The 53795-nt window shown below is 42.4% G+C and carries 31 protein-coding genes; 13 read left to right on the plus strand and 18 right to left on the minus strand.

All coding sequences use genetic code 11. The annotated features are described in order from the left end of the window. Positions 1-430: 430 nt before the first annotated feature. From LQ227_RS24975 to LQ227_RS25025, 11 genes are all read right to left on the minus strand, one after another. Positions 431-2056 carry a RagB/SusD family nutrient uptake outer membrane protein gene (locus tag LQ227_RS24975; RefSeq protein ID WP_230146455.1) on the minus strand — a complete coding sequence of 542 codons (1626 nt, stop codon included), beginning with the start codon at positions 2054-2056 and terminating at the stop codon, positions 431-433. 33 nt (positions 2057-2089) lie between these two features. Continuing rightward, positions 2090-5188 (minus strand): TonB-dependent receptor, encoded by a 3099-nt coding sequence (locus LQ227_RS24980; RefSeq protein WP_230151799.1) that lies wholly within the window; start codon positions 5186-5188, stop codon positions 2090-2092. Between the two features lie 843 nt (positions 5189-6031). Further along, positions 6032-7213: a DUF4998 domain-containing protein gene (locus tag LQ227_RS24985; protein ID WP_230146457.1), complete on the minus strand. Its 1182-nt coding sequence runs from the start codon at positions 7211-7213 to the stop codon at positions 6032-6034. 20 nt (positions 7214-7233) lie between these two features. Then, positions 7234-8412, minus strand: a complete 1179-nt coding sequence (locus LQ227_RS24990; RefSeq protein WP_230146458.1) for a DUF5000 domain-containing lipoprotein — start codon at positions 8410-8412, stop codon at positions 7234-7236. A 32-nt stretch (positions 8413-8444) separates the two neighbouring features. After that, a complete protein-coding gene (locus LQ227_RS24995; RefSeq protein WP_230146459.1) occupies positions 8445-10340 on the minus strand; it encodes a RagB/SusD family nutrient uptake outer membrane protein in 1896 nt (631 codons plus the stop codon). Positions 10341-10342: 2 nt separating this feature from the next. Beyond that, positions 10343-13468, minus strand: coding sequence for a TonB-dependent receptor (locus LQ227_RS25000; RefSeq protein ID WP_230151810.1), 3126 nt, complete (start codon positions 13466-13468; stop codon positions 10343-10345). A gap of 834 nt (positions 13469-14302) precedes the next feature. Continuing rightward, positions 14303-15196 carry a helix-turn-helix domain-containing protein gene (locus LQ227_RS25005; protein ID WP_230151812.1) on the minus strand — a complete coding sequence of 298 codons (894 nt, stop codon included), beginning with the start codon at positions 15194-15196 and terminating at the stop codon, positions 14303-14305. A gap of 341 nt (positions 15197-15537) precedes the next feature. Continuing rightward, complete coding sequence (locus LQ227_RS25010; protein WP_230146463.1) at positions 15538-19641, minus strand: two-component regulator propeller domain-containing protein; 4104 nt, start codon at positions 19639-19641, stop codon at positions 15538-15540. 251 nt (positions 19642-19892) lie between these two features. Further along, positions 19893-20243 carry an L-rhamnose mutarotase gene (locus tag LQ227_RS25015; protein WP_230146464.1) on the minus strand — a complete coding sequence of 117 codons (351 nt, stop codon included), beginning with the start codon at positions 20241-20243 and terminating at the stop codon, positions 19893-19895. Between the two features lie 215 nt (positions 20244-20458). Further along, positions 20459-22123: an alpha-L-fucosidase gene (locus LQ227_RS25020; protein WP_230146465.1), complete on the minus strand. Its 1665-nt coding sequence runs from the start codon at positions 22121-22123 to the stop codon at positions 20459-20461. Positions 22124-22398: 275 nt separating this feature from the next. After that, positions 22399-22731 carry a helix-turn-helix domain-containing protein gene (locus LQ227_RS25025; protein ID WP_230146466.1) on the minus strand — a complete coding sequence of 111 codons (333 nt, stop codon included), beginning with the start codon at positions 22729-22731 and terminating at the stop codon, positions 22399-22401. A 109-nt stretch (positions 22732-22840) separates the two neighbouring features. On the opposite strand from LQ227_RS25025, the gene LQ227_RS25030 reads away from it, so the two are divergent. Together LQ227_RS25030 and LQ227_RS25035 are read left to right on the plus strand one after the other, a co-directional pair. Further along, positions 22841-23737, plus strand: a complete 897-nt coding sequence (locus LQ227_RS25030) for an SDR family oxidoreductase (protein WP_230146467.1) — start codon at positions 22841-22843, stop codon at positions 23735-23737. Positions 23738-23750: 13 nt separating this feature from the next. Beyond that, positions 23751-24140, plus strand: coding sequence for a nuclear transport factor 2 family protein (locus tag LQ227_RS25035; protein ID WP_230146468.1), 390 nt, complete (start codon positions 23751-23753; stop codon positions 24138-24140). Between the two features lie 65 nt (positions 24141-24205). On the opposite strand, the gene LQ227_RS25040 is transcribed toward LQ227_RS25035, so the two are convergent. Next, entirely contained in the window at positions 24206-25108 is a 903-nt protein-coding gene (locus LQ227_RS25040) for an AraC family transcriptional regulator (protein ID WP_230146469.1), read from the minus strand. A gap of 199 nt (positions 25109-25307) precedes the next feature. Here LQ227_RS25040 and LQ227_RS25045 point away from each other — a divergent pair, with 199 nt between their 5' ends. Further along, a complete protein-coding gene (locus tag LQ227_RS25045; protein WP_230146470.1) occupies positions 25308-26147 on the plus strand; it encodes an MBL fold metallo-hydrolase in 840 nt (279 codons plus the stop codon). A gap of 171 nt (positions 26148-26318) precedes the next feature. On the opposite strand, the gene LQ227_RS25050 is transcribed toward LQ227_RS25045, so the two are convergent. Further along, positions 26319-26648: a helix-turn-helix domain-containing protein gene (locus tag LQ227_RS25050; protein WP_230146471.1), complete on the minus strand. Its 330-nt coding sequence runs from the start codon at positions 26646-26648 to the stop codon at positions 26319-26321. A gap of 111 nt (positions 26649-26759) precedes the next feature. Here LQ227_RS25050 and LQ227_RS25055 point away from each other — a divergent pair, with 111 nt between their 5' ends. From LQ227_RS25055 to LQ227_RS25080, 8 genes are all read left to right on the plus strand, one after another. Next, positions 26760-27137: a nuclear transport factor 2 family protein gene (locus tag LQ227_RS25055; protein ID WP_230146472.1), complete on the plus strand. Its 378-nt coding sequence runs from the start codon at positions 26760-26762 to the stop codon at positions 27135-27137. Positions 27138-27325: 188 nt separating this feature from the next. Continuing rightward, positions 27326-27550, plus strand: a complete 225-nt coding sequence (locus tag LQ227_RS25675) for a DUF417 family protein (protein WP_371823073.1) — start codon at positions 27326-27328, stop codon at positions 27548-27550. After that, the gene (locus tag LQ227_RS25680) at positions 27469-27657 is read left to right on the plus strand and encodes a DUF417 family protein (RefSeq protein WP_371823074.1); all 189 of its coding nucleotides are present in this window, start codon (positions 27469-27471) and stop codon (positions 27655-27657) included. Before LQ227_RS25675 ends, LQ227_RS25680 begins: the two co-directional genes overlap by 82 nt. Positions 27658-27928: 271 nt before the next feature. Next, entirely contained in the window at positions 27929-28513 is a 585-nt protein-coding gene (locus tag LQ227_RS25060) for an RNA polymerase sigma factor (RefSeq protein WP_230146473.1), read from the plus strand. Positions 28514-28566: 53 nt separating this feature from the next. Beyond that, the gene (locus LQ227_RS25065) at positions 28567-29724 is read left to right on the plus strand and encodes a FecR family protein (protein WP_230151814.1); all 1158 of its coding nucleotides are present in this window, start codon (positions 28567-28569) and stop codon (positions 29722-29724) included. A 151-nt stretch (positions 29725-29875) separates the two neighbouring features. Then, a complete protein-coding gene (locus tag LQ227_RS25070; RefSeq protein WP_230151816.1) occupies positions 29876-33163 on the plus strand; it encodes a SusC/RagA family TonB-linked outer membrane protein in 3288 nt (1095 codons plus the stop codon). 10 nt (positions 33164-33173) lie between these two features. After that, on the plus strand, positions 33174-34844 hold the full coding sequence (locus tag LQ227_RS25075; RefSeq protein WP_230146476.1) for a RagB/SusD family nutrient uptake outer membrane protein: 1671 nt from the start codon (positions 33174-33176) through the stop codon (positions 34842-34844). Between the two features lie 2 nt (positions 34845-34846). Then, positions 34847-36649 carry a hypothetical protein gene (locus LQ227_RS25080; RefSeq protein ID WP_230151820.1) on the plus strand — a complete coding sequence of 601 codons (1803 nt, stop codon included), beginning with the start codon at positions 34847-34849 and terminating at the stop codon, positions 36647-36649. Between the two features lie 161 nt (positions 36650-36810). Here LQ227_RS25080 and LQ227_RS25085 read toward each other — a convergent pair whose 3' ends face one another. Together LQ227_RS25085 and LQ227_RS25090 are read right to left on the minus strand one after the other, a co-directional pair. Next, complete coding sequence (locus LQ227_RS25085) at positions 36811-37605, minus strand: carbonic anhydrase (RefSeq protein ID WP_230151823.1); 795 nt, start codon at positions 37603-37605, stop codon at positions 36811-36813. Between the two features lie 328 nt (positions 37606-37933). Next, positions 37934-38323 carry a nuclear transport factor 2 family protein gene (locus tag LQ227_RS25090; RefSeq protein ID WP_230151825.1) on the minus strand — a complete coding sequence of 130 codons (390 nt, stop codon included), beginning with the start codon at positions 38321-38323 and terminating at the stop codon, positions 37934-37936. 536 nt (positions 38324-38859) lie between these two features. Between LQ227_RS25090 and LQ227_RS25095 the strand changes: the two genes are divergently transcribed. Both LQ227_RS25095 and LQ227_RS25100 read left to right on the plus strand, forming a co-directional pair. Further along, positions 38860-40920, plus strand: coding sequence for a sulfatase-like hydrolase/transferase (locus tag LQ227_RS25095; RefSeq protein WP_230151827.1), 2061 nt, complete (start codon positions 38860-38862; stop codon positions 40918-40920). Between the two features lie 393 nt (positions 40921-41313). Further along, a complete protein-coding gene (locus tag LQ227_RS25100) occupies positions 41314-43857 on the plus strand; it encodes a heavy metal translocating P-type ATPase (protein WP_230151829.1) in 2544 nt (847 codons plus the stop codon). 865 nt (positions 43858-44722) lie between these two features. On the opposite strand, the gene LQ227_RS25105 is transcribed toward LQ227_RS25100, so the two are convergent. From LQ227_RS25105 to LQ227_RS25115, 3 genes are all read right to left on the minus strand, one after another. Continuing rightward, a complete protein-coding gene (locus LQ227_RS25105; RefSeq protein WP_230151838.1) occupies positions 44723-46681 on the minus strand; it encodes an OmpA family protein in 1959 nt (652 codons plus the stop codon). Positions 46682-46701: 20 nt separating this feature from the next. Next, on the minus strand, positions 46702-47676 hold the full coding sequence (locus tag LQ227_RS25110) for a type IX secretion system membrane protein PorP/SprF (protein WP_230146484.1): 975 nt from the start codon (positions 47674-47676) through the stop codon (positions 46702-46704). Positions 47677-47720: 44 nt separating this feature from the next. After that, positions 47721-53795 (minus strand): gliding motility-associated C-terminal domain-containing protein (locus tag LQ227_RS25115; RefSeq protein WP_230151840.1); only part of this gene is annotated, 6075 nt, incomplete at its 5' end.

The following is a 53795-nucleotide window of genomic DNA, read 5'->3' on the forward strand; positions in this document are numbered from 1 at the left end:
GATAAAAGAAGATACGGTTATATCTTCAACTGGCAAAATGCATTCAGATTTGTTAGGAACAGCCTAATTGAGTTAGTAATGGGATCAAAACTGAAAACAATAATTAAACAGCTAATAGAGCAAATTTCTAAAACTGTAGTTGCGGTAAAGCCAACAAGAAGCTTTCCCAGAATTAAAGTTCGGCAAAATAAAAGCAGGTTGCACCAAGCATATAAATAGCTTAACTTAATAGCATTGGAGACGCTAAGACTAGATGAGGTATCGTATAGACCTCTTTACCCGCAAGAAGTGAAAAGGCGTAACCTTCTTAAATTAGTGTTAGAAGGAGGATGTTTGCACTATTGAATAGTACTCAAATAAAAACGCCATTCCCTTAGGAATGACGCTCATCATACTAACCAAAAGTATCTTAATTGACTACATCAAAATATCAATAGCCCGGATTTTGGGTTAAATTTTTATTTAGATCCCTTTCTGACTGTGGAATTGGCCAGAGCTCATTTTTACCAACGACAAAACTGCGCTTTTTGAAAATATAGTATCCATTTGCGTTTACGGGATAATCTTTATAATTGGCAGGGTCGTTGGTAAGTTTCATACCGGTAAACTGCTGATTGTTCTCTGAGCCGATGATCCCCCATCTCAAACAATCAAAATACCTGATCCCTTCAAACGCAAATTCTACACGGCGTTCTCTGCGTAGGATTGTTCTGAGTGCTGTTGGATCTAAGGTGGTTATTGCTGGCATTGCCACAGCTGCCCTTCCCCTTACTTTATTTATTGTTGCATCCAATAACACCTGATCTACACCACTGCCAGACTCTAGCTTTGCCTCTAAATAGCCAAGCAATACTTCTGCATACCTGATCAAAGGAAAGTTGTTTCCCGTATTATTGGTTGTTGCTACAGCAGGATCATCCTCGAGGAATTTATAGATAGCATATCCGCTCCAGACACCAGGGTACTGGTTCAAGCGGTCGGGAAGCGTTGTCCCGGGCTTTGCAGAGTAAACTTTTCCGCGAAAACTCGTACGGTCGGAGATCATGATGTTGAAATCCATTCTTGGATCGCGGTTGTTATATGGATTGTTTTTATCAAATAAAGGAGATTCTGCTATCGTTTTCCCGTCCTTACACTCATATGCTTCAACCAGTTCATTAAATGGTGAGTATTGGTGCCACCCGCCCCATGTTTCGGGTGTAAGGTATTGCAACAAGGCATGGTTGTAAGTATCCCTAATGTACTGCATTGACATGATGATCTCACGACTGGTTTCCCCTGCATTTAAGAAAAGTTCACGGTATCTGGGATCGATAGCATAATAATTATAATCGATGATGGTTTTATAAGTAGTCGCTGCCTCTGCCCACTTTTTCTGAGCAAGCTGCAACCGGCCAAGAATGGCCAGTGCCGATGCAGCAGTCATGTGACCAAGACGGTCTGCACTTACAGAAACAGGAAGTGCAGCGGCCGCAGCCTTAAGCTCACTTTCGCAAAATGCCCAAACCTCTGCTTTAGGAGTGCGGGATACAGAGTTTGCCTCATCTACCGTCAACAGTTTTTGTACAAGAGGAACATCGCCGAAATATAAAGCGAGATTGAAGTAGTTGTATGCCCTAATCGTTTTTACCTCACCTATCATTACTGCTTTTTGCGCCGCATCCATACTCACCAGACCAATATTGGCTAAAAAATTATTGCACCTTCCAATCTGTGAATAGGCCTGGGAATAATACGATCCCACAAAGCTATAGGTAGAATTTAATGTACCATTGGTGAAATTATCAGGAATAGACTCCTTTTCGGATCCATTACCAGCCATCAGGTCAAGGTTAACCATTGATGTTGCCGCCCAGAAATTATAACCGGTAAAACCTGCCCCACTGTCATAGACCCCATTCAAAGCAAGTGTTGCATCACCAGCTGTTTTCCAGAAAGTGGCATCTGAAATTGATGAAAGCGGCTGGGTATCTAAAAGGTCTTTTTTACATCCTGCAACCACACTCAGGAAGGTACATCCCACCACAACTGTTAATTTATATATATAATTTTTCATTTTGTTTTATTTAATGATCCTAACTACATTAGATTACAATTTCACATTTATACCAAAGGTATAGATGGCAGAGAGTGGATAGAAGTTTGGGTTGTCTCCCGAACCCTGGCCGTTTTCTGGATCCCATCCTTCGTAAAAATCATTTAATGTGAAAAGATTTTGACCACCGACAAATAGCCTAACCTTATCCAAACTGATTTTTTTAGTCAGATTAGATGGCAAGGTATACCCGATCTGGACGTTTTTCAATCTCAGAAATGTTCCTGATCTATTCCAGTAAGAGTTTCTCTGAACATTGGCACTACCCTGGCTCAGATTGGTAATGCGTGGATAAAGTGCATTTCTGTCAGGATTTTGTGTGGTCCATGCATTTTCATATTGCCATTGCTGAACATTCCCACCGTTATATAATGCGTAGGCCTGATAAGATCCCATCTGCACCGTATATCCTCCAAGTCCGGAAAATAAAGCTGAAAAATCAAACCCTTTGTATGCAGCAGTTAAGTTTAGTCCGTAAGAAGTTTTTGGATTGGTATTTCCTAAAATCTGCCTGTCATAAGTGGCATCTACCTTTCCATCCGGAACCCCGTTTGGTCCGCTGATGTCCTTAAATCTGATGTTACCAGGGACACCACCATTTGGTTGTGTTGGGTAACTTGCAACATCCGCAGCATCAACAAAAAGACCATCGGCCACGAAGCCGTAAATCGGGTTTAATGGTTGGCCTAGAAAGAAATTGGGGATTACGTTTTGAATATCGCCCGCTATTTTGATTACCTTTTGATTATTGTATGAGAAATTTGGTGATACGCCGAAGTTTACCTGACCTATTTTGGCATTGTAGGTTAAACTTACTTCGACACCTCGATTCTGAATTGAACCCGCATTCTGCGTTGGTGCGCTTAAGCCAAGTGTAGAAGATACCGGAACCTGGTATAAAATGTCTTTAGCTGTTCTGTCGTAAATATCCACTGTACCACTAAGCGCATTATTGAACAAGGTGAAATCAAGACCAAGATTGGCAGTTGTTGTTGTTTCCCATTTGATATCCTGATTGGCAGCTGCAGTCACCGCAGCACCAGGGGCAATTACCCCTCCGAAATTATACCTTACATTGGTGCTGATGTTATATTGATATGGGTAATTGGAAATATTGGCATTACCCAAGGAACCATACGATGCTCTTATTTTCAGCTCATTAACCCAATTAATATTATCTTTAATAAATGATTCCTCGGAAAGTCTCCAGCCGGCAGAAACCGCTGGAAAAACCCCATATCTGTTTTTAGGCGCAAATCTTGAAGAACCGTCATAGCGAACATTGGCCTCAAAAAGATATTTACCACCGTAATCATAGTTAAAGCGGGCGAAGAAAGACCTGAAAGCGTATTCATTGGCAGATCCGGCGTTTTGCATATTTGTCGTTGCGCCAGCGTCGAGCTGATACAACAGATTGTTCGGAAATTTGTCGCGGTAGGCACTTGTGAAATTATCGCGGTGTGCTTCTTGCTGATAACCACCTAAGATAGAGAAGTTATTTTTGCCAAAACTTTTAACATATTTTAAAAGTAAATTAAGGGTAACTTCATTTCCATCGGTATTACCTATCCCCAAACTATTTGGGCCCACATAAGTCGTCTTATCAATGTTAATATCCGCAATATATGTTGTATTTACACTCGTGTAATAGTGATATCCAGCAGTTCCACTTAGGTTCAAACTTGGTATGATGTCCCATGCAAGTGTGGTATTACCATAAAAGTTTTTAGCACGAAGATTATTAAAACCTTCACTAGCCAGCCACGCTTCGGGGGCGAAGAAATCCTGTCGGCCGTAGGTACCATCTGATTTCAGTCCTGCAATAGTATTGGGCTCACGTACCGAAAATCCAATAATCCCACCTATTCCAGCGGAATTGGACTGAGGCTGTGTCTGAAATTGAGAAAAACCGAGTATACTGGTTTTAAGGTTCAGATTATCTTTGATACGGGTATCGATGTTAGCCTGTATATCGTATCTTTTGTTGTTGGTTTCTGCCGTTAACCCGTTATGATCCCGATAGCTACCTGATAGATAATACACATTATTGCCTTCACCGCCAGAAACATTAACATTGTGGTACTGCTGAAATCCAGAACCTGTATTCAACAGATCCTTTAAATGGGAAACGTTGGGAAAGTTATCCGGATCGGTACCACTTTTATATTTTGCGACCACATCGGCACTTGCACCAGTTAATTCCGCATAAGTCCATGAGTCGACAAATTGTGGTAAACTCGTTATTTTCTCCCAGCCAAAATAGTTGTTATAACTGATAATGGTTTTCCCCTTTTGTCCACGTTTAGTGGTAATCAATATTACGCCATTTGCCGCCCTGTTGCCATAAATTGCTGCAGAGGCCGCATCTTTCAGTACGGTCATACTGGCAATATTGTCCGATGCCACATCATCCAGTGACCCTGCAATTCCATCAATCAATATTAGGGGGCTGCTGCCTGCATTGAACGTCCCTACACCTCTAATGATTACCCTTGCTCCGTCACTGCCCGGACGGCCTCCACCCTGCTGCACCTGCACACCCGGGGAAAGCCCAGATAAAGCCTGGGATGCCTGGGTAATGGGTCTGTTATCAAGGTCTTTTGAAGAAACTGTAGATACCGATCCGGTAAGGTTTACTTTCTTTTGGGTTCCGTAACCAACAATAACAACTTCATCTAGTTTTTTATTGTCATCGGCGAGCTGAACATTGATCTGTGTCTGTTGTCCAATAACAATTTCTTTGCTTGTAAAGCCTATAAAGCTAAATACCAGCGTTCCTTTACCATCGGGGATAATTAGTGAATAATTTCCCTGTGAATCTGTCTGAGTTGCTTTTCCAGACTCTTTGTGCCTTACCACAGCCCCTGGTATTGCTTTTCCGGTAAGATCGGTAACTTTACCGCCAACAGTAATATCAATTTTTATATGCCCGGTATTGAAAACACGTGGCTTGTGAATAACAATAATATTATTTAAACTATTGTAACGGCTTAAATTTGTACCTGCTGTTCCGCTAAAGGGGATAGCGAAAAGTATTGAGCAGAAAGTGAACAGTGTTAATAATCGGCGCCATTTTTCTGGCGACTTTGGCATCATTTCCATATTTGGTCAGTTGGTTGTTATTATTGAGAATCAGGCAAGGATATTTCAGTTGCCTGCTTATTGTGACTTGAACAAATTACCTCAGCCCATATAAAAAGGCTGGTCAAATAGCTTTAGATTAAGTTCGTTTTCTTTTCATGGGCATATGATGATTTATTTGCACTTTTCCTACACGATAATTACAGGAATGGATAATATTGAGACTTTTTAGGCCGGAAAGATCCATTTTAGTTATAGGCGACAGTTTTACCATGCTTCAAAATATTTGGTTGCACATTCTTCAAATCAGACAAAGAATATATTTCAAATATAAAAGGCGCAATAGTTGCAGGATTTATGGTAATCAGACTTCTTTTTATACTTTTCCGATTTTTCGCATTAAACCAACGCTGATAATTTTTCCTAAAAAACAAACGAGTTGATTTGCCCTCTATTTTTATGGGACTAGGCTGATGATGGTATGGACAGTTATTTGGCTTTAAACGCTATAAATCAGCAGAATCCTTAAACTGCCGATAAACGAGATCAATTAACAAGCGCAGCTTAATGACTTCTAAAGGATCGTAAAACGCTTAAAGTATTTAACGTGCTTTGTTATCCAGACTCCATTAGACCGGAACACAATTACCAATATACCCTTTTGATTTACAGATGCTTACAAAACAACCACATTAACAAACTGATTTATAAATAATTGAGTATTGGAAAAAAGTAGTGATTGTGCCTAACAGGCTAACCCGCAAATCAGAAATCCAAACCATTAACATGGCTTGGATTTCTATTTATTACAGTAAAGGATGTTTCTTGATATCGGATGTATTGTTTCCGAGCCAATCAGTCCTTATATAACCGCACTTTACTGAACCTTACACTACTCTGATTTTTGACTACCATGGTAGAAACAAATCCTAATGTAATCTCCTGGGTCTGTGTCAATGAGAAAGGAACGGCAAAATCTTTTCCATTCTGCGAATTATCCAAAAATTTAAAACTTCCCAGGGCCTGTGAAATGTCGGCCACATCGGGCAGTGTTTGGCCCAGGTTTACAACGGCGTAAGTAGCCTCTAGTGGATTGGCAATTTCAGACACTGTTACCACATAACGATATTTCCCTGGTGGGAGTGTAATAGTTTGATAGATTTTTCCATTTGTAATTTGGGGTGTACCCCAATACTCAAAAGCAATAAAACCACCCCCATTATATGAATCCCACCCACCTACGGCGCCATTGGACATGTTTCTAGCGGCGGCATTGGTAGTCCAATCTGCAACTAAGCCCCACCTTCCATCTCTTTTACTTTGAAGAAATGGTGCTCCCGGGTTTTTTAAATAAAACTCTGTTATTTTCCGGGATGCAGAAGCGCTATAAAATGTATCAATGGCCAAGGAATCTGGTAAAAAAAGAGTCCGGTACTGAATATCTGTACCAGGATTTTGATCGGTCAAGGTCGTCTGTATTGCGTCTTTGGATATCCTTTTAATCGTTACTTTTCCGTTTATGTTGGTATAGGTAACTTCTGCACCTATCGATCCTGCATCTGAAGCGCGCCAGTTGAGATATGTTGTTCCATTGGATGGCTGATAAACAATATTTTCCAATATACGGTTCAACAACGATTTCTCAAAAACATCGCCATAAGCGGCACCTTGCTTCAAGGCTGCGACAGATTTATTTCCACCTTTATCGTAGGTTAACACCTCAAATGAATAATTGCCTTCCGGAAGTGGCGACACCATTGCTTTTATGGTATCTATTCCTTTTCCCCTGGTGATGGAAACATCCTGATGATTTGCCTTGTTGTTCCAGTATATAGTCGCTTTTACGATATTTGGATCGGATATAAGCAGGAACCTGACCAATGCCCTGTTGCGTCCCGGCTGGATCCTTAATGAATCGGCTTTACCTGGGTAGACAATAACTTTGCCATCGGTGAATTTTTTGTAATCATCCATTTTGCTGCAGGAAACCATTAATAAGGTAACTGCAATAACTGAATAAGCAATAATATGTTTCATACTATATAATTTAATAAAGATCATTTGTCGTTTCCATAAAAAGTCATCTCTGAAACGTGAGCTGCCTGTCCCCCTGGTCCTATCCAAGTTTCCAATACCTTAATTCGGATATATCTTACAGGAGGTGCATCCAAAGGAACATTGGTCTCTTCACCGCGTGCAGCAGCGGCTACATCCTCATTGGAGTTGGAACCGATCGGCTGAGCAGAAGGCTTAATAGAAACACATGATGCCAATTTGGTCCAATTGGTATAACTGCCATCGCTGGCCGGATTGGTCGAACCCCAAATTTCATATCTTTTGGGATTTCCATGGTTATAAATCCATATACCCTGTCTTTGCCAAAGCGTAAAACGGCTTATCTTCGCGGTCACACCAAGATCGAAAGTAACCTGGCATGGCATACCGACATCTGTGGTATGCCACATATTTCCCTCTGCCGATATTACGTTGTTCCACAGGTTACTGATAGGCAGGCTCCAGCCAACCGGAGCGTCTGTAGGCAGGGTAAGCACCTTAAATTTGCTTTTGTCGAGCTGTTTTTCAAAAATCGGCGTTAGGGTTGCTTTTGCCGTATCGGTGCGGTTGTCCCATCTGTCTCTGATATAAACCCCGAAAACTGTTTCTTTAGAGGGAAAGCCCCTCGAGGAGAAAAGACCGTTTTTAGATTTGGTATAGATGGTTTCTCTTGTTGCAAAATTGCCCAAAGAATCTTTATAAGTTACCACTACTGCAATATTGGCCTCCGTAGGATTGGCAAAGCTTATATTGATGCCACCAAAATCGGTAACCAAAGCCAGGCTTCTGCGAACGGCGAAAATGGGCGGCTCAAGCGCTTTTACTTTAATGGTTACCGGTGCTGACCTGTTTTCGGATTTGTCTACGGCATAAAGGTTAAGACTGTAAGATGCAGTATCGGCGAAACCATCAACAGTTAAGGCATTGGTGTAAGAAGATGCTTTAACGCTGATTACCTTACCGTATTTATTTGTATATTCTGCCACCACATACATCAGGTCTGCATCTGAGGGCAGATTATAGGAAACCTTAACTGCGCCTGCCATGCGTTCAGAAACGGGATTTGAAATCGGAGGCGGTGCTACTGTATCTTTTTCCAAAGGTGTCAGTATATCTTCTTTGCAGCCAAATATCATCACACAAAACAGTGTGGCCAATACATACCATTTATTATTTTTCATCACATTCAATTATTAAATTATCCTATAATTAATTACCAACCAGGGTTTTGAACCAGATTGGGGTTGACAATCGTATTGTATTCTTTTATTGGCCACAAATAATCACGGGGCGCTACAAACTTCTGGTTGAAGAGCAGTTTTGGCCTATAATATCCAGTAGCATCGGTCTGCTCAATGTCCCATCCATAAACTGGGGTATTGAGCGTAGCTGAAGCTTCTTTCCACCGCCTTAGATCCCAGAACCTGCTCCCTTCGAATGCCATTTCAATTCCGCGTTCCTGATGGATTATCTGTCTTAGCCCTGCCTGATCTTTATATTTGCCAGGGTTATTGGAATAAGTATCCCAAGATAGCTGAACGGCTTGCAGACCGGCTCTTTCCCTAACCAGATTGAGGTATTGATAAACCGGTTCCGAAGGGCCGTTTGCCTCGTTCAATGCTTCGGCATACAACAGATACAGATCGGCTAAACGCATCAAAGGCCAAGGATATTCTTCCTGGGTATAACTCAGGCCATCCTGTATTACAAACTTCCAGTTTACGAGCTTTTTGGTAAAGTATCCTGTAATTGAATAGCCAAATGCTGCACGCCTTGATTGCCCCTGTCCTGATTTAGCCTGTACCGGCCAGGTTTTATTCTGCATATACCATAAAGAGCCGTCAAAGGCCAAATCTGCGTAAAACCGGGGTTCTCTGTCGAAATGTAATGCAGAGGTGGTGTAGCCATCCTGCAGATAATCCCGATCTAAGGAGGAGGCAGTTTTTAGACTGTATCTGTCAGAAAAGTTCCAATTTTTATCCTCGGCGATAGGCACTCCGTTTTTGGTATAAAACAATTCGGCCATGCGTATTGTCGGCGCCAGTTGTCCCAGTAAACTCTCATTGCCCGATCTAGCAGCATCTAGCCTTGGTATGGACTGAAGCTGTATCCCCGATCCCGTTCCATTTGTAAAACCCCAGATCAATTCCTGGTTCCAAGGCTCACAGACACTGTTTCTAATATCCATCTCCTTCTTGAGCTTATCGGATATGCTGGTTAATGCAGAATTGAATTTATACAAACGGATCCCCGCAAGCTCACAAAGATCAATGGCCTGTTTACAGGCATCAGCAGCTTTTTTCCATTTCGCGACGCTATAAGTCGAGTTTACCAACGCTGTCCCATCTGCATTCTTTAATCCGTTATAATCCGAATTTCCATTAAACTGCGGACTTGCGGCCAATGTTAATACCCTTGCTTTTATGGATATGGCAATCGGGCGGGTAATGTGACCTAGTTCAGAAGAGCGGTTTTGAATGGTAATAGGCAACTTGGCAGCAGCGGTATCCATTAAACCTGCGATATAGTCAAATACCTTATCAACCGGCTCACGTTTTATCCTTACCTCCTCGGTTGTTGCGGTAATGGGCAGGTTTTTATCGATGATTGGAATCGGCCCATACATCCTGAGCAAATAAAAATGATAGTAAGCTTTCAAAAACTGCACCTCGCCTGTCCATATATTTTTTTGTGATGGATCCAGGTCTGGCACTTTGTCTACATTATCAAGGAAAATATTGCAGTCACGCAATGCTTTGTAGATGGCTTTACCATCCTGCTCACCGTCCCAATAATTGAGCAAAGGCGATGTAAGGGACTGATTGCCCCTGGCAATCTGCTGAGGGTAAGACGGGAGCCGGCTGAGTGAGGTAATAGGCCAATAAGTCCAGAACTCATCACTGGCCAGCATTGCCGGATTCTGACTGACATTGCTTTCCTGGGGCAGGTAAGAGTAACAGGTAAACAGGTATTTTTCAGCTTCATTCCGATTGGTGAATGCGTTTTCTATTGTTGCGATATTATCCGGAACGATATCCAGATAATCTTTTTTGCAGGAGAGTATCAAGGTTAAGATAACTGCTGCCAAAAATATGCTTGTCTTTTTCATAATTAAAACCCTATTTGTATACCCACATTATAAACTCTCTGTACCGGGTAACCTAAGCCGTTGCCACCCATTTCAATGTCCCATAGCTTAAAACCACTAAGACTCAATAAGTTGGTTCCGCTCACATAAAAGCGTGCATTGCTTAGCTTAACCCTGTTGATTATTTTTTTTGGGATTGAATAACCTACTTCAGCGGATTTCAACCGTAAAAATGAACCGTTGCGCATAAACCAGGTATTTGTCTGTACGTTATTATTGTTCTGACTGTCGCTCAACCGGGGCCAAAGCGCATAGAGGTTCTGGTTGTCTTCAGACCAATGATCGTCTGCATAGGCTTTGATCAATGCATTTTGTGTCCCCCCCAATGATTCACCGGGATAGTTGTAAGGTACAAATGGTGCTGTAGCCCTGGTGTCGATCCAGAATGAGGAACGGGCAGACCCCTGGAAAAACACCGACAGATCAAAGTTTTTATATCCTGAAGAGAAGCCAAAACCGTAAATGATCTCCGGAACGGTAGGCAGGCCGATAGGTACCCGGTCGAGGTTGGTAATCTGACCATCTCCATTTACATCCCGGTATTTGATATCGCCCGCTGCATATTCGCCGAAGGTCTGTTTTGGAGAATTGGCCACATCATATTGATCGATAAATAACCGTTCTGCAATTAAGCCATAATTCTGATTAAGCGACTGCCCGATCCTGGAAAGATAACTTTCTTTGTACTGAGGTTCCTCAAACTGTGAAAATTCACTGTGTGCATAGGTAAAGTTTCCATGCAGACGGAGCCATAAAGAAGAATTAAAGTTTTTGCTATAATCGGCTGAAATATCTACCCCATTTGCTTTTGCCTTACCTGTATTGGCTTTGATGGCAGCAGCAAGGCCCATTGTACTGGGAATAGCAGCACGCTCCATTAAAATGTTATCCCTGGTTTCGGAGAAAATATCTACCTGTAAATTGAAATCGTTAAACAGGGTCAGCTCTGTACCAAAATTGAATTTCTTAGCCCTTTCCCATGTAATAAAAGCATTATCGTAACGATTGACAGTTATTCCCGGCCTGTAATAGGCAAATTGCTCACCAAACCTGGCCCCCTTGCCTCCATCGGACAAGTTAACTTCTGAAAGATAAAAGAAACGGTCTTCCGGTGATCCGATAGCATCATTCCCGACAATTCCATAGGTTGCTTTTAACCTTAGTTTACTTACGATAGTGCTGATCGGTTTCCAGAATTTCTCATTGGATACCTGCCATCCAAGCCCTATCGCTGGAAAAAAACCATACCTTTCGGTTTTGAAAAAACGCTCAGATCCATTATAGCCAAAGCTGAGTTCGGCGAGGTAACGGTTGTTATAGCCATAAGTAAAACGTCCAGACACACCTTGATTACGGTACGGCAAAGATTTTTGCAGGGTACCGCTGTTTGCAAAGAGCTGTTGCCTTCTTTGATATACCAGTAGGGCCGTTATATCATTTACTTTCGAAATCTGCTTCACATAATTTACCGCAGCCTCCATGTAGGTTGTCGTATTGATATCCTTTGCACCTTCGTTGTAATTCAGGTATTCGGTCGCCGAACCCTCATTCAGCAGGGTTAAACCATAAGTATCCTGCAGGCTATTGTAACCACTGGCCGAATAATAAAAAGGATTGTAATTCCGGCTGACATCGAAATAAGAATACCGGGAGGTATTGAACATGCCCCTCGCCGAAAGGCCCTGCGTGATGAATGACAGATCCTGTTTCACCTCAAACTGTGCGTTCATCAGCGATCTTGAGTAATCGCGGTAACCTTTCACCAGATCTGCATAAGGATTGATCAGCAGACCGTTACTTGAATTTCCGAACAAAATGTGGTTTGTTTTTGGCATTTGGCCTGCCGGATAATATGCAGGGAACAAAACGGGATTGCTTCTCATAATTTTGGTATACAACCCGCTTCCACCATCTATCGGCCCTGTATAGTCATCAAAACTTCCGGCTAAACGCACAATGACTTCTGTGGTTTTCGTCATATTGATATTGATGTTCGAGCGTAACTGATAGGATTTAAGGCTGATATTGCTGTTAAAGTTATTACGTTCATCAACTTTAAGAAGACCGTTGTCATTGTTGTAGGTACCTGCTATGTAATAACGGGCTACCTTACCGCCACCATTGGTACTAAAATTCATACGCTGATTATTCGTACGGTTTTTAAGTAACATTGTCCGCCAATCATTTGAAGGATAAATATTAGGATTGGCACCCAATGCGGTCTGATCGATCTTGTTTTGGGCATATGGAAGTATGCCTAACGGATTGCGGGTAACAACGGCCTCATTTGCAAGTTTCATATAGGTTATGGGATCTGCAAACTCCAGGTTTCTTGTATTTTCAGATGTAGAATTTTCAAACCTGACCTGGATTTTTGCTTTCCCTTCCTCACCTGTTTTTGTCACAATCAGGATGACACCATTTGCGCCCCTAGCGCCATAAAGGGAAGTAGCTGTAGCGTCTTTCATGATGGAAAAACTGGCAATGTCATCTGGCTGCATTCTGGCCAGATCGGTTGAGGTAACCTCAATTCCGTCTATTAGTATAAGCGGGTCTTTTTTATACCCAAAAGTTGTTACTCCGCGGATAAAGAAGGATGCATTGTCCTGTCCAGGCTCTCCACTGCGCTGATAGGCAATAACTCCCGCCAGTTTACCTGCTAATGCAGTGGTCAGGTTACTGGATGGAACTTTCAGGTCTTTTGGGTTGATGGTGGTAATCGCACTGATCATGCTGGATTTCTTTTGCGTACCAAAAGCGACTACGGCTACCTCATCGAGATCATTCAGGGACTCCATCACTACATTTATTGTACTTTCGCCCTTAATTTCCACTTCTTTGGTCTTATATCCGACCATACTGAAAACCAGGGTACCATTTGCGGGAACCTTTAGGCTAAATTTCCCATCGTTATCTGCCTGTACCCCTATTTTGGCAAATTTCAGCGTAACGGTTGCACCTGGAAGTGGTCCCTGAGCATCTTTTATGGTTCCTTTGACTACAATCTCATCCCGTAAAAAATAAATATCGGAAAAGGGAGTGTGACCGGTAGTTTTGGAGCGGGCGGTCTCTGGACTGGATAAGCCCAAAATCAAAAAAGGTATGCAGAACAGATTGACTCTGGTTCTCTTCTTCGATCCCAAAAAAGGCGTTGTTCGTCGCTTCATAGCAACATACTTCATTAAAGCATTCACGTTCATTTAGTTTATATTTGGTTAATCGGTTGGTTTTTAATAAGTGGAATACGCCAAATAGCCTGTTCAATGCCCAACTACCAGCAGTATTCTTTAAATTGGGAATGATCGGTAAAATTCCTTTCCCAAGGGCCCGACAGCTGATTGCCAGATGAAACGGCGCGCCTATTCTTTCTTTGATCACTTTAAATTCCCCATCAAATACTCCTGTGGTTGCATTTACCTGCTTACCAGTACTGAAAGCGCTATAAACCATAATTTTGTCTTAAGCAGAACCTTTAATGCGTTATAGTCGCTTTTCATTTGAAGTGCCTAAAAAAAGAGTCAAAGCAGTTCCTTATACCCCGACATACAGGGTTCAAACAGAAAAACGAAATGGTTGTAATGGCCTACCTTAAGTTGCAGACGGGGCTAGTAATAGTTTTCTCATAATTGTCGCGTTAGTTGGTACTTTTATATCCACCTGGCTTACCATGATCTTCATCAGATCACTCAAAATCCGCAGCGGGTATTAAAAATTAATTGTGTAAAGGCAAAACCTGTTGCCTTAAATATTTGGTTATACATCCTTAACAGCCGGTTAATGATGTGATCAAATATAAAATCTAATCAGGCGATATGATTTATTGTAAACAGACTTCTTTTTATACTTTTCCGATTTTTGATGTGCTGTTCAATGGAAATTAAATGATGTTCAGCATGAAATTGATGTGCATTAATCCCGTGGGATCAATCAATAAAATTCAATGTCTTATTCTGCGTTTTGTAAGCGCCTGGTGTTAGTCCGGTAAGCTTCTTAAAAACCCTGGAGAAATAATGAACATTTTCAAATCCAGTTAATTCGGCAATTTCATCTTGTTGTTTTTTACTGGTAATAATGAGGTACTGGGCCCGTTCTATTCTTTTTTGTAAGATATAGTTCACGGGGCTTTGACCTGTGTAGCGGTGAAAGAGCCTTGAAAAATAATCTGTATTCAAATTTGCCCGGTCCGCAAGATGACTTACTTTTAGCGGTGTCCGCAGATTGATCTGTATATAACCAATGGCATCCATCACTGCAGAGGGCTTGGCAATAATCTTGTCTTTATGAAATATTTCCGGTTTTAAGAATCTGGATATCAACTGAAAAATAATCCCCTGTGTTTCATATTGCACAGCAATACTCTGAAGGTTATTCAGCTCGGTGTATTCCTTGTAATAAATATCTTTTTCATACACCATTGGATCGTTGGACCTGTTGATCCCTCTGCCCGGATTAATAGCGATCAGTCGCTTAAAATTGGCGATATCGTTAGTGTTTGCCTCAATCTGCAGACTTTCCATGCAATTGGAAAACAGCGATATCCCGTCTGCCGAATCTTCAAAGAACTGAACAAAATACTGGCTTAAAAAGTGTTCGCAATAGAGGTTACACAGGGTAAAACTGGGAATGAGGTAGAGATTACCGGGAATTAGCCTAAGCGAACCGTTCGGACCGGATATTATACCTTCGCCTTCATCGATATAATACAGTCTATAATACGGGCTGATTACATTTCTAAAGTTCCACTTATTTCCGAGTTTTACGTAGTCGACGTTCAGCAGCCGAAAAGAATGCCTGATGAGCCGTTTATTCATTGTCATATTGCCTTCTTTAATTATTGATAATTTGATAATCGGTTTTTAATAATTTCTGCCATCCACTCATTATCGCGGGTTTGCTGTCAGAAAGTATAATCATACCAACCTTTAAAAGCAGGAGTCCCGTGATAGAAAGGAAACGACAGTTCAATGATCAGTATTGATAATGTTCACTAAATTCAGCCTATTTCAAACTAGAAAGGGGGGGCTAACAGGTAAAATTGGAGGGGCAAACGGAGGGGGTGTCTTTTGGATTGACAAATAAGGGACAATATGCGTCAGACTTGGCTAACCTTACCGTTGAAAAAAAGTTAATATAGGGAGAGCGGCTTAACAGTGTACCCTTATATTTTTTTACGCTTAAGATCCTGGTTGACTGAAACGGTCTTTGAAAAGACTCTTCTATATTTTTTGATGTATTCCGAGGGGTTCATCAGGAATACTTTTTTGAATTGTTCTCTAAAATATTTTATGTCATTCATTCCAACGCTGTACATGGTTTGCCTAATGGTATTTTCGGTGCTAATAAAAATTTCGGCGGCTTTGCGCAAACGTATAAAACGTATGAAACTATTGGATGAATGTCCGGAAATGGATTTGATCCGTTTATATAGATTCTCTCTGGACATTCCCAATTCTTCGGCTAATGTTTTGATATTAAAATCAGGGTCATCAATATGCCGCTCAACAATACTGATACAGTTCTTTAAAAAGTCTTTATATTCTGCGGATATTTTTAAGCTGTTTGGATTCAGCGTGATTTCACTATAAAAATAGTTCTGCAGGCTGTTTTTGCTTCTTAGAATACCCGCGATCCTGGCCATTAACAGATTCTTATCGAATGGCTTACTGATGAAATCATCCGCACCGCTTTCAATACCTTTTAATTTGACTTCTTCAGAAGTATTCGCGGTGAGTAGTACGATGGGAATATGGCAGATAGATTCGTCTTCTTTTACTTTCTGGCAAAGTTCAATCCCCCCGATCCCATTCATCATTACATCACTAATTACCACATCAGGAAGAAGCTCACGTATAATCGATAAGCCACTTTCTCCATTCCAGGCCTGTAGAATGTGATATTCCTTAGCAAAAATTTGACGGAGGTAACTGGCAATCTCTTCATTATCATCGATAATAAGAATAGATTTTCTTTCTTCGGAAACAAAATCGTTAAGCAACAGTTCATCATGCTGCTCAACGGCAATTTCCAGTCCATGCTGATCAAGCGCTTTAAAAAATATTGGATCTTGCTCGACATCGGTATCAATCGTAGAAGAACTGATATAATTTCCGCCTTTTAAGATCTGGACATGGAAGGTTGTTCCGGAATGTGCATCGCTAAGGCAGTTTATCTTTCCCCCATGCAGTTCTACAAAGGTTTTAACCAAATAAAGTCCTATTCCAAAACCACCTCCAAACGACCTGTTTTTTGCAGGTTCCTGATAAAATCTGTTAAAAATCTTTTCCTGTGCTTCAGGGCTGATGCCACATCCCGAATCTTTCACCTCTATAGTAACATCAGCATCATTTTCCTTTATGTCTATCCCTATCTTTCCACCCTCTGGCGTAAACTTAAAGGCATTTGAGAGTAAATTAAAGATCACAATCTCAAGCTTTTCCCTATCGGCAATAATTTGAATGGCCGCTGAAGAGCTATGAAAGGAATAATCGATCCTATTTGATTTTGCCTGATGATCAAAACATAGATAAACCTCTTTCACCAGTTCAACAATATTAACTCCTGATGTTTTTAAGGTATCTCCCTGCGCATCCACCTTACTGTAGCGTAGCAATTGATCGACAAGGCCTAACAGACGCTTAGCATTCCTGTAGATAATATTCATGTTGCGGGTATCCAGGTACCTGCCATCCTGATGGAGAAGATCCTTTACGGGGTTGATGATCAGTGTGAGGGGAGTTCTGAATTCATGCGAAATGTTTGTAAAGAATGTCGATCTCTTTTCATTGAGCTCCTTTTCCTTTTCACTTTCCAGATGGGCAATCTTTATCTCATATCTCAGTTTTTCCTGTTTTCTCCGGTAAGAAATATAAATCCCGGCCCCTAGAAGAATCAGCATAGTATAAATCACATAAGCCCACCATGTCAGATACCATGGAGATCTGATCCTTATAATCAAAGTTGTTGCTTCGTTGTTCCAGGTCCTGTCACTGTTGGTTGCCTTTACTTCAAAACGATAGAGTCCGGGGTTCAGATTTGTATAAGTAGCATTACGCTGATTGCCTACCTCATTCCATTTTTTATCGAAGCCCACTAACCGGTAAGCATATTCTATTTTCATCGGATCGGCATAATTTAGTGCAACAAATTCCAACGAAAAAACACTTTGATCATACTCAAGGACAATTTCTTTTGCAGTATTGATGTTTTCCTTTAAGGGACCGGTTTGCTTTGGCAGCACGGATTTGCTAAATACCATAAAATCGGTAATATAAACTTTGGGACTGCCCTCATTTAAGGTAACCTGTTTAGGGTGAAAAGCAATATAACCTTTGCTTCCGGCAACAAAAATAGAATCGCCGTTACGCCCAAGAATAGCATTTACCGAAAACCCGTCAGCCTCATCAAAATTCCTAACCTTACTGGTCGCTGGAACCAAGCTGGATATACCGTTCTCGGTTATCAGCCAAATGGTTCCCTGGCTATCTTCAATGATATCTTTGAAGATATTACTGGAAAAGCCTTCCCTTTTCGAATAGCCCTGAAACTGCTTTGTGCGTGGATTGTACATATTTAATCCATCAGGAGTACAGATCCAAATATTCTTTTTAGTGTCAAGGAAAATTTTATTTATAACATTGCTGCTTAATCCATTATCAGTCGTGACCTGCGTGAAGCTACCAGTTTTTCTATCGAATATATTTACCCCTCCACCATAAGTCCCTACCCAAATCCTACCATCAGAAGCTTTGCAGAGCACATAAGCGTGATTATTATTTATTGAAAGCGCATTTTGAGGCTGGTTATAGAAATGCTGGTATTTGTTTTTATTCCGGTCAAAAATCTTTATTCCTGCATCAGTCGCCAGAACATATACGCCTTTATCAAGCTCTAAAATACTCCTGAAAACATCTTCGTTAAATAGATTACCGATTGAAGAGTGATGATAGTGGTGGGTGAAGACAGCTTTACGCTCATCGTAGCTATCAAAACCGTTCTCTGTTAATATCCAGAGAATCCCATTGGTGTCGAAATAAAGGTCACTTATGTTATTACTTGTAAGACTGTTAGCTGCTTGGCTCTTTGTAAACAGCTGTGTTTTTCCAGATTTTCTTTCAACTTTAAAAAGGCCATTATCAGTGCCGAACCAAATTGATGAATCTCCTACAAGCATACTGCTGATACCCCTGTTTCCAAACGGCAGTGGCTTAATTTTTAAATTATAACGCTGATGATCTATTTTGTACAGTCCGTTTACTGCATTTATCCACACGATACCGTTCATGTCTTTATACGACTCACCGTTGGCATAGTTTTTTATGCTACCGATCTTTTCCCACTTTTTTGACAGTATACCATAGCGATAAAAACCGTTGCTACCCCCAATGAGCAGCGATCTGTCATCCAAGGGCATAATACTGAAGACGGAATATGTTTCATTTTCCGGATGCTGAATCTTAGAGAATTTACTGCTTTTTACGTCGAAATTAAAAAGACCGTTCCAATAGGTTCCAACCCATATACTTCCATTTGAAGCGTAACTGAGGGACCAAATGTCATTTGGATTTTTCTCTCCATTGACGTGATATTGACGGAAGCTGGTAAAGAGCCTGCTTTTTTTATCAAATTTGTTAAGCCCCCCGCTCCAATTCCCCAGCCATAAATTGTTGCCGTCATCCTGGATGATCGCGTTAACAGATTTGCCTACCATACTGCCTGGTCTTGTGGGATGTGGCTTATAAATCCGAAATTGTTGCCGATCGGGTATATACTGATTAAATCCATCATCGGTACCAATCCAAACGGTTTCTTCCCTATCACACAAAATAGACCATACCTTATTATTGCTTAAAGAGCCTGGCTTTTTTTCGTTGTGGAAAAATCTTTTGAAAGTTTCAGAAAGCGGATCGAACAGATTGAGCCCGTCCATTGTTGCCACCCATATCCGGCCCTGACGGTCCAAACAGAGTGCGTTGATATAATTATTTGTAATGGAGGTGCTATCACCTATTTTCTTTGAAAATACCTTAAAATTAAAGCCATCGAAACGGCACAGGCCATTTTCGGTTCCAACCCATATAAACCCCTTTTTATCTTGTAATGTAGCAGTAGTGCTCTTTGAGGGAAGCCCATTGGCTATCGTATAGTTTTTGGCAGTTAACCATCGTTTGCTGACGGATTCGTCATTTATAGACTGGGCAAAAGCAGCATGAAAGCTAATTATGATCAGACAAAATGAAAAAAACATTCTGATGGCAATCATCATAATATACTTGGTTTGGTGGGTAAACTTAGTACATTAAAGGCGGATATCATACAGGGCGATAAAAATTCACGTGTCTCAGACTATCTAAATGGGCTCATTTTTGTAATCAGACCAAGATGTCTTTTGATCCCATTTAAGATTTCTTATCTCAAAAGCCACATCAGAATAAGATGCAGTACACCATCAGGAAGGTCTTTTTCTAGCGGTTAGCGGGAAGAGGCATAGCGCTGCTTTCATTAATGGCTGGTCGTTTACTTAATTTGTTTTGCGCAATCCAATTCGAATATTTTTTCCATAAGTACCCACTTCACTCCTTCGTCGGCAAAGGGCAAAGGTTGCTGAAACTTCCACATGAGTTTTTCCCATTGCTGGACCTTTTCATTTTTCTCATCCATCTGCGCCTTATGTGAGAAACTGAACTCTTCGGTGGTTTCCATCGACATAAATAGCCGATTTGAAACCCTATAGATTTCCATTTTTAAAATTCCGGAATCAATAATGCTAGCCGTTATTTCCGGCCAGCCATGTTTATGGTAGTCTTCGTATTCTGCAATGAGCGCAGCGTCATCAATTAGATCAAGCGCAAGGGCGTATTTTTTCATATTTAAAGGTGTATTTGAAAGTTCTTTGGCTTGCAATTGAGACGCTGATGGGCAGAATAGATTTTTCTAAACCTTGGCATTTATTGTAAGTCTTCAAGCCAACAATGGGGTAAAGTAAGCTGACCGATGTAAATCTCCGGTTATGTAAACACTACTGATACAACCCACCATGCTTGAGGCTATTATCAATCTCTTAAAACCGGAGAACAATACCATTAAGCAATTCTTAGTGGATTGGCATAAGAAGCCGATGGCTTAACATCAGGAAAGTAAACTTTAAGGCCATCTGCATTTCTTTCAAATTTCAGTTCCTGGCCTGTTGCTACAAGCTGTACACTGTTTATTTTTTGGGGATAAGATGAACTATCTATCGCTAGACTTGTAATAAGCACAGATCCGTCAGTTGGCCAGGCCATCACAGTAGCGAAAAGCGCGTTTCCCTTTGCGGTGAAGCGTATGTCCTGCTGACTAAAAGGCTTTCCTTTACCTTCATTAAACCCCTGTGCAGTTAATGAAGCGGCCTGGTTCTGTGCCGGTCCTTCTCCAAATATCTTCCACGGCCGCGTTCCATAGATACTGTCTCCATTTGCGTTCATCCAGATACCGATTTCTTCAACAATTTTGCGTTCCAGTTCATCAATTGTGCCATCACCCCGAACAGGAATATTCAGCATCAGGTTTCCATTTTTACTCACCACATCAACCAGGGTATGGATAATCGTTTTTGGGGTTTTATAAGCCTTCCTGTCGTATATCCCCCTATCGTAGTGCCAGTCACCGATGCAGGTGTCAGTTTGCCATGGCAGAGGCTCTATACTATTGCTCTGCCCGCGTTCAATATCCCATACCATCGCTTTCCGCTGCTCTTGGGTGAGGATCTTACCGGTGATAACTGCGGTTAGTTTACCATTGTCCTTAATGCTTTTATTGTACATATGAGCAGCAATTTTCAAACCGGCATCACTAATGGGCCACATTGGAAACTGTGAATCATCAAAATATATCATATCCGGGCGGTATTTATCGATCAGGTCGATTGTCCGGTTAAAGAATTTATCGATGTATGCTTTGCTAGGTGGAGTTACGCCATTACCCCAATGCCATTGTTTATGGATCATGCCATCATCTTCGCTGTTTTTACTGAGCTCATGATTTTGGGCGTAAAGTTCCTGTGGATCAAGTCCATCCCACCATTTGCCTTTTCCATCCTTTTTGGTAAGGGTTCCATCATAGGGTACTCCTGCCAACGGGCCCGTTTTATCAGCTCGCTGAGCAGTTTCAAACCAGCTCCAGGTATGTGCTGCATGGACACTTACAGCAAAAGGAAGCCCATGTTTTTTTGCGGCGGCGGCCCAGCCGCCGATGATATCCTTTTTAGGTCCTTGTTTTACCGAATTCCAGTTTTTCTGATATTTACTATCGTATAAGTCTAAATTGTCGTGATGATTGGCGAGTGCCATGAAATATTTTGCCCCTGCGCTTTTGTATAGGGAAACCAATGCTTCCGGATCCCATTTTTCTGCCTTCCAGATATTGATTACATCTTTGAATCCAAATTTAGACGGATGCCCATATTTCTCGACATGGTATTTATATTTCCAATTGCCCTCCATGTACATGTTCCTTGCATACCAGTCTCCTGCTTCCGGCTGGCATTGTGGTCCCCAATGAGCCCACATTCCAAATTTTGCGTCTCTAAACCACTCAGGCGTCTGATAGTTGGAGAGCGATTCCCAAGTTGGAGAAAATGGTCCAGCTAAGATTTTTTCAACAAATTCTTTTGCGGCATCCCTGTTTATTGCCAGGGCAGAAAGTTTACTGGAAAGCAATATTGCAGGCAAACCTAGGCTAAGGCTTTGGATAAGTTTTCTACGGTTCATATACATTTGGTCAGCATGATCTAATACAAAAACAAATTTATCGATGTGACCAGGTACATTTTTATAAAAAAATGACTTTTTTTTATAAAAATCCGACTTTTCGAACATCCTTCACTTACCCTAATGGCCATAATTTTTACTCAGGCAACAATCCTATAAGCCTTGTTAACAATCCATATGATCGAGCGAACTCTATTTCGATAACTTGCCTGACTTATCCAAAACCGTCTACAGAACTCGCTCGCTTTGGTGGCCAAATGATCCTTCCTTCAGCATTACACCAAATTCTCCAGACCGAATTCGATTAATTTATCAAGAACCGGAAGGGTTTTCTTTCCTAGGTCGGTCAGCCTGTATTCAACTTTTGGAGGGATTTCAGGGTAAGCCTTTCTACTGACGAGTTTATTTTTGACCAGCATCGTTAACTCCTGTATGAGCATTTTCTCACTGATATCCGGAATTGCCTTTTTCAGCTGACCGTACCTTATCACATTATCATTGATCTGAAAAATTATCATCAGTGTCCATTTGCCTCCTAAAAGCCTTAATGATGCTTTAACGGGACATCCTTTGTCGCAAGGAATAATTTTTTGTGCTTTTTCTTCCATTGATAATCAATAATTCTAACCAAAAGGTATGTGCCCAACCTTTTGGTAAGTACTTGTACAAAGGTATGTAAATATTGAATTTTGCTCTAGTTAACCTTAAATAAAAAAAATGAAAATATTAGTATTTGGAGCCACAGGCTCCCAACAATTCAATATCATACCTGAGGCAATAAAGAAAAACGCAGAGGTATTTGCTGTAACAAGTAATGAGAAAGGTGCTACCAAGTTAAAGGATGCTGGTGCGGTTCCCTTGTTTGGAAACATGGGCGACGCTGCGCAAATGCTAGAGGTCACAAAAGATATTGATGCAATTGCCTTTATGATTCCAGTTTCGTTGCCCAACCCTCTTGACGGATTCCAATTTTCAAAAAATGTTATCGACGCGGCCAAAGCGAACGGTGTTAAAAAAATTGTTTGGAATACCAGCGGTTGGCTGCCGGACCAAAAGACAGGTATGCCCACGGATGATGTAAAACTGGATGTCAAGGATTATCTTTTGGAAAGCGGGTTGCAGTACGTAATAATCGAACCCACCATTTACATGGAAAATATGATGGGCGCTTTCTGTGCACCTTTTGTTTCCGAAAAGAAAAAACTCGCCTATCCGACTCCTGAGCCTATGCCAATCGGTTGGATTGCCTCTAGGGACGTGAGTGCGCTAGTCGTTGAAGCTATCTACAGCGCCGATCTGACTGCGGATACTTTTCAGGTAAGCGGGCTTGAAAATCTTAAGGGAGATGAGCTTGCGGAACGCTTTTCTCAAGGTGTTAGTGAGAAGATAGATTACTACACACAGCCTACTGAAGAGTTTAAAGGAATTTTGGCGCCATTTGTTGGTGATGCTGCAGCTGACGCGGTAGCTTCATATTACAGAGGCCTTCAGGAAAGCAATAAATATCCCCTGAAATTCAATTCTGAAATGGATAAAATATTGCAGAAGCTGCCTGTAAAGATGACATCGCTGGCCCAGTGGGCCAAAATAAACAAGGATTTTTTTATTAAATAAATGTTGATATTATATGGATGCAAAAGATATTGTAGCATCATACTTTGATGCATTGGCAAAAGGCGAAATGGAGCGGACACTTTCGTTTTTTGCCCTTGAGGCCAAATGGGACCAACCGGGCAGAAACAAATTTGCAGGAATTAAAAGCAACCTGGGTGAAATTATTAAAATGTTTGAAGGCATTATGAGTGATACCTTGGGGCATATGACTGTGGCACCAACCGGAAAAATGATGGAAAATGCCGGTCTGGTGGCAGTTCCAGTTTGGTTTAGCGCCCAAAAGGAAGGCAAAACAATGAACCTTGGAGGTTTAGACCTATTTGAAATCAAAGAGGACAAGATTATCCACGTGTGGACGTTTTCAGCAGACCAGCCGGTTGACGACGAGTTTTGGGGAGAATAGCTGTCGAATAGAACGGAGCTGACCGGAATCTTCAAGCTATGCGGCTCCGTTTAAATATTATTGTTTTAAATGAAAATTTTTCCGGCCATAAATTCTGAAGTTGTCATACCAGTCTGAACTTTAAAAAACCTCATCAGATTGTTCGGCTCAGAGAAATTCAGATCATATGCAATTTCATTGATGGTCCTATTAGAGTGAAGGATCTGGTCCTGTATCTCAAATAACAACCGCTGTTTTAACAGCTGGCTTGCTGTTATCTGAAACTGAGCTTTTACGGCTTTATTAAGTGAAATCCTACTGACACCAAGCATTTCCGTGTAGTCTCCGATCCGCTGTTTTTCCTTGAAATGAAGTTCGATCAGGTTCTTAAACAAAAATGGGATCTGTGTATTTCCATCAACGTTTAAAGGCAGTCCGTATTGGCTGGCATATTGACGGTTCAACGATTGTAAAAGATAATATGTCAAAGATCGGATGATGTGCGAACTATCAAATTTACTGTCAATAAGCTCCGTTTTTATTTCGGTCAAAAACTTACAGTATTTTCGAAGATCCTCATGATCAATTGTAATGGACAATGGGAAGCTGAGCTGGTAAAAATACAGCAGACGATAGGTAAACAGCTTATCTGCGAAAAAGTCGTTTAGGAATTCCTCCTGAAATATTAATGTCGTAACTTCCAGACGCTCGACATCGAGTTGCCAGTTACGCTTTTGATAGGGTGAAATGAATATGATTGAATTATCTGATATGTTTATTTGCTTCTCATTAAGCAAAACAATTCCCGATGCTTTTTTAAAAAATAGAATTTCAAAGTAATCAGTATTAAATGTTGCCGTCAGGCTATAGTCAATATCCTTTTCTGTTAATACATTCAGTAGAAAATGTACACCGCACTCGCCTTTATGGAATTTTATTGTTTTCAATTTTTTCGATCCGGCTAAAATTACTAAAATTCCTGTAACCATTTGATCTGAATGTTTTCTCGTGTATAATACCGGTTTCAAATAGCTCAGCTTAGTGCTCATAAACCGATTCTACCACTACTGCTGATCAATGGTTATCAAAACGCCACTTTTTAAACCAGGTTTGATATCCCATGACCGACGCCTTCTATCGACCTTTGTTGCCATAGATAGAGGAATCAAAAAAAGTAAAGTTTAAGTTATGAAAAAATTATTAGTAACAGCTGTCTTGTCATTGACAGCGATAGCGTCGTTTGGACAGAAAGTGTCCGGATCAAAGTCCAGCATTCAGCTTGTAAGGAACGCTACATTGATCATTCATTATGGTGGCCACAAGATTCTGGTTGACCCCATGCTCTCTGCCAAAGGTGCAATCGAGTCATGGGCCGGTATTGCAAGAAATCCGACAGTGGATATACGGATGCCAATGCAACAAATTACCGATAGTGTCGATTTAGTATTGGTCTCCCATACGCATGCTGATCACTTTGATGATGCTGCAAATAATATTTTGAAAAAATCTATAAAGATTATTAATCAGCCGGCAGATAAGGTATTCTTCAGTTCGAAAGGCTACATCAATGCCGAGACCCTTGAAAACCAGACAAAGTGGGATAATATCAGTATAGAGCGGATAAATGGGGAACATGGATCAGGCAAAGTGTTGGAGATGATGGGCAAAACGTCAGGCTTCGTATTAAGAACAAAAGGTGGACCGACAATTTATATTATGGGTGATGCTATATGGACCGACACCATCAAAGCAAATATCAAAAGCATCAAACCTGATATTATTGTGGTTAACTCAGGAGGAGCGCAGATCAAGGGTTTTGAAAATGTGCCGATCATTATGGATGAAAAACAGGTTATGCAACTTATATCCTCAAGCGGAAAGGCAAAAATACTTGCAGTGCATATGGATGCGCTTGACCACTGCCGTACCACAAGACTCACATTAAGCGAGGAAGCAAAAAAAAATGGCGTTGGTAAGAACAAACTGGTGATCCTTAAGGATACGGAGATTTTTACCCTGACCAAATAATCAGAAAACGAAAATACACCGCCCAAAAAGAGTATTTGACTCATTTTTGCGGGTATTTTTATGCAAAAATAATCAACTGCATTTATCCCGGGCACGGCAAAGGCAATTTTCGGTCAAAGGATCTGCTTTTTCGAAATGGATTTTACTAGCTTAGTTATTTGTGATAGATGGTTATAAGTTTTCCAATCCAAATGCTGCAAGTTTGTCAATAATAGGAAATGTATCCAGGCCAAGTTTGGTTAAACTATATTCAACTCTTGGAGGGATTTCTGGAAACGATTTTTTGGTTACAAATTTATGCTCTACCAAAAAATTCAACTCTTGAATCAGCATTTTTTCGCTGATACCGGGAATAGCTCTTTTAAGTTCTCCGTATCTTAATACGCGTTCGTTTATTTGAAATACTATTAACAGTCTCCATTTACCATTCAATATAATCAACGACTTCCTTACCGGACAGTTTTCATCTGACTGTAAAATAATTTTCTGATTTTTTTCCATTGACACCCAGTGTTTCTAACCATTTAGTAAGTACCTAACCATTTGGTATGTACTTGTACGAAGGTAGTCGTTAGCCTACCTTCGTACAAGTAATTTCTAAAATATAAACTTATGTCACAGGAAGAAACAAACAAGCAGCTGGCTATTACCGCTTATCAAAGAATTTTTGGCGACTTGGATGCCACAGGAGTAGATCAATACATGAGCAGCACTTTCATACAGCATAACCCCACAACACCCGATGGGCCCGAGGGCGTGAAAGCGCTTCTCCAAATGCTTATTTCACAAGGTGTTCCCAAACAAAAAATCATGTTTAAACATGTTGTTGCGGAAGGTGATACTGTTTTTCTTCATTCCCGTTATGAAATGGCTGGAAAAGAATGGAGATTTATCGACATTTATCGAATAGAAGATGGGAAATTAGCTGAACATTGGGATGCAATGATGCCGATGCCTGATGAACGTGGCAATAACAACCCTATGTTCTAATTGTACCGTTAAATAATTAGAAAGATTCCTATTTGTCATCTAGCCAGCTCTGATTAAATCAAAGCTGAGCACTACCATCAAGCATTAAAGTAACTAATTTATATTACTAAGAAAACCATATAATTTCAAAAGACTCTCAGGTTTTATTCGATATTGCCTCTCAACCTTTTTAGTTTTATTAAATCACAATGAGGTTGGGATTATTTCTAATCATCACAGGCATATTTGTAGGGCTCTACAGATTTACTCCACTGTGCAGCATGATTGCATGTCTTCTTGTATTTTTGATGACGGTAGGTACATTATCCTTCCTGATTATCACTCCTGAAAGTTGGGTACCCTGGATAATGATCAGGACTGGGGTTTTTCGTATCTATCCGGTCGCGGAAGATTGGTCCTTAAAGACATTTTAATACTTGGTGAGGCAATAATCAAAATGAGCGAGTCGGCCAAACTTTATTTGTCACTTAGATGGGCACATAACAAACCATTGTTGGTCAACTTTCCCACAAAAGCTTGATTTTATTAAACTTGCTTCACAGAAAATCTCACGGAGGTACTGCTATTGGCATGCAGGAGCTTAGTATTTACCTATGATCGAAACGCAACTTCCAGATACTGAGAAATCAAATACTTGTCTTTAAAAAATTTGCACTTTTGAGAAAAAAAATTACATTCGCAAAAGTAATTATAATGGAAGTCCCTGATATGCTGGCTTTTTGAAGGCTTATAAGGTTTACCAGCAATTAATTTTTTTCCAATAGAATTTATCTGAATTGTAGTATCAAACTATGCCGCTAAACAGAAAGCTGACCGATGATGAGTTATCCAAACTTTTAAGATTGGGGCAAGAATCTGCATTTATAGAAATTTATACCAGATACTGGAAAAAAATATACTCCGCGGCCAAAAGCCGCATCAACGATGCGTATGCGTGCGAGGAAATCGTTCAGGAAATTTTCTGTAACCTATGGCGTAATCGTGAACACTTTGAAATTATTAAGGGCTTCGACAACTATTTTTCGGTGGCAGTCAAAAATCAGGTAATCAATTTTCTGGCAAAAAAGGCGAAGATTCTCCGGTACGAGGAAACGGCTAAAAAAACCCATTCTGAAGCGGATTACAGCACCCTGCAGCAGATCAGTTATTCCGAACTGCAGCTACACATCCAGAAGGCATTAAGTGTCCTCCCTAGTAGATCAGCCGTTATTTTTAATTTAAAATATGTCAGCGGCTACTCTCAAAAAAATATAGCGCAGGAACTATCGATATCCGAAAAAACAGTTGAGGCCCACCTAGCCAGGGCGAGAAAAACAATAAAAGAATCCATTTCTATCCTGCTGTTCGCGCTTTTGTTCTTTTCGATAAAAAATTAATCTTTTAAATAGGGATTTTCCTTCCAGCGCTGTCTGTATATAAAACGGGCTTGATGAATAGTGATAAAAATATCGAACGGATGATGGAACTTGCCAAAAAATGGCAGGAAAATACGATAAGTCTGGCCGAACGGGAAGAATTTGATCGATGGTACAATTCATCGCATAAGAACCTGGAAAAAGATAAGGGCGCTGATGAATATGGGTTAGAACAAAGAATGTTGGATTCTATCCTCAAGGAAATCACTCCTAATGTCGTCAAACGACCATCCTATGGCAGAATAGCATTATTTTCCGCGGCGGCCGTTATTACCGTTCTTATATGTCTTGGCCTTCTTTCAAAGATATACCTGACCCCAAAAGTGGCTGCACCCGTTCAGTCAGCAATACAATATGATGCGCTACCGGGATCGAATAGGGCGACATTAACCCTTGATAACGGCGAGAAAATCGACCTTGCCCATGCCCGCAATGGCGCCCTCAAGACCGACATTTCAACAAAGGTCAGCAAAATTTCGGGAAACAGGTTGGTCTACAGCCAACTGAGCCGCCCTGGTTCAACTGACCATTCTCAGCCGGTCTATCATACGCTTAGCACGCCACGCTCGGGTATGTTCCAGTTAACACTCTCTGATGGCACACACGTTTGGCTGAATTCTGGCTCTGTTATCCGCTTCCCGAAGGTTTTCGAAAATAAGGAGCGCGTAGTCTATCTTACAGGAGAAGCTTATTTTGAAGTTACCAAAAACCGTCATAAACCGTTTTTGGTCGTTACACCTAAACAAACCGTAGAAGTGCTCGGAACCCATTTCAATGTGAGTGCATATGAGGACGAAACCGTAACCAAGACTACCCTGCTTGAGGGAAAGGTGAAGGTAGCCAGCACTAACAGCAATGGATTTAGCATAATCCGCCCTAATGAGCAGGCACTTTCCCAGGCAAATGGAATCCAGGTTGTAAAGGTCAATGCCTCCGACGCTGTGGGCTGGAAAAACGGGTATTTTATTTTCAACCACACCGATCTTAGGTCGTTGCTGAGACAGTTTTCAAGATGGTACGATGTGGATATCGTTTATAAAGGTGAAGTGCCAAATGATTTCTTCCAGGGACAGATCCGCCGGGACATCAAACTCAACCAGGCACTCAAGATCCTGGCTTTTGGCGATATACATTTCAAACTTGAAAACAGAAAGCTTATTGTATTACCCTAAATAAATAATGTAAAACCCTTAATAAATGACTATGACGAATCAAATACACTATTAATCAGGGCCAAAATGCCGAAAGTGCTGCAAACACTTCCGGCTTTGATTGAGCCAGCCAACAAATGCATTTTTCAACTAACCAAATCAAACCAAAATTATGAAATTAAATTCATGTGCGGAAACGCCATCCACATGGACGGTCATGGCCATACGATTTTCGATAACAAAATCAGCCATTTTCCTACTTCTTAGTACATGCCTATTGTTATCGGTAAAAGGGTATGCTCAAAATGTAAGCATATCTAAAAAAAACACACCGTTATCCCAGGTCTTCGATGAGCTGCGTAAACAGACTGGCTATACCTTTTTTTACAAAGATGCTTCTGTAAAAGACCTCAGGGTTTCTGTTTCGATAAAAGATGTCCAGCTGGACAAAGCGCTGAACATCATTCTTGAAAACCAGCCCCTTGTTTTCAGCATTATCGATAAAACGGTAGTGCTTAAGCGTAAAACCGAAAACCCTAAAACTATACCCAGTGCCGTATCTCCCGTCCAAGTTAAGGGGAAGGTCGTCGATGAAACCGGTGGGCCTATCGTCGGCGCTACAGTAAGCGTCAAAGGCACCAAGACCATATCGGCAACCGATGCATCCGGAAATTTTGCCATTTCGGCGCCCGAAGATGCCGTTTTAGTCGTAAGCTACCTTGGCTATCAAACCCAGGAATATCAAAATGTGGAGGGAAACGCAATCGTCATCAAAATGGTTCCGACACCAAAAAATCTGGATGAGGTGGTCGTTGTTGGATATGGAACCCAAAAAAAATCAGATGTCACCGGATCGATTGTCAGGGCAGACTTAGAGTCTTTCAGGACTTCCCCAAATTCAAATATTGCCCAGCTCCTACAGGGCGCTGTTCCTGGTTTGAATGTTGGGCCGGTAACCTCTGCCGGGCAGACCCCAAGCATACAAGTCAGGGGGCAATCTACACTAAGTGGCTCTCAAGGCGTTCTGATCGTTTTAGATGGTATCGTTTATGCTGGCGATCTCTCCAGGATCAACCCCAATGATATAGCATCTGTTGATGTATTAAAGGATGCAAGCAGTAAGGCAATATATGGTGCTACTGCTGCAAATGGAGTGCTGTTGATTACGACAAAAAAGGGGAAAATCGGTAGCAAGCCGATCATCAATTTTTCTTCATCTTATGCTACACAGAATCCTGCAAATATCCTACATCCCCTTAACAGGGAACAATTCATCCAGAAGATCAGGGACATCAATTGGCGCACGGCATATCTGGCTCCTGAGTATACAACCCCTAATCCTGCCTTTAATGTTCGCTCCGCACTCGACCCCACACAACAGGCTGGTTATGATAATGGTACTGATTTTGACTGGTACGGTGCCGCCACGAATTCCGGATTTTTATATGACCAGCAGGTAAGCATCAGCAATGCAACCGAAAAGACCAACTTTTTCTTATCAGGTGGATATACCAAGCAGAAAGGGTTTATCATCAATAATCAGTTCAATAGGAAATCGGTAAGATTGAATCTGGAAACAAAGGTATTTGATTGGTTAACAGTCGGTACAAATGCATTCGCCTCCTTCGCTGATTATTCCGGTCTATCGCCAAATTTGAGGGATATCATGCTTTACAGTCCATTGAACACACCCTATGATGCAGCTGGAAATATCATACTCACCCCAAATGCCTCCATCAACAATCCTTTCCTGGCTACTTTGGGAAACAATTATGACCGCAGGAACAATCTTTCGGGCAATTTCTATGCCATTCTCAATCTACCGTTCATTCCGGGACTTTCCTACCGTATAAACTATGGTAACAATTATTTCTGGAACCAAAACTACTCCGCTAATCAGTATGCTGCAAATTTTACGGGAGCAGCATCCAAGACCAATGATAATACCTATGACAGTACGCTGGATCACATCCTCACCTACAAGAGAACTTTAAATAATATCCATTCCCTTGACCTCACCATGGTGTATGGATCCAGATCAACAGGTTACCAGACCACCAATGCCAATGGTACCGGATATAACAATATTGTTTTAGGCTATAACAAACTCGACCAGGCAACAATACAAAAGATATCCTCGGGCGCTTACAGCGAAACATACAATTACCAAACGGCGCGGCTGAGCTATGGCTTCCGCCAGAAATACATTCTCACCTCAACGGTTAGGCGAGATGGCTTTTCGGGCTTTGCCTCCAACAACAAATGGGGCATATTCCCGTCAGCAGCATTTGCATGGGTGGCAAGCAATGAATCATTTATGCGCTTTAGCTGGCTGGACAACTTAAAAATGAGAATAGGCTATGGCGCCAATGGGAATCTTACCAACCGTTATGCTTCGCTTGCAACAGTTGGCCAGGGTGCCGCTTATGTATTTGGTGATGGTGGAACGACCTTGTTTGGCCAGGTTGTAAATTCGATGGGAAACAATGATCTTTCCTGGGAGAAAACGGTTGGGATAAATACAGGACTGGACTTTTCTATACTGAAAGGAAGAATCTCAGGCAGTGTAGATTATTATAACACCATTACAAGCAACCTGCTATATAACATCAATATCCCGGAAATAACAGGCTTTTCATCTATACCAAGTAACGTGGGCAGAATCAGGAACTCAGGGACTGAAATAAATGTGAACACCGTTAACTTAAAGCTAGAGAACTTTCAATGGAGCTCTGTTATAAACTTTGCCACCAATAAAAACCGGATAAAAGAGCTCCTTGGTACCGGGGACCTGGTTGCAAGCAATCTTTTTGTTGACCGTTCAATAGGTACGATTTACAACTATCAGACTAATGGATTATGGCAGTTAGGGGAAACACCTCCTTCAGGTTATGCTGTTGGAAGCAATAAGCTGGTAGACCTCAACGGTGACGGAAAGATAGACGCGAATGACCGGACATTCCTTGGTTATACGGAACCTGCTTACAGGGTGAGTTTCGGAAATACTTTCAGTTACAAAAATATTTCCCTTTTTGTTTTTCTTAATGCTGTACAAGGTGGAAAAAACGGTTATATGAATGTGAACAATCCATGGACTGATTTGGGGATCCAACAGGGTGATAATGCAATCAGGAACAACTGGTTCAAGGAAATCGACTACTGGACACCATCAAATCCCGGTGCACAGTACAGGATTACGGGCAGCGTACCTGCAGTAGATCCACAGCTTTATCAGCAACGAAATTTCATCAGGCTACAGGAAGTATCATTAAGGTACAATTTTGACGGCCGGATCACTAAAAAGCTAGGCCTGAACAGTCTACAGGTTTTCGTAAGCGGAAAAAATCTTGCCCTATGGACCAAATGGCGTGGATGGGATCCGGAGACACTGCAAGGCCTGGCTTATGGAGCCAGTCCGATTATAAGGGGATATTCTGCTGGTTTAAATGTTACGTTCTAATTCGATGGTTATGAAAAATTCACTAAAAATATTTGTTTTAATTATATTCTTGACGGCCGGTTCTTGCAAAAGAGCATTTCTGGATGAAAAGCCCCTGGACTTCACAAGTACTACAAACTCCTTCAATACGCTTAAGGATTTTAATGCTTCTATCTACAACATATACAACATTGTGCGTACCGAGTTCTATACCTCGGATGAGAATAACCCATTTGATTATATCTATGGCCTTGACCTAGTATATGACGGACAGCCAAGTGGTCCACAACGTTTTAGTAACTACACCACCTCCACGAACCCTACCAGTACTTATCTGGTAAGCCACTGGAGCCGTTTATACAAAATAATTTCAGAAAGCAACACCATTCTGGATAAGTTAGGCGCATCGCAGGTAGCGGGCAATGATATAACTTTCGTTCAGGCCAATGCCAGGTTCTTCAGGGGATTTGCCTACCGCACGCTTGCCTATCTTTATGGCGGGGTTCCCATCGAATTGCACCAGGTGACAAGCCCGAAGACCGATTATGTACGGGCCAGCCGCGAGGAAGTGCTAAAACAATCTATTGAAGACCTGAAGTTTGCTGCTGGCAATCTTCCCAGCATCACAACTGTGCAGGAGGGACAGATCAGTAATGTAGCCGCGCAGCACTTACTGGCAGAGGTGTATCTTGCTGCCGGTCAGTTCAATGATGCGGTTTCAACTGCTTCCCTTGTTATTAACAACAGTAACATGGCCTTGATGAAAACCAGGTTTGGCGCTCAGGCTACAGATCCCGGAGATGTTTATTGGGATCTATTCAGGCCGAAAAACCAGAATAGGACAAGTGGCAATAAAGAATCCATCTGGGTAATCCAATTTGAAAATGATATTCCCGGGGGCTCTTCCACTGCAACGGATATCGCAGGCAGTTACAGATTAGAAAGACAGATTGCACCCTTGATCAGGGATGTCACACTTAGCAATGGTACCAAGCCATTTCTATGGCCAGTATCAGATTATACTGGCGGGCGGGGAATCGGTTGGGCAATATCCACAACCTATTTCTCAAATACAATATGGGCGAGTGACTTTAACAATGATATGCGCAACTCAAATTTTAATTTTGTTAGAACGTACGTTTATAACGATCCAGGTAAGACGGCCTATTTTGGCAAAACGGTCTCAACCGAAGCGCCTCCTGCCGGGGTTACCGTTCCTAGCCGAGCTTTCTACGCTTACCAATCAAAATGCACCACTCCTGGAAAACATCCCGATGGCCTTTTTTCAAATAAAGCAACCCTATTACTGAGCCCTGCAGCAGGCGGCACTTACACAGATCAATATATGTTCCGACTGGCAGAAACCTATCTTATACGCGCTGAGGCATACCTGGGCACTGGGGATAAAACTAAAGCCGCTGAGGATATTAACGCGATACGTTCTCGTGCAAATGCCAGCCCTGTTTTGGAAGGTAATGTTACCATCAATTACATCCTGGATGAAAGGATGAGAGAATTAGGGATTGAAGAGAAACGCAGGCTGACGCTGTCGCGACTTAATATGGTCTATGAACGTACCGTAAATATTGCCAAAAATCCATTAGCCGCCAACATTCAGCCATTCAATAACCTTTGGCCTATTCCCCAGCGGGAGATCGAACGCAATAAGGATGCAATCCTGACACAAAACCCAGGCTACTAACCATGTTCAGTACAAAAATCATATATTATCTACTACCGTGCCTGTTTGCATTTTGCAAACAGGCTTACGGCCAGACCGAACATGCTCCATTGACATATATTATGGATATGGTGCATAACAATCCAGGTGAGGAACCGTATAAAACCAAGTATAATGACCCTTTGGTTATGAAAGCAAACGGGTTCAATGGAATGGTAACCCACTGGTTTGTAAACTGTGCCATCACCTATGACGATTATCAGAAGGGATTGCTGCCTTTAGGAGGGCAGGAAAGAAAGTGGGTTACAGCTAAAGCTGCCGAGATAGACCGTAAGTTACAGGCTTGCAAAAAAGCAGGGATCCAGGTTTATCCTTTTACCGATTTCATTGTATTTCCAAAATCGGTTTGGGACCGCTTTGGAAAAGAAATCAGGGGGACCGGGACAGTAGAAGGTACAGGAGGAATGGCTGAACGTTCTGCAAAACCAGATATGCAGAGCAGGCGGACCCAGGAACTTCTGCGTGCTCAGATAGACGGAATTTTCAAGAGGTTCCCTGATCTAGGCGGGCTCACCCTTCGCTTTGGCGAGACTTATTTACAGGATACTCCTTATCATATGGGCGGTGGGCCTATCAGAAACGGCAAGGAAGGCATTGATGACCAGATTACGATGCTAAATTTACTTCGTGAGGAAGTATGCGAAAAAAGGAACAAAAAACTTTTCTACCGCACCTGGGACTTTGGATATAACTTTCATACCAACCCGGAATACTATCTGGCGGTAACCAACAAAGTAAAGCCCCATCCAAACCTTATTTTTGTGATCAAGTATCAACAGGATGACTTCCATAGGATGACCCCTTTCAATCCGACGATAGGAATAGGAAATCATCAACAGATTGTAGAAGCACAGTCCAGGATGGAAGCTTATGGAAAGGGTGCACATCCTTATTATACAGCCAAAGGCGTTATTGATGGCTGGCCTGAAACAAAATACGAGATCGCCTTTGGTAGCCATAAATTTACAGGCAGAGAGAACGATCGGTCTAAACCAAGAGGTATAAGGGAGATGTTGAGCAACGGACTGCTCAGTGGGGTGCTCACCTGGTCTAATGGTGGAGGTTGGGACGGTCCTTATACCAAAAGCGAAATCTGGACAGATTTAAACACTTACGTGGTTTCGCAATGGGCACTACATCCCAATAAAACGGAGGAAGCAATTTTTAACGAATTTTCCGAAAAACTGGGCCTTCGGGGTTATCAAGCAGATCTGTTCCGACAATTGAACTTACTCACCATTGAAGGAGTTCGCAAGGGTCAGCTCAATAGTTATGCCTCCAATCAGGTTTGGTGGAGCCGTGACCAGTATTTTTCTGCCAAAGCTAATGAGGAGGTGATTGCAGAGATCATCGAAAAACATAAAGAACCAGAAGTACTTTGGGAAAAATCAGAAGCATCTGCCATCTGGAGACAGATTGAAAGCTTATCCAATCAAATAACCTTTCCAAATGCAGAAAATCAGGAAGCAGTTCGTGTCTCTTGTACCTATGGACGGATAAAATTTGAGCTAATAGAAGAAATGTGGCGCCTCATGCTGGAAGCCCATAAATTGAAAACCAAAGGAAAAATGGATAATAATGCAATCCATAAATCGATAAAGCACTATGATTCGCTCTGGGCAGAATGGAGAAATTTAAAAAGTAAAAGCAAGTATTGTGCAACACTATATACGGACCTTGCTTTCAGGAACCAAAGGAAAGGCAGTGTAGGTGAATTGGTTGACAAATTGAGAAAACTCAGCCAATTGCCTTTCCGACACCAATAATCAATAGATGAGCGGTAATTCCTGAGCCAGGCGGCCGTTATCGTTTTCTAGCTTAAAGTCCTGAAATCGAAGTCAAGATTCAAAAATCTAGATAAGCCCCGAGGTACGCCTCGGGGCTTATGAATATTCCCGTATTTATAAAGTAAACGAACTTAGATTATTTAGCGTTTTTTGCCGGGAAGGTTCTGCATCGTTTCTTTTAAAAATTCTACTTTTCCTGTATGAATATCGTACACGGCCCCTACAATCAAAATTTCTCCTTTTGAATATTTGCTGTGCAGGATTGGATCTAGATCCCTTAATACATTTACCTGATCGATCACATTTTGCCTCACAGCATTATTCAACGGATTTCCAGCCATTTTTGCGGTTTTTGCTACAGCTGGTTTAATTTCATTTATCAAGGTAACTATATGGCCTGGAACATTTTCCGGCCGTTCTACTGCAGCGGCTACTGCGCCACATTCTGAATGGCCCAAAACCACAATTAAGCGGGTATACAATTTAAGTACCGCATACTCCATGCTACCGTAAGATGCTGCTGATGAAACCTGTCCGGCAGTTCTTATGATAAAAAGATCACCTAAACCCTGATCAAAAACCACTTCGCTGGGAACCCGAGAATCAGAACAGCCTACGATGGTTGCAAAAGGCTTTTGTCCAAAGCCCAATTTTTTTATGGTTTCTGCACTTTGCCTAGGGCGGGTAGATCTGTTCTCGACGAATCTTTTGTTTCCTCCCATTAGTTTTTTTATTGCAAGGAGTGGATTTTTGAATGCAGAATCACGGTCGACCAGGTAATGGTCATTATCCCATTTTATGGTATCAGTCTTTGATTGTTTTTCATTTACGGGCGTGGCTGATTTGACATTCTGGGCAGATGCAGAATGCTGAAGGTAAAGTAATGTAGTCAATCCCAATAGGATTGTTTTCAGGCTTAAAATCGTGTTTTTCATTAAAAGTAATAAGTTATTTTTTTATGTCTGGGAGTTAAACCGGCAGCATACATGCTTCACAGCCGTTATCTATCAGTTAGATCTGAGTCTTTTGATGCAACAATGTTACATTAAATCTATGGTTTTACCTAATAAACAATTATTGCTTAGGAATAGGATCATTAGAAGTAATTTAACCAGTTATAGGCAAATAAAGTTAGCCCCTAAGGGCTATTCTTATGGGAACACATCCCCTTAATTAAAAGCTTTATGAATTTGGGTGTGCTAAAAGAGGGCATTCAATAGAATGCCCTCTTTAAAATGCGTCTTAGTAAAATTGCGCACCACGTTATTTTCCCCAGAACTTGTTTTCAAGCTCCTGATCATCAGAAAACAACCATACATTTATGATTTTACCATCTTTTACCTCGAATAGATCTACGCCTGTCATATCCATAGTCCGATCTTCGATAGTACCAGTAAAGTTAACAGGTAACGCTGCCATATTGCCATTGATCATCAGGTTCCCGATTGGTTTTAGGGCAAAAGTGCCTTGGGTAGCTTCCATCATTCCACCAACCATTTCACCAATTTCTTTAGGTCCAGTTTTTAATCCGGCAAATTGATGCGATCCTGGCTGGTGCCATTGCGCATCTGTACTAAAGTAGGAAAATGCAACAGCTATATCGCCTTTACCTAAGGCTTCCAAATAAGCAGTAATAATTTCTTTCGGCATCATATATTTAAGTTTTTCTATAAAGTAAGCCTATATATCACTATCGAACAAGTACTTACTGGTTAGTTGGGTACTTACCTGAAGGTTAGATATACTGGTAATCAGATCAAAAAAAAATAGAAATAATTATGCATTTGAATCCAAACTGCTATAGACCTTATTATTCAAGGCAATTAGCGATCAATAAAAATAATGAATCATAATCATTAAAATAACTATCTTAATCTAAATTTATAGTGTTTTGAGTTCAGTCTTAGCAATAAAAAGGGAACAGATGTCCCTGCCAATAGTATCATTACCATTCAAAACGGAGCAACTGCGGGTTATATCTCCTATTTGGGCATACCTCCAAGTCCATTTCCAAAATACTATTACTTATATCCGATTCCATCAAACCAAATTGTGCTCAATTCAAATCGTGCAAAATCCAGGATGGAAATAATCCAACAATCAGTAATTACCGCCCATTAAATTTATGAAGGTAATTTTCTTCATACATCATTTATTGTCTTTTTTATTTTCGTTCCTTTATCCTTAATATGAAAAACCGTAAAAGCAAAGCGCTGATTTTTAGTTTCCTCATCATTGCTTTTTTCTCAATCAATGCCAATGTATGTGCGCAGCAAAAACCAAATATCATTTACATTTTAGTGGATGATCTTGGTTATGGCGATCTTGGCATCCTGTTTCAGAATCAAAGGGGCAAAAGCCTTCCTGCTTTAATGTCCCCACATTTAGATGAAATGGCAAAATCAGGAGCTATATTGACCCAGCATTATGCAAATGCTCCGGTATGTGCACCATCAAGGGCATCTTTAATAACTGGCGTCAACCAGGGTAATGCCACCATCCGGGATAATCAGTTCGATAAAGCGCTGGAAAACAATCATACCATAGCTACGGTATTAAAAAATGCAGGTTATACCACGGTTGCCATAGGGAAATGGGGTTTACAGGGAGCCGATGAAAAACAAAAACCAAACTGGCCTGCACATCCTTTAAAAAGAGGTTTTGATGATTATTTTGGGTATATGCGCCATGCAGATGGCCATGAGCACTATCCTGTGGAAGGTATATATAGAGGCAAAAAAGAAATTTGGGCCAACTATAAAGAAGTTTCCGAAGGATTGGAAAAGTGTTATACCACCGATTTATGGACTGCAAAAGCAAAGGATTTCATTATAAATTTTGAGAAGAAAAAACCTTTTTTCATGTATCTGGCTTACGATGCACCACATGCAGTACTCGAGCTGCCAACCCAAGGGTACCCAACAGGTGGTGGGCTAAAGGGAGGACTGCAATGGACCGGTCAAAAGGGAAAGATGATCAATACCGCCTCTGGCACTGTTGATAGTTATGTTCATCCTGATTATGCAGCTGCTACTTATGATGATGATAAAGACCCAAATACCCCGAAGGTTCCATGGCCAGATACCTATAAAAGATATGCAACAGCGGTAAGACGTCTTGACGATGCCGTTGGCGATATCAGAAAATTATTGTCAGATTTAAAAATCGATGATAATACACTGGTTGTTTTCACCTCTGATAACGGTCCATCGATAGAATCTTATCTACCCAAGTCTTTTGTAGCTGTTAAACCCACTTTTTTCAGTAGCTATGGTCCCTTTGATGGAATAAAACGTGATTGTTGGGAAGGTGGGGTGCGTATGCCCTCGTTAGCGGTTTGGCCGAAACACATTCCCGCAGGCAAAGTGGTAAATACTCCCTCAATGCTCTCCGATTGGCTACCCACCTTTGCAGGAGCCGCTAAAACCTTTGCACCGGTAAGGACAACTGGTGTATCCCTGCTTCCTTCATTAACCAATATCGGAAAGCAGGAAAAAGCTTTGGTATATGGTGAATATTTTGAGGCTGGTAATACACCGGACTTTGATCAATTCGAACCTGGACATGCTGGCAGAAAACGCAATCAGATGCAGCTGATCAGAATAGGAGATTTTGTGGGGGTGCGATATAATATCAAATCAGCGGATGATAAGTTTGAAATTTATAATGTAGTAAAAGATCCAAAAGAAAAAAATAACCTGGCCGGTCAAAACGGTTTCGAGAAACTGCAAGCTAACATGAAAGCTAAGGTATTGCAGCTAAGAATTTCAGATCCAGATGCATTGCGTCCTTATGATGATACACCGGTACCTGGTATAGATGTTCCGAAAAACGCGAAAAAAGGCATAAAATGGTCGTTTTTTAAAGGAGATTTCCAATTTATACCGTTATTAAATGCTCAAAGTGCTGATCAATCTGGTCTTACTAAATCACCCGTTCCAATTAAAACGGCAAAAGGAATGATCATGTATAAAACCTTTATCAAAATCCCAAAAAGAGGATTATATACCTTTAAACTTGTTTCTGACAACCGCGCATTTGTCAAGCTTCATCAATTTAATTTACTCGATGCAGATTTTGGTTATAAAACTGGCGAAGTTATTCAAAAGAGCGTCACACTTGATGAAGGATATCACCCACTTACCATTTATTATTTAAAAGATCAAGATGCAAAAAAAGGGTTCAAATTGCAATTTAAAGCTGCATCTGGAACATGGGAAGATTTAGGAGAGAAAAATTGCTTTTATTAGTGCGAGGTTATCCATCACAATAGCCCGATAATTTGCATTGTGGTACTTTGAGCACAACCCATGCGGCGGTTGTGCCAAGCCATGAACTTACAACCATCCTGTAGAATTATGGCAATGAAATCTTTTATAAGAAGCTATTTATAATTATATAAAAGATAAGGAAAATTGTGTAAGGCTAATTGCAGGTCCTTGTATAGATTTGTGATGTAAAAATTAACATTGAGCGCTTTTAAATGTAGGTTCCCGCTAACTACATTGCCCGGAACCGGCTGAACGTAAATATATCCGACTTTGCAGGACTAAAAAACCCTGGGGGCAGACTGGTCACTTGAGCAAATTGAATATTATGTGCTAGTCTCAGTTATTAACCTTAGATCCTTAAGCATTAAAAACATGGAACATCGCTATAAAATAACCGGAATGAGCTGTCAGGGCTGCAGGGCAAAAGTTGAAAATGCACTAAACTCCATTGATGGCATTTCTGCAAAAGTATCCCTGGATCCGTCTGAAGCCATTATTAGCATGGAAAAACATTTCCCAACCGAGAAATTGCAAAAGACACTATCTGCGGTGGGAAATTACAGTATTGAGATGGGATCTCATGAAAAAGGGGTTTCAAAAACACCCGGGCAAATAAATAGTGTTCATCATGCATCAGCATACAAACATAATTCACCGGCTAAAAAAAACAATATAAACAAAGGAGGAGAAGTGTTCTATTGTCCGATGCATTGCGAAGGCGAAAAGACTTATCCAAGAGCGGGGCATTGCCCTGTATGCGGAATGGACCTGGTGAAACAGCCCGTAAAGATCCGGTCGTCACAGTTTACCTGTCCGATGCACCCCGAAATTATCAGGGATAAACCAGGAGCATGCCCGATCTGCGGCATGGATCTGGTTCCTACCGGAGCAGTTCTGGAAGAAGAAGATAAAACTTATGATTCGCTGCTCAGAAAGTTTAAGATTGCAGCAGCCTTTACAATACCCATTTTTATCATTGCAATGACGGAAATGATTCCCAATAACCCACTGTTTGATTTGCTGGAACTTAAATACTGGAACTGGATTCAGTTTGGACTATCCATTCCTGTAGTTTTCTATGCTACCTGGATGTTCTTTCAGCGTGCCTGGATATCGGTGATAACCTGGAAACTGAATATGTTTACCCTTATAGGAATAGGTGCGGGAGTAGCCTGGCTTTTCAGTCTGGTCGCACTGATTTTCCCCGATATTTTCCCTGCCCAGTTTAAAACGCACCACGGAACGGTCTTTGTTTATTTTGAAGCCGCAACGGTAATCCTGACATTGGTACTGCTCGGACAACTTTTAGAGGCCAGGGCGCATGGAAAAACCAATAGTGCCATTAAGGAACTATTGAAACTAGCCCCAAACACCGCTACAAAAGTGATTGGGGATAAGGAAGTGTCGGTACCCATTGAAGACATCCAGAAAGGAGATCTGCTGAGGGTAAAGCCTGGAGAAAGCATTCCGGTAGATGGCAGCATTGAGACCGGAGAAGCGGTAATTGATGAATCGATGATTTCAGGAGAACCGGTTCCTGTGGAGAAAAAAACAGGCGAAAAGGTAACTTCGGGAACAATCAACGGAAATAAGACTTTTGTAATGGTAGCGGAAAAGGTAGGCTCGGAGACCCTCTTATCCCAGATCATCGAAATGGTAAATTCCGCCAGCCGCTCCAAAGCGCCCATCCAAAAGATGGCCGATAAGATCTCCGGGTATTTCGTTCCGGTTGTGGTGCTCATATCCATTATAACATTTTTATTATGGGCATTATACGGTCCCGATCCGGCTTATGTTTATGCCTTTGTAAATGCGATAGCAGTATTGATTATTGCATGTCCCTGCGCGCTGGGGCTTGCGACACCGATGTCTGTAATGGTGGGCGTTGGCAAGGGTGCACATTCAGGCATCCTGATAAAAAACGCGGAATCGCTGGAGAAAATGAATGTTATTGATGTAGTTGTCATAGACAAGACCGGAACGGTAACCGAAGGTAAACCTTCGGTTGAAAAAGTGGTTAGCGTAAATTCAAACTTTACCCAAAAGGATATTCTTGAAAAAATTGTGGCTTTGAACAGCAGCAGTGAACATCCACTGGCACAGGCAACTTTACGTTATGGCGAAGAAAACAAGATAGAGGTCAAGCCCCTAACAAGCTTTGAGGCCATCACGGGAATGGGCGTAACAGGCAATTTGGGATCGGAGACACTGGCTTTAGGCAACCAGAAATTAATGGAGCAGGTTAAAGCGGTAATAGATCCTGAATTAAAAGAGCAGGTTAAGGCTGCTCAAAAAGCGGGCAAGACGGTCTCTTATCTGTCTGTAGGAGAAAAAGCTGTCGGATATGTTGTAATTTCTGATAAGATCAAGCCTTCGAGTGCATCCGCAATTCAAAAACTCCAAAATGAGGGCATAAAGGTCATGATGTTTACCGGCGATAATGACGATACAGCTAAAGCAGTTAGCGAAACGCTGAAATTAGACGGCTATAAAGCCCAGATGCTTCCTGAAGATAAATTAAAGGAAATAAAAAGTCTCCAGGCTGAAGGCAAGAAAGTGGCAATGGCGGGAGATGGAATTAACGACGCCCCTGCACTTTCCCAGGCTGATATCGGCATAGCCATGGGAACAGGAACCGATGTGGCCATACAAAGCGCCGGGATCACCCTTGTGAAAGGAGATTTAAATGGAATTGCGAAAGTAAGGCTATTAAGCCATAAAGTAATGGCAAATATCAAAGGCAATCTCTTTTTTGCACTTGGATACAATATTGTGGGCATCCCGGTTGCTGCCGGCATGCTGTATCCGTTTTTTGGGATACTACTCTCGCCAATGATCGCAGCCCTCGCAATGAGTTTGAGTTCCGTTTCCGTTATCCTCAATTCCCTGCGCCTGAGGAATGCAAATATTGATTGATTTTTTAGCAACGGGCAAACTGGACGACAACTTCCTGATAAGAGGAAAAATTAGCTGGAAGATGGATAGGTATCTATATTGGCCATTAGGCCATAACCAAATGGGGATCAATATTTATTAAAATCTTAAATTTATTAACGATCGCAACTGGTAAATCCTTTAAAATAGTAATAACTTATTTTTAGAACAGTCTACTATGCATGTAAACTGGCAAGGTGGCTCAGATAAATTGCTGTTACACATTTTCTGACAACTTCTGCTTCTAGCTGGTGTACTTATTAAAAATGGGATTTACCTTTTGAAAAGTTTAATAAATAGCCCAATCATATAATGCAAAGTATGGTACCGCCTTTGTCTCGCCGAAAGTAATAATGAACTTCGCCGATACGATTATACCTGTCAATAGCGATGACTCTTCCCTTTTTACCGCGTTCATCTATAAGAAGGTCCCCTATCCTGATACGCATGAGAGAATCATGATCTGTCATGTTTCTTTTGATTACATACGTTTGCCTTCGCATAAAATTCAAATTGATTTTGAACATGAAACAATTAAATGAGTGTGAGAGAAAAATTTAGCTATATTAACTTTAGTGAAAAAAGATAGCTACCTAAAAAATCAGGTAGCTATCCATTAATCGTAAATTCAGCATTAGGGTACGTTCAAGAAGCTATGTTTTTGTATTTAGCTTTGTGACCATTTTTATATATGTCTCAAAGGCATTTTGCGAATGAAGACAAGAAGCCTTCAACGCTTTCTACGACGTTTTTTACTGTCCCATTCTGATCTTAAAAAATTCACATATAGTAAAATCATGGTGGCGAAAAACACAATAACCACACCAATCAGTACCTGTCGCATCCATTAATATTTAGTAATCTTAAATTCAGTTCTTCTGTTCAGCTGGTGCTGCTCTTCTGAACAATCCACCCCATTTTTGCAGTTATTAACAGGTTCAGATTCACCATATCCCTTGGCAGTAATCCGGTTACGGTTTATTCCCCGCGAAATAATATAGGCAACCGCCGATTCTGCTCTGCGCTGCGACAACTGCTGGTTATATCTGTCGCCCCCTCTGCTATCGGTATGCGATCCAAGTTCGATCCAGATGGTTGGATTTTCCTCCATGATCTGTACAAGTTTATCTAATTCCAAAGCAGCATCCTTGCGGATATTCGATTTATCGAAATCATAATAAATGTTTTCGATCCGGATGCCCTGGTTAAGTTTTATACGCTCAAGATTTAGGTCTATACGAACAGTTTGCTCATGCGCCGAAGGTTCCATCACGGTTTTGACCTCGCTCCGGAAATCTGTTTTCTCGCCACTGATTGTATAGCTGGCCAGTGGAACCTCAAAACTAAAAGATCCGTCTTGGGCTGATTCAACAGACAGTCGTTTGCCGCCCGGACCAACTAAAGTCATTACTGCTCCTGGCAAAATCCGGCCAGTTCCTTTTTCAAAAACTCTTCCTGCTATTAAATAGGTTGAACCCATCTGTATTGACACGCTATAGATATCATCACTTCCCTTTCCTCCGTCGCGGTTTGAGGAGAGATATCCTGGCGATTGGGCGCTGGACGGAAAATAAGCCAGGTCATCCTTCGGAGAATTAAACGGGTATCCCAGGTTTTGAATACTTGTTATTTTATCGGCATGAGTAATAACCCTAAAAACATCAAGCCCGCCCATTCCAATATATCCGTCGCTTGCAAAATACATATTGTTGTGCTCATCAAACGAAACTGTTCGCTCGTTCCCAGCTGTATTGATTTCCTCTAAATTCACCGGCCTGCCCCAGTCTCCCGACTGCGTTTTAGTGCAGACGTAAAGATCTGCTCCGCCCTTGCCTCCTGGCATATTTGAGGAGAAATAAAGACTTTGCCCATCGGCTGAAATGTAGGGGTCGCTGAGTGAGTATTCGGCTACGTTGTTAAAGGGAAAAGGAATTGGCTTCTGCCAGCCACCTTGCCCATCATTTTGTGAGGAGTAAATCTCAACATTTACCGTAGCAGGTTCCTTTCCGCTCCGTTTAGTCCTTTCTGGGATCCTGGTCATGGTAAAGAAAATAAGTTTTCCATCTCCTGTGAAGCTTGCCGGCCCTACATGATACTCAGAACTACCGGAAATGGGTATCACTTTTACACTATCCTGCCCTATATGCTGCGCATATAATTTAAGGTATCCGTTTCCTGTCCAGCCATAAATATCCTTATCGGGTCGCTTTGCACCGTCGAACTTTAAAAACGGCCTGTTTGCCGCTGTTGTTTCTGAATGAGCATTGCGGTCGGATGCAAAAACAATCTGCCCGGATTTTTGAACAGCCCCCCAGTCAGACTGAGAAGAGTTGAGCGCAGATACATTCATAAGCTCAATGGGTCTTGGATTGCGCATCCATTTTAGTGCAGAGTCACACGAGCCCAGCCATAAGTTGCGCTGCCGTTCAGTCACTTCGCTATGGCGGTCTATGTAACGCTGAAACTGGGACTTTGCTTCAGAATATTTTGCGTTGTGCTGTAGGGCACTGGCGTATTTCAGGATATTTTGATCATTGCTTCCGGGCATGGCAGAGGCAATCGCATACCAGCTTTCCGTCTGTTTGTAATCGTTCATGTACCCATAGGCCGAAGCCAACCGTTCTGCCGTGCGCAGAACTGCTTTCTTGCGGTAGGCCTGCTCGTATAAATCTGCCGCCTTGCTAAAATTAAATAAATCATATTCCGTGTCGGCCTGCTTGAGGATATATTGAGCTGATGCCGGGTGGATAACCGTAAGGGTGATTATCGTAGCTGCAAAACAGGCCAGTAAGTGTTTGTTGTTCATGATTCCTTGCTAAATAGTGATTAAAATACCCTTGGGGTGGCCATTCTGATGTTCGGTTTGATAAAGGAGTATCCAATGGATATCTCGTGTGTGCCACCACTGTAGCCTTGTAGCGGCCCGACTGAAAAGTCGTATGCATAACCGATCCGTATCTTTTCCGACGGAAAGAACTGCAATGCGGCAACAGCTGAATTGCGCATGCTCAGATCTTTTTGAAGATGGCTTTTATCATAAAGCTTTACTCCGGTGCGGTAAGCACCTCCCACCCAGAAAACATCCTTGATCATCAGAAATGCATTTACGTCGAGGCTTGTAGGTCCTCCTCTGTCATCTTTGATCAAAAATGAAGGTTTGAGCTGAAAGGATTCGTTCAGCGGCAGTAACATTCCGGCCGTCAGGTAAAAATGTGGCTTGGGCTGTGGAATAAACGCATAGCGGTCGATATTAACATAACTGGCGATCAGATTATCAGCAGATAACCCGGCATAGAAACGGTCATTGGCAAAATAAACCCCTGCACGCGCATCGGGTACGATCGTACGCTGAACGTCTACAGGCTGGTTGGGTTCAGGGTTATTTGGGTTGAGCATTGCGCCATCGATACCAAGCTGCACCATGCCCACACCAAGCCCCAGTGAAAGCCTGGAACTTCCGTCATCGTTCATTTTGATGCGATAGGCATAGTTTCCGTAAATACTCAGGTTGTTCTGCGCACCAAGTTTGTCGGAAGCCACCTGAAGGGCAAGACCAACGTTACCACTATTGGCAATTGCATCAACTGCTAATGCAAGACTTTTGGGCGCACCGTTGATGCCTGTCCACTGGCTCCTGTAAAAAGTGTGCGCATTCAGTACTTCTTTATAGCCGGCATATGCTGGATTTATATAAATCCCATTGAACATGTACTGACTGTACTGAGCATCCTGTTGTGCTGAAACTGTTCCGGCAACCAGCACTAGTGCGCAGGTTATTGATATAATAATTCTTTTCATCATTGTCTTATCTTAGGAGCCGGCAATGCCGGCTCCTCAACTTCTTATTATTTTTTAAAGGCCCTGATCAATGTGATGTATCCCTTAAATACCTCAACTTCACTTCCCTCAGTCCGTTTTACACGTAACAGGTAGAAATAAGTTCCTTCGTTCAATCCTTCTCCTGTCCAGGTATTGTTATAGCCTTTGGCATGGAATACCTCATTACCCCAGCGGTTTACAATTGTAAGTTCGCTAGACTGATACTGGTTCAGGCCGATGATCTCGAAGGTGTCGTTAATTCCGTCTCCATTTGGCGTAAACAGGTTTGGCACCTTGATGGCATTAAAGTCAGCAGTTATCTTAACTGAAGCTATATTGGTATAATATCCATCTTTATCTTTCACCCTATAGGTAAACTCGTCGCCTCCTGTATATCCTGCACGTGGCTCATAGCTAATCGTACCATCAGAATTGATTTTTAGCGTGCCGTTTTTCGGCTGAGCAGTAATCTCAATGCTGCTAAGGTCAAAACCTGAATTTTTAGCATCATCATTGCCCAGCACCGGTATTTTCACGATCTGATTTGCCTTGGTAGAGGCAACATCATCCACCGCTACCGGAGATGGAGTTACAGGGGTTACGGTTGGTTTGTCATTGGTACTGTCAGAACCAGATACATCACCTACATGTGTGCCTTCCGGAGTTAGCGCATCCACCTTAGCCGTATTACTCACGCTACCTAAATCTCTGTCTGCCTGACTCAATTTATAAACCACGCTATGGCTGATCGATTGTCCAGGTAACAGCCCTGTAGGCAGCGGCAATAAAAGACCTGAAATTCCAGCCTTGGCATCATTCAGTCTAACCGAAGTTAAAGTCGTCATGCCTGTATTGGTGATTGTAAAGGTATAGTTGATTGAATTACCGGATACCACCGCTGTTTTAACAAGCGCGATTGACGAACGCTGTGGCATAAGGGTTTGTGTAGGCTGATCATTATCCTCAGCTGTACCCGAGCGGTCTGTCACCTTGTCTCCTGAAGGTGAACTGGCAATAACCTCAGCAGTATTCTCTACTTTTCCGTTGTCCCTGTCTGCCTGGCTTACCAAATAAGAGTACTGGTATGAAACCTCGGCTGCAGGTTCCAGTCTGGTTGCTACAATTACATTCAACGACAGTTTATTATCTGTAAGCGTAACAGGTGCCAGCTCAACATTTCCTGTGTTTCTGATCTTAAACGTATAAACAATATTGTTTCCATCTGTACTTAGCACTCCAGATTTCACCAGTGAAATTGCTGGTTTTGCAGTAATTATTGTCACAGTTGGATCGCCAGCTGCAGGAGTTGATGGATCATCAGAATCAACTACCACTGTCCCTCCCTTAGGATCTGTTCCTGAAGCGGTAGCCTGGTTGGCAAAACGGCCGCTGTTTACATCAGCAAGAGTAAGGGTGTGCCTTGCAGTCACAGTAACCTGAGCGCCTGGCTGCAACACCGCGATGCCCAAAGGAATAATGCTTCCTGGATCTGCTTTTGCATCAGTAATGGTGACATTCTTTAAAGTCACATTACCGGTGTTGGTAACAATTAATTTATAATTAATTACATCCCCTACTTTAGTCGCCACATTTGTTGCTGTCTTCGTAAGGCTCATCGATGGAGCAGCCGGGATAATGGTTACCGTAGGATCATCTGGTGTAGCTGTTGAAGGATCATCAGAGTCCTTGTCCACACCATTACCTTTAGGGTCTTTGCCCGTAGCCTTAGCCTGGTTAGTCACCCTTCCCCCGTCGAGATCCGACTGGGTCATTGTATGCACAGCAGTTAAGGTAACCGAAGCACCCGGTGCAAGGCTTGCTACAGGAGAACCTGTAACTATTGCATTGGCATCGCTTACTGCGACATTGCTTAAGGTAACATTACCGGTATTGGTAAGCACTAAGTTGTATTTAAGTTCAGCACCAACTGTATTCGGTACCGTGCCGTTCACCGATTTTGCAAGGCTCATCGATGGAGCAGCAGGGATAATGGTTACTGTAGGATCGTCTGGCGTTCCTGTTGAAGGATCATCAGAATCCTTGTCTACACCATTTCCTTTAGGGTCTTTGCCCGTAGCCTTAGCCTGGTTGATTACACTTCCCCCGTCGAGATCCGCTTGGGTCATCGTATGCACAGCAGTTAAGGTAACCGAAGCGCCCGGTGCAAGGCTTGCCACAGGAGAACCTGTAACCACAGCATTGGCATCGCTTACTGCGATATTGTTTAAGGTAACATTACCGGTATTGGTAAGCACCAGGTTGTATTTAAGCTCAGCACCAACCGTGTTCGGTACCGTGCCGTTCACCGATTTTGCAAGGCTCATCGATGGAGCGGCAGGGATAACGGTTACCGTAGGATCATCAGGGGTTCCTGTTGAAGGATCATCAGAATCCTTGTCCACACCATTCCCTTTCGGGTCTTTGCCCGTAGCCTTAGCCTGGTTGGTCACACTGCCACCGTCGAGATCCGATTGGGTCATTGTATGCACAGCAGTCAAGGTAACCGAAGCGCCCGGTGCAAGGCTTGCTACAGGTGAACCTGTAACCACTGCATTGGCATCGCTTACTGCGATATTGCTCAAGGTAACATTACCGGTATTGGTAACGATTAAGTTGTATTTAAGCTCAGCACCCAAAGTATTCGGTACCGTGCCGTTCACCGATTTTGCAAGGCTCATCGATGGAGCAGCCGGGATAATGGTTACTGTAGGATCGTCAGGGGTTCCTGTTGAAGGATCATCAGAATCCTTGTCCACACCATTACCTTTAGGATCTTTGCCCGTAGCCTTTGCTTGGTTGGTCACACTGCCACCGTCGAGATCCGATTGGGTCATCGTGTGTACCGCAGTCAAGGTAACAGAAGCGCCCGGTGCAAGACTCGCTACAGGAGAACCTGTAACCACAGCATTGGCATCGCTCACCGCGATATTGCTCAAGGTAACATTACCGGTATTGGTAACGACTAAGTTGTATTTAAGTTCGGCACCAACAGTATTCGGTACCGTGCCGTTCACCGATTTTGCAAGGCTCATCGATGGGGCGGCAGGGATAACGGTTACCGTAGGATCATCAGGGGTTCCTGTTGAAGGATCATCAGAATCCTTGTCCACACCATTCCCTTTCGGGTCTTTGCCCGTAGCCTTAGCCTGGTTGGTCACGCTGCCACCGTCAAGATCCGACTGGGTCATTGTATGCACAGCAGTTAAGGTAACAGAAGCGCCCGGTGCAAGGCTTGTTACAGGAGAACCTGTAACCACAGCATTGGCATCGCTCACTGCGATATTATTTAAGGTAACATTACCGGTATTGGTAACGATTAAGTTGTATTTAAGTGCTGCACCGACCGTATTCGGTACTGTGCCGTTCACCGATTTTGCAAAGCTCATCGATGGAGCGGCAGGGATAATGGTTACCGTAGGGTCGTCAGGGGTTCCTGTTGAAGGATCATCAGAATCCTTGTCCACACCGTTACCTTTAGGGTCTTTGCCTGTAGCCTTAGCCTGGTTGGTCACACTTCCTCCGTCGAGATCCGACTGGGTCATCGTATGCACAGCAGTTAAGGTAACCGAAGCACCCGGTGCAAGGCTTGCTACAGGTGAACCTGTAACCACTGCATTGACATCGCTCACTGCGATATTGCTCAAGGTAACATTACCCGTATTGGTAAGCACTAAATTGTATTTAAGTGCTGCACCAACTGTATTCGGTACCGTGCCGTTCACCGATTTTGCAAGGCTCATCGATGGAGCAGCAGGGATAATGGTTACTGTAGAATCGTCAGGAGTTCCTGTTGAAGGATCATCAGAATCCTTGTCTACACCACTTCCTTTAGGGTCTTTGCCTGTAGCCTTAGCCTGGTTGGTCACACTTCCTCCGTCGAGATCCGACTGGGTCATTGTATGCACAGCAGTTAAGGTAACAGAAGCGCCCGGTGCAAGACTCGCTACAGGAGAACCTGTAACCACTGCATTGGCATCGCTTACTGCGATATTGTTTAAGGTAACATTACCGGTATTGGTAACGATTAAGTTGTATTTAAGCTCAGCACCGACTGTATTCGGTACCGTGCCGTTCACCGATTTTGCAAGGCTCATCGATGGAGCAGCAGGGATAATGGTTACTGTAGGATCGTCAGGAGTTCCTGTTGAAGGATCATCAGAATCCTTGTCCACACCGTTACCTTTAGGGTCTTTGCCCGTAGCCTTAGCCTGGTTGGTCACGCTGCCACCGTCGAGATCCGACTGGGTCATTGTATGCACAGCAGTTAAGGTAACCGAAGCGCCCGGTGCAAGACTCGCTATAGGAGAACCTGTAACCACTGCATTGGCATCGCTCACTGCGATATTGCTTAAGGTAACATTACCGGTATTGGTAAGCACTAAGTTGTATTTAAGTTCAGCACCAACTGTATTCGGTACTGTGCCGTTCACCGATTTTGCAAGGCTCATCGATGGAGTGTATACAATCGGTGTAACCGTACAGCCTGGGCATGCAGGCGTTGGCGGCGTAACCGGATAGTTCGGATCAGTTGGCGACAATGGTGTCGGATCCACCGAAGTGGTTGTGATATTGTTATTTTTAGGGTCTTTTCCGGTAACGGTCGCCACGTTGAACACACCTCCGTTATCAATTTCCGCCTGTGTTAAGGTATGGAAACCAGTGAAAGTACTATTGTCTGAAGCACCTACCGCTAAACTTGCGATCGGACCGCCAGAAATCGTAGCATTTGCATCGGTAACCGTCACATCTGTTAAGGTTACGTTGCCTGTATTGGTCACCACGAAAGTGTAGTTGATACGGTCACCTGCATCTACCTTACCGTTCGTGTTGAAGTCGTTGTAAGAACCGTCCTTCGCCAGGGTCATTGCGCCTGTGTGTACAATCGGTGTAACTGTACAGCTTGGACATGCAGGTGTTGGCGGTGTAACCGGATAGTTCGGATCGGTAGGTGACAATGGTGTCGGATCCACTGAAGTGGTCGTAACCGGTCTGTCCTTCGGATCTTTTCCGGTAGCGGTAGCCACGTTGAACACACCTCCGTTATCGATCTCCGCCTGTGTAAGTGTATGGAAACCGGTGAAAGTGCTGTTGTCTGAAGCACCTACCGCTAAACTTGCGATCGGACCGCCAGAAATCGTAGCATTTGCATCGGTAACCGTCACATCTGTTAAGGTTACGTTGCCTGTATTGGTCACCACGAAAGTGTAGTTGATACGGTCACCTGCATCTACCTTACCGTTCGTGTTGAAGTCGTTGTAAGAACCGTCCTTCGCCAGGGTCATTGCGCCTGTGTGTACAATCGGTGTAACTGTACAGCTTGGACATGCAGGTGTTGGCGGTGTAACCGGATAGTTCGGATCGGTAGGTGACAATGGTGTCGGATCCACTGAAGTGGTCGTAACCGGTCTGTCCTTCGGATCTTTTCCGGTAGCGGTAGCCACGTTGAACACACCTCCGTTATCGATCTCCGCCTGTGTAAGTGTATGGAAACCGGTGAAAGTGCTGTTGTCTGAAGCACCTACCGCTAAACTTGCGATCGGGCCGCCAGAAATTGTAGCGTTTGCATCGGTAACCGTCACATTTGTCAAGGTTACGTTGCCTGTATTGGTCACCACGAAAGTGTAGTTGATACGGTCGCCCGCATCTACCTTGCCGTTCGTGTTGAAGTCGTTGTAAGAACCGTCTTTCGCCAGGGTCATTGCGCCTGTGTGTACAATCGGTGTAACCGTACAGCTTGGGCATGCAGGCGTTGGCGGTGTAACCGGATAGTTCGGATCGGTAGGCGACAACGGTGTCGGATCGATCGAAGTGGTCGTAACCGGTTTGTCCTTCGGATCTTTTCCGGTAGCCGTGGCCACGTTGAACACGCCTCCGTTATCGATCTCCGCCTGGGTAAGCGTATGGAAACCGGTGAAAGTGCTGTTGTCTGAGGCACCTACCGCTAAACTTGCGATCGGGCCACCAGAAATGGTTGCATTGGCATCGGTAACCGTCACATTTGTCAAGGTTACGTTGCCTGTATTGGTCACCACGAAAGTGTAGTTGATCCGGTCGCCCGCATCTACCTTACCGTTCGTGTTGAAGTCATTGTAAGAACCGTC

This window comes from Pedobacter sp. Bi27, assembly GCF_918698255.1.
Taxonomy (GTDB): Bacteria; Bacteroidota; Bacteroidia; order Sphingobacteriales; family Sphingobacteriaceae; genus Pedobacter.

Coding starts and splice junctions, on each gene's coding strand:
- LQ227_RS25055 (WP_230146472.1), top strand. CDS start 26,760: ATGTCACAGGAAGAAACAAACAAGCAGCTGGCTATTACCGCTTATCAA.
- LQ227_RS25045 (WP_230146470.1), top strand. CDS start 25,308: ATGAAAAAATTATTAGTAACAGCTGTCTTGTCATTGACAGCGATAGCG.
- LQ227_RS25040 (WP_230146469.1), bottom strand. CDS start 25,108: ATGGTTACAGGAATTTTAGTAATTTTAGCCGGATCGAAAAAATTGAAA.
- LQ227_RS25095 (WP_230151827.1), top strand. CDS start 38,860: ATGAAAAACCGTAAAAGCAAAGCGCTGATTTTTAGTTTCCTCATCATT.
- LQ227_RS25100 (WP_230151829.1), top strand. CDS start 41,314: ATGGAACATCGCTATAAAATAACCGGAATGAGCTGTCAGGGCTGCAGG.
- LQ227_RS25015 (WP_230146464.1), bottom strand. CDS start 20,243: ATGAAAAAATACGCCCTTGCGCTTGATCTAATTGATGACGCTGCGCTC.
- LQ227_RS25675 (WP_371823073.1), top strand. CDS start 27,326: ATGAGGTTGGGATTATTTCTAATCATCACAGGCATATTTGTAGGGCTC.
- LQ227_RS25030 (WP_230146467.1), top strand. CDS start 22,841: ATGAAAATATTAGTATTTGGAGCCACAGGCTCCCAACAATTCAATATC.
- LQ227_RS25020 (WP_230146465.1), bottom strand. CDS start 22,123: ATGAACCGTAGAAAACTTATCCAAAGCCTTAGCCTAGGTTTGCCTGCA.
- LQ227_RS25070 (WP_230151816.1), top strand. CDS start 29,876: ATGAAATTAAATTCATGTGCGGAAACGCCATCCACATGGACGGTCATG.
- LQ227_RS25005 (WP_230151812.1), bottom strand. CDS start 15,196: ATGACAATGAATAAACGGCTCATCAGGCATTCTTTTCGGCTGCTGAAC.
- LQ227_RS24995 (WP_230146459.1), bottom strand. CDS start 10,340: ATGAAAAAGACAAGCATATTTTTGGCAGCAGTTATCTTAACCTTGATA.
- LQ227_RS24990 (WP_230146458.1), bottom strand. CDS start 8,412: ATGAAAAATAATAAATGGTATGTATTGGCCACACTGTTTTGTGTGATG.
- LQ227_RS24980 (WP_230151799.1), bottom strand. CDS start 5,188: ATGCCAAAGTCGCCAGAAAAATGGCGCCGATTATTAACACTGTTCACT.
- LQ227_RS25025 (WP_230146466.1), bottom strand. CDS start 22,731: ATGGAAGAAAAAGCACAAAAAATTATTCCTTGCGACAAAGGATGTCCC.
- LQ227_RS25110 (WP_230146484.1), bottom strand. CDS start 47,676: ATGATGAAAAGAATTATTATATCAATAACCTGCGCACTAGTGCTGGTT.
- LQ227_RS25065 (WP_230151814.1), top strand. CDS start 28,567: ATGAATAGTGATAAAAATATCGAACGGATGATGGAACTTGCCAAAAAA.
- LQ227_RS25050 (WP_230146471.1), bottom strand. CDS start 26,648: ATGGAAAAAAATCAGAAAATTATTTTACAGTCAGATGAAAACTGTCCG.
- LQ227_RS24975 (WP_230146455.1), bottom strand. CDS start 2,056: ATGAAAAATTATATATATAAATTAACAGTTGTGGTGGGATGTACCTTC.
- LQ227_RS25105 (WP_230151838.1), bottom strand. CDS start 46,681: ATGAACAACAAACACTTACTGGCCTGTTTTGCAGCTACGATAATCACC.
- LQ227_RS25080 (WP_230151820.1), top strand. CDS start 34,847: ATGTTCAGTACAAAAATCATATATTATCTACTACCGTGCCTGTTTGCA.
- LQ227_RS25010 (WP_230146463.1), bottom strand. CDS start 19,641: ATGATGATTGCCATCAGAATGTTTTTTTCATTTTGTCTGATCATAATT.
- LQ227_RS25075 (WP_230146476.1), top strand. CDS start 33,174: ATGAAAAATTCACTAAAAATATTTGTTTTAATTATATTCTTGACGGCC.
- LQ227_RS25085 (WP_230151823.1), bottom strand. CDS start 37,605: ATGAAAAACACGATTTTAAGCCTGAAAACAATCCTATTGGGATTGACT.
- LQ227_RS25035 (WP_230146468.1), top strand. CDS start 23,751: ATGGATGCAAAAGATATTGTAGCATCATACTTTGATGCATTGGCAAAA.
- LQ227_RS24985 (WP_230146457.1), bottom strand. CDS start 7,213: ATGAAACATATTATTGCTTATTCAGTTATTGCAGTTACCTTATTAATG.
- LQ227_RS25090 (WP_230151825.1), bottom strand. CDS start 38,323: ATGATGCCGAAAGAAATTATTACTGCTTATTTGGAAGCCTTAGGTAAA.
- LQ227_RS25060 (WP_230146473.1), top strand. CDS start 27,929: ATGCCGCTAAACAGAAAGCTGACCGATGATGAGTTATCCAAACTTTTA.